This is a genomic window from Blastococcus sp. TBT05-19 (assembly GCF_003319095.1).
In the GTDB taxonomy this organism is placed as follows: domain Bacteria; phylum Actinomycetota; class Actinomycetes; order Mycobacteriales; family Geodermatophilaceae; genus Blastococcus.
In genome coordinates, this window is record NZ_QOHI01000006.1 from 224662 (window position 1) to 282332 (window position 57671).

The window sequence follows — 57671 nt, forward strand, 5'->3', positions numbered from 1 at the left end:
CGGCCCAGCGGCGTGGCACCGGACCAGGTCGCCCCCAGCGAGGGCATCCCGCTCGGCAACCCCTTCGACGAGGCCGCGCTCAAGGAGCTCGGCGACGCGATGGCCGCGCAGAACGGGTACAAGAGCCAGCACGCGTGGGAGCTCTACGACACCACCGGCTCCACCGAGGACTGGTCCTACAACGCCACCGGCGGGTTCGGCTACACCTTCGAGATCGGTCCCGACGAGTTCCACCCGCCGTTCCCCGAGGTGATCGACGAGTACCTCGGCGCCGGACCGCACGCCGGCAAGGGCAACCGCGAGGCCTACCTGCTGGCCCTGCAGAACGCCGTCGACCCGGAGACGCACTCGGTGCTGACCGGCAAGGCCCCCGCCGGTGCGACCCTGCGGCTGGAGAAGACCGTCGCCACGCCCACCTGGGAGAGCTCGATCCAGGACACCCTCGAGACGACCATGACCGTGGGGCCGGACGGCCGCTACACCTGGCACGTCAACCCCTCGACCCGGCCGGTGGTCAAGGCCCGCCAGGTCGAGACGGTGTCCGGGGAGCCGGTCGCCGAGCAGTCCTGGACGGGGACGACGGCGCCGCTGCAGTCCACCGACCAGGAGTTCACCGTCGACCGCGACGCCGACCTGCTCGAGATCACCCTCGACTGGCCGACGCCCGACGACCTGGACCTCGAGGTCTACCGGAAGAACGCCGACGGCTCGCTCACCCAGGCCGGCAGCTCGGGCAACTCGGTGGCGGAGAAGGAGCGGGTGCTGCTGCAGGACCCGGCGCAGGGCACCTACGTCCTGCGGGTCGTCAACTTCGCCTCGCTGACCCCCAGCTGGACGCTGGACGCCGCGCTGTTCGAGGCGGAGAGCTCGACCGTGCCCGGCCTGGTCGAGAACTGGACCCTCAGCTGCGAGCGCGACGGCCGGGTGCTGGAGCAGGTGCCCGTCGTCGTCGACCGCGGCCAGCAGCTGCGGGTGGACCTCAAGGCCTGCGGCCGCCGCTGACCAGGCACGCAGCGGGACGCCGGACCACGGGGCCGGCGTCCCGCTGACGTGCGCCGTGGCGCCGGACGAGTAGCGGGCGCCGCCCCGATGACCCATGTTCTGTGGAAGTCTCCGTCCCTGGGAAGAGGTGGGCAGGCATGACCGGAGTGCAGGTGCCCGACGGCGCCGATCTGATCGTGCTGGTCGACGTCGGCAGCGAGACGGAGCGGAAGCTGGTGCAGGCGACCCTCACGGACCTCGCCGACCGGCCCGTCGCGGTCGCGCCCCTCCGCGGGGACGCCCTCGCCGAGCCGCTCACCGACGCGGACCCCGACACCGTGGTGACCGCCGTCCGCGTCGCCTGGGCGCCGCGCCGTCCGGCCGGGCACGAGGAGGAGCCCCCGCGCCGGGGGCGCTGGTCGCGCGCGGCCCCCTCGCTGCGCCGCCGTCCTCCCGGGCTCCTGCAGAAGAGGGCGCTGCACCGGGACCCCGACCGTGCGCAGGTGGTGCTGGCCGCGCCCGCGACGGTCGCCGAGCTGGCCGGCCGGTGGGACGGCACCGGGGAGCTGGCGGACTTCGTCGCGCAGCAGGCGGCCCTGGCCCTCGACCGGGCCGAGCGGGGCGTCGTCGGCGAGCGGGTCAAGGTGCCGCGGCACGTCGTCGAGGCGATCGAGGCCAGCCCCGACTTCGGCCGCGAGCTCGCCTCGCTCGCCGCGCGGATGGAGTGCCCCGAGGAGGAGCTGCGGGCCCGCGCCAGCGCCGCGCTCGACGGGCTGGTCGCCGCCGTCGACCCCGCGGCGGTCGAGGTGTTCACCGGCATGTTCCGGCCGCTGCACTCCCGCGCCTGGGACGTGCAGGCCGACACCGCCGGACTGGCACGCCTGCGCGAGCTCAACCGCCGGCACCCGCTGGTGTTCCTGCCCAGCCACCGGTCCTACGTCGACCCGCTGGTCCTCGCCGACGTGCTGTCGGCCCACGACTTCCCCCGCAACCACGTGCTGGGCGGCGACAACCTCTCCTTCTGGCCGGTCGGCCCGCTGGCCAAGCGCGCCGGCATCGTGTTCATCCGGCGCAGCTTCGGCGACGACCAGGTCTACAAGCTCGCCGTCCGGGAGTACTTCGCGTTCCTGCTGTCCAAGCGGTTCAACCTCGAGTGGTACATGGAGGGCGGCCGCTCGCGCACGGGCAAGCTGCGCCCGCCGCGCCACGGGCTGCTGCGCTACGTCGCCGACGCCGTGGAGCGCCGCCGGGTCGACGACGTCCTCCTCGTGCCGGTGTCCATCACCTACGACCAGCTCCGCGAGGTGTCGCTGATGGCGGCCGAGCAGGGCGGCGCGGCCAAGCGCGGCGAGGGTCTGTCCTGGCTGGCCTCCTACGCCCGCGAGCAGGTGAGCACGCCGCTGGGCACCGTGCACGTCGCCTTCGCCGAGCCGCTGTCGCTCGCGGCGGCGCTGGAGGCCGGGGCCGACCCCGCCGACCCCGATGCCCGCCGGCTGACGCTGCAGAAGGTGGCCTTCCAGGTCGCCGTCGGCATCAACTCGGTGACCCCCGCGACGGCGACGGCGCTGGTCACCCTGGCGCTGCTCGGCGTCCGGGACCGGGCCCTGACCCTCGGCCAGGTGCGGCGGGTGGTCGAGCCGCTGCTGGCCTACCTCGACGAGCGGGAGCTGCCGCACTCGGGGGCGTCGCTGCGGACCTTCCGGGGCGTGCGCCAGGTGCTCGGCACGCTGGCCGGGCAGGGCGTCGTCACGGTCTACGACGGCGGGGAGGAGCCGGTGCACGCGATCGAGCGCGGCCAGCACCTGGTGGCGGCGTTCTACCGCAACAGCGCCATCCACCACTTCGTCGACCGGGCGATCGCCGAGCTCGTCATGCTGGCCGACCCGGCGGACCGCTGGGACGAGGCGCTGCGCCTGCGCGACCAGCTGAAGTTCGAGTTCTTCTTCCCCGAGCGCGACGCCTACCGCGAGCGGATCGGCGCGGAGCTGCGGCGGCTGGACCCCGAGTGGGAGACCGCCGACGGCCGCGAGGTGCTGTGCCGGGTGCCCCTGCTGGTGGCCCACCGGGTGCTGCGGTCCTTCGTCGACGCCCAGCTGGTGGTGGCCGAGCGGCTCGCGGCGCGGGATCCGCGCACGCCGGTGGTGGACAGCGAGTTCCTCGCCGAGTGCGGCGGGATGGGCCAGCAGATGCTGCTGCAGGGCCGGCTGCACGGACCCGAGTCGCTCTCGCGCGAGCTGTTCGCGACCGCCCTGCAGCTGGCCGGGAACCTCGACCTGGTGGACCCCGGCCGCGAGGAGCTGGCCCGCCGCCGGCAGGAGTGGGCGGCGCAGGTGCGGGACGTGGTGTGCCGCGTGGTGGTCATCGACGAGCTGGACGCCGCGGCGCGGCGGGAGAGCGTGGGAGTGGAGCCGTGAGCCAGCAGGAGGACGTCGCCTCGACCGCCCGGGCGGGCGAGTGGTCCGAGGAGCAGCTGCTCGCCGACGTCGAGGCGGCGCCGAAGGGCCCGCGGATCGGCGCGTTCTTCGACTTCGACGGCACCGTGATCGACGGCTACTCGCTGGCCGCGTTCGCCCGGCACCACCTGCGGTCGCTGCACGTGACCCCGGCCGACCTCGGACAGCTGCTGCTCACCGGCCTGCGCGGCGTCACGACCGAGGAGGACTTCGAGAAGTTCACCGTCGCCGGCATGAAGGCCTGGGCCGGGCGCAGCGAGGACGAGCTGGTCGAGCTCGGCGAGCGCCTGTTCGTCCAGGGCATCGCCGGCTCGCTCTACCCCGAGGCGTGGCGGCTGGTGACCGCCCACCTGCGGGCCGGGCACACCGTCGTCCTCGCCTCGTCTGCCACCCGCTTCCAGGTGGAGCCGGCGGCCCGGGCCATGGGCGTGGAGCACATCCTGGTGTCGCCGGTCGAGATCACCGACGGGATCTGCACCGGCCGGCCCGGCGGCCCGCTGCTCTGGCGGGCCGGGAAGGCCGGTGCGGTCCGGAGCTTCGCCGAGGAGCACGGCATCGACCTGGCGCGCAGCTTCGCCTACTCCAACGGCGACGAGGACGTGCCGTTCCTGCGCACCGTGGGCCGGGCGCGGGCGCTCAACCCCGGCAGCGGCCTTGCGACCGCGGCCCGCCACTACTCGTGGCCGATCGCGCGGTTCCGGTCGCGCGGCCGCGGCGGTCCCACGGAGCTGCTGCGCACGGCAGCCGGCATCGGCGGGCTGCTCGGCGGCTTCGCCGCGGGGGTCGCCCTCGGTGCGCTCAACGGCTCCCGCCGGGAGGCCGTCGACCTCGGCATCACCCTCGGCGGTGAGCTGGGCAGCGCCCTGGCCGGCGTGCGGCTGGACGTCCAGGGCGCCGAGCACCTGGCCAACCGGCCGGCGGTCTACCTGTTCAACCACCAGAGCCAGCTCGACGTGCTGGTGCTGGCCAAGCTGCTGCGCGGTGGCTTCACGGCCGTGGCGAAGAAGGAGCTCGCGAACACCCCCGGCTTCGGGTTGGCGTTCCGGCTGGCCGACGTCGCGTTCATCGACCGCGGCGACCCGGCCAAGGCCCGCCAGGCGCTGGAACCGGCCGTGCAGCGGCTGCGGGAAGGGATCTCGCTCGTCATCGCGCCCGAGGGCACCCGCTCGGCCACGCCCAACCTCGGCCCGTTCAAGAAGGGCGCCTTCCACGTGGCCATGCAGGCGGGGGTGCCGATCGTGCCGATCGTCATCCGCAACGCCGGCGAGCTCATGTGGCGGGGCGCGTCCACCATCCAGTCCGGGACCGTGCAGGTGCGCGTGCTGCCGCCGGTGTCGACCGAGGGCTGGACCCTCCCCCAGCTCGGCGCGAAGGTCGAGGAGGTCCGGGGGCTGTACCTGGACGCGCTGGCCGACTGGTCCGGGCGCAGCACCCGGCCGGTCGAGGTCACCGAGGCCGATGCCGACGACGAGGGCGCCGCTCCCCCGGCCACGGCGCTGGACTGGGGCATCTCCGCCGAGATGAACCCGCTGGAGACGGCGATGTGGCGGGCGGAGGTCGCCGATCCGCGGTTGCGCAGCAACGTCACCCTGCTGGAGCTGCTCGAGCCGGCGCCGGACTGGGAGCGGCTGCGCGCCGCGCACGAGTGGGCCTCGCGCATGGTCCCCCGGATGCGCCAGCGGGTCGTGGAGCCGGCCCTCGGCGTGGGCGCGCCGCGCTGGGTGACCGTCGCGGAGCTCGACCTCGACCGACACCTGCACCGGGTGCGCCTCGAGGAACCGGGCTCGATGCGCCAGCTGCTCGACGTCGTGGGCGAGTTCGCCGCCGCACCGCTGGACCGCGACCGCCCCCTCTGGGAGGTGCTCTTCGTCGAGGGGCTGGCCGACGGGCGGGCCGGCTACGTGGTCAAGACCCACCACAGCACCACCGACGGGCTGGGTGCGGTGCAGCTGATGAGCCTGCTGCACAGCCGGACCGCCGAGCACGACCCCTCGCGCCCCGAGCCGCCCGTGCCGCTGCCCGACGAGGACGCCTCGCCGGTCGGCGTCCTCCGCGACCAGATCGTCGGGACGGCGAAGTCCGCACCGCTGGCTGCCCTGCGCCGCGGTGTCGAGGCCCTGAGCAGCCTGCGCCGGCCGTGGGAGGCGGCGACCTCCGCTGTCGAGGCGGCGCGCTCGGCCGGCTCGACGCTGTCACCGCCGAAGGGCACCGGCTCGGACCTGCTGACGCCGCGGGGCGGCGGCTGGCACTTCGAGGTCGCCGAGGTGCCGCTGGCCGACCTGAAGGCCGGGGCCAAGGCCGCCGGCGGATCGCTCAACGACGGGTTCCTCGCCGCGGTCGTCGGCGGCTTCCGGCGGTACCACGAGCGGCTCGGGGCGCCGGCGGGAACGCTGACGCTGGGCATCCCGATCAGCCTCCGGGCGCAGGACGACCCGCAGGGCGGCAACCGGTTCACCGGCGCCCGCCTGCCGGCGTCGCTCGCCGAGCCCGACCCGGGAACCCGGATCAAGGCGATCCGCGAGTTCGTCCTGTCGGCGCGCAACGCCAGCGGGTCCGGGGTGCTCGAGGACCTCGTCGGGCCGGTGATCGGTTGGCTGCCGGCCCCGGTCCTCGGCGCGCTGTCCGGTTCCCTGACCAGCGGGAACGACGTGCAGGTGTCGAACATGCCGGGGGTGTCGCACCCGGTCTACATCGCCGGGTCGCGGATCGTGCGGATGTTCCCCTTCGGCCCGCTGCCCGGCTGCGCGGCGATGATCACGCTGCTGTCGCACGAGGACACCTGCTGCATCGGGCTCAACCTCGACGCCGCCGCCGTCACCGACCCCGCCGGTCTGCTGGCCGACCTGCAGGCGGGGCTGGACGAGGTGGTGGCGCTGGGCCGGGCGGAGAGCACCCGGTGACCGGACCCACGAGCGTCACCTTCGAGACGACGGTGACCGCCGTCGGGAACAACACCGGTATCGAGGTGCCCGAGGAGGTGCTCGAGCAGCTGGGCGCCGGGAAGCGGCCGGCGGTGCTCGTCGACCTCGACGGTTACGAGTACCGCACCACCGCCGGCGTCATGGGCGGCCGCTCCATGCTGAGCGTCAGCGCCGCGGTCCGGAAGGCCACCGGGCTGGCCGGGGGCGACCCGGTCCGGGTGACGCTGACCGTGGCCGACACCCCGCGCGAGGTTGACGTGCCCGACGACCTCGCCGCCGCCCTGGCCGCCGACGAGCAGGCGGGCACCTTCTTCGCCGGGCTGTCGAACAGCCTGCAGCGGTTCCACGTCGACTCCGTCACCGGCGCGAAGACGCCGGAGACCCGGCAGCGGCGGATCGACAAGGCGCTGACGCTGTTCCGCGAGGGCAGGAAGCGCTGAGACGCCGACGGCCCCCGTGACGAGGTCACGGGGGCCGTCGGTGCTGCTGGACTACGAGCGGTCCTTCGTCCCGTCGTCCTGCGCGGTGGTCACCCGCGTGCCGGCCGGGTCGTCGGTGTCACCGGCGGCCTCCACCACGAGCACGAAGTCCTCGCCGTGCTTGGAGATGCCCTCGACCACGGCCTGCTCGACGGCCTCGGTGGCGAAGGTGCGACGCAGGACCATCGGGTCCGACCGCACGTCCTTGGCCAGCGCGACCGCCAGGCCGACCATGACCAGGGCGAAGGGCAGCGCGGCGATGATCGTCAGGTTCTGCAGCCCCGAGAGGGCCTCGTCCCCACCGACCAGCAGCATGACCGCGGCGACCGCGCCCATGACCACGCCCCAGAAGATCACCGTCGGGCGGCTCGGCGCGAGCGTGCCCCGCTCGGACAGCGAGCCCATGACGATCGAGGCGGCGTCGGCACCGGAGACGAAGAAGATCGCCACCAGGACCATCACCAGCACGGTCATGAGGGTGGCCAGCGGGAACTGCTCGAGGACCCCGAAGAGCTGGCCCTCCGACGTCGCCTGGCCGGCGACGTCCACGCCGTCGCGCTGCGCGGCGATCCCGGCCCCGCCGAAGACGGCGAACCACAGGAGCGTGACCACGCTCGGCACCAGCAGGACGCCGGTGACGAACTGCCGGATGGTGCGGCCGCGGCTGATCCGGGCGATGAAGACGCCGACGAACGGCGTCCAGGAGACCCACCAGGCCCAGTAGAAGACGGTCCAGCCGCGCAGCCACTCGGCCATGGCGTCGCCGCCGCTGGCCTCGGTGCGGGCGGCCATCGAGGCCAGGTCGGAGAAGTAGCTGCCGATCGCGCCGGGGATCAGGTTGAGGATCAGCACGGTCGGGCCGACCACGAACACGAACAGGGCCAGCACGACGGCCAGCACCATGTTGATGTTGGACAGCCACTGGATGCCCTTGGCGATGCCGGACACCGCCGAGGCCACGAAGGCCGCGGTCAGCACGGCGATGATCGCGACCAGCAGGCCGTTGCCGACGGAGCCGGCCCAGCCGAGGATCTCCAGGCCGCTGCCGATCTGCAGCGCGCCGAGCCCGAGCGAGGCGGCGGAGCCGAACAGCGTGGCGAAGATGGCCAGGACGTCGATGAGCTTCCCGGCCGGCCCCTCGGTGCGGCGCTTGCCGAACAGCGGCTCGAAGGCCGCGCTGATCAGCTGCCTGCGGCCCCGGCGGAAGGTGCCGTAGGCGATCGCGAGACCGACGACGGCGTAGATCGCCCACGGGTGCAGGGTCCAGTGGAAGAGCGTCGTGGCCATCGCCGTCTGCATGGCCTCGGGGGTCTCGGCGGTGACGCTGCGCGGCGGCGGCGAGACGTAGTGGGTCAGCGGCTCCGCGACGCCGTAGAACATCAGGCCGATGCCCATGCCGGCGCTGAACATCATCGCGATCCAGGAGACGGTCCGGAACTCGGGCGCCTCGTCGTCGCGGCCCAGCGGGATGCGGCCGTACTTGCTGGCCGCGAGCCACAGGACGAAGACGACGAACGCCGACGCGAGGGTCACGAACAGCCAGCCGAGGTTCTTCTCGACCCAGACGAGAGCGCTGCCGCTGGCCGAGCCCAGGCCGGTCGGCGACAGGAAGCCCCAGGCCACGAAGGCCAGCGCGAGCACGGCGGCGATGGCGAAGACCGTGCGGTCGAGGACGCCCCGCTGGTCGGCGGGGGCCGGCGGCGCGGCGATGGCCGGGTGCTCGTCGGTGCCGGGGCCGGTGCCGGGGAGGGCGGTGGGCGCGGAGCCGTCGCGGCCCGACGGTGCGGTGGGTGTCATGGTCACAGGTGGGTACGGCGCCCGGGGGCGCCCCTCCGATCGTGTCGGTGCGGGCGGGTCCCGCCGGCGTGCGAGCAGGGCTCGCACCGCTGCCGGCCGAAGCCGGTCGGGGACCGCCGGATGGAGACCCGCGCTCTCGGGTCGGTGTGCTGAATGCTCCTCTGCTCGGCTCGGAAAACCTGCTGTCACCCGCGCGGATGATTCCGTGGGGGGGGGGGCGGATCAGGCCAGGTGGGGCGTCCGTTCGCGGTCGCGCAGCGTGTCCAGTGCGCGGTGCATCCCCACGGTCACGGCGCCGAGGGCGAAGAAGCCCTCGTCGTCGGCGACGTCGGAGCTCCGCAGGAGCGTCGTCAACCGGTGCAGCGCCTCCTCGGCGGCGTCGATCGCGGCGGCCCGGGCATCGCGGTCGCCCTCCTGCGTCACCGTGGCGTACGGGTTGCAGACGACGCCGCCGAGGGAGTCGAGGGCGTCGGCCAGCACCCAGCCGGTGCCGCCGTCGATGCGGTCGAGCCCCCGGCGGTGCGGCTGGAACTCGACCACGAGCGTCGTGAAGTCGTCGACGAGGACGGCGACGCGGTCGAGCGCCCGGGACTGCTCGCGGATCCGCTCCGCGGTGCCCTCCCACTTCCGGGCGCGCGGGTTGGCCCGCCGGGCCCGGGCCACCACGTTCTCGGCCGCCCGCATGCGGTCCAGGGCCGCGGCGAGCTGCCTCCCCCGACCCTCCCACTCCCCCGGCGACGGGACCTCGCCCAGCCGGAGCCCGTCGGCCATGCCGCGCAGGTGCTGGGCGAGCAGCGAGCGGGCCGCGTCGATGCGCCGCACCGCGACGGTGAGCTGCAGCGGCGGGAAGAGCACGGTGGTGACGAGCACGCCGATCGCGGCGCCGAGCAGGGTCAGCCCGGCGTAGTTGACGGCGTAGGTCGTCGGGTCGGCCGCGCCCACGGTGAACATCAGGACCGCGGCGAAGCTCACCCAACTGGCGTGCTCGCGCAGCACCGGCCACTGCTCGAACACGACGGCCACCCCGACGACGAGCGCGATGGTGATCGGGGCCGGGACGGCGAGGGTCGCCTCGTGCACCACCACGGCGACGGCGAAGCCCAGCAGGATGGCCAGCACCGTGCGCCAGGCGGCGGAGGCCGAGTCCGCGACCGTGGGGTGGACGGCGATGACGGCGCCGAGTGCGGCGTAGTAGGCGTACTGCGACATCGGCGCCGGCAGCAGCACGGCCGCCTGCCAGGCCAGCCCCGCCGCGAGCGATGCCCGGACCCCTCGCTGGATCCAGGGTTCGGCCAGCCACTCCCGTGCACGCATCACCCCACCAGCATGAGCACGCACCCCCCGGGGTCGTCCACCGGCCGGGGAGATCTCACATCAGCGCGTCGGGACGGGCTCCTCGGCCCGCGCCGGCACGGGCCGCCCCTGCCGACCGCCGCGGGTCACGGTGCGGTCCTCCACGGTGCCGTAGAGCCGGCCCTCGTAGGCCTTCACCCCAGCTACCAGCACGATGCTGACCACGACCAGCAGCGCCCACGAGCCGAACTTGGCGACGTGGACCAGCGTCCAGACCGACTCCTGGTCCGGGTACTGCCAGGCGCGGAGCAGGGTGGCCGCGTTCTCGGCGATCCAGAGGAAGAAGCCGATGAGGACGAAGGAGAGCGCCAGCGGCATCGCGTAGCGGCGCTCTCCGACGGTGAAGTGCACCCACGTGCGCCAGGTGACCGCGAGCAGCAGGAGCGCCAGCGGGAGCCGGACGTCCACGGTGACGTGGTGGGTGAAGAAGTTCAGGTAGATGAGCGCGGCCACCGCCGCGGTGCTGCGCACCCGGTAGTTCGTGATCCGCAGGTCGAAGCGGCGCCAGGCCTGGCACACGTAACTGCCGACGGCGGCGTACATGAAGCCGCTGTAGAGCGGCACCCCGCCGACCGTGGCCCAGCCGGTGTCGAGGTAGGACCACGAGCCCTGCGCGACCTTGTACAGCTCGAGGGCGAGACCGACGAGGTGGAAGCCGAAGATGACGGCGACCTCGCGCCCGGTCTCCCAGCGGAGCAGCCAGAGGACCAGCGTGACGCCGAGCGACCAGACCAGCAGCGCGTCGGCGGCGTTGACCGGCAGCGGGACGACCCGGACGAGGGCGAGCCCGGCGAAGAAGAGGATCGCGAACAGGCAGCACTGCGCCTCGACCCAGGCGAACCGCAGCAGCTGCCTCATCGGCCGAACGCTAGGTCAGCAGGCATGCGTCCGGTGCTGTTCCGGCCCCGCGTGTCGAGGCGGTGCCGCGCCGCCCGCTCGAGGCGGGCGGCGCCGACCCTCAGCTCCGGACCCGTACCAAGACCTTGCCCGTGGCACGGCGCTCGTCGAGCTCCGTGACCGCGGCGGCGGCGTCGGCCAGGTCGTGCACGGTGCCGAGCACCGGCTCCAGTCGGCCGGCCTCGAGGAGCGGCAGCAGATCGGTCCACTGCTCCTGGACGAAGCCGGGGTCGCCCATCCAGAAGGCGCCCCAACCGACGCCGACCACGGAGACGTTGTTGAGCAGCAGCCGGTTGACCTTGACGGTGGGGATCTCGCCGCCGGTGAAGCCGAGCACGAGCAGCCGGCCCTCGCGGCCGAGGCTGCGCAGCGAGTCGGTGAAGCGGTCTCCACCGACCGGGTCCGCGACGACGTCGACTCCACGGCCACCGGTGAGGTCCTTGACCCGCTCGCGAAAACCGTCGGCCAGCACGATCTCGTCGGCGCCGGCCGCGCGCGCCACCTCGCCCTTGTCCTCGCTGGAGACCACGGCCAGCACGCGCGCGCCGTAGCCCTTGGCCAGCTGGATGCCCGCCGTGCCGAGGCCACCCGCCGCGCCGTGCACCAGCACCGTCTCGCCCTCGCGCAGCCCGCCGCGCCGGCGCAGCGCGAAGTGCATCGTCAGGTAGTTCATGGGCAGCGCCGCGCCCTGCTCGAAGGAGACGGCGTCCGGCAGCGGGAATACGAACCCGGAGCCGGCCACGGCCACCTCGGCGAACCCGCCGAAGCCGGGGAACGCCGCCACCCGCTGCCCGGGGGTGAGGCCGCTGTCCTCCGGAGCGCTGCGGACCACGCCGGCCACCTCGCTGCCCGGGATGAACGGCAGCGGCGGCTTGAGCTGGTACTCCCCTCGGCTGAGCAGCACCTCCGGGTAGGTCACCCCGGCGACGTGGACGTCGATGACGACTTTGCCATCGGCGTCGGGCTCGGGGACGTCGACGACCGAGATGGCCGATGGGCCGTCGAGGCTGCTGATGTGGGCGGCGCGCACGGGTCCTCCTGGACGCTGGGGGCGAGGATGGCGAGTCTCTCAGCGCGCGGTCGGGCGGACCCGGCAAGGTCCCGCCGCGCGGGTGAGGCCGGTCCCGAGCGCCACCGCCGACCTTCGCACGCAGAACCGCCCCGACCCTCCGAAAAGGGCCGGGGCGGCTGGGGCAGTGCCCCGATTTCGCACGCACTGCCGGACGTGGCGAAGCACGTCAGTGCCAGTCCCACTGACATGTGAGCGCGCCTGCCGGGACGTCAGGCGAGAAACCCGCTGACATCCCGGCAGGCCTCGTGATCAGCTGCAGCCGCTGGTGGAGCCGCAGCCCTCGCAGACGTAGCAGCTGCCGGCCGGGCGCATCTTCGTGCCGCAGGTCATGCACAGCGGCGCGTCGGTGGCGGTCCCGGTGACCAGCTCGAGCAGCTCGGCCGAGGAGTGGGCCTCCTTGACCGACTTCGGGCCCTCGGGGGTGACCTTCTCCTCCACCTTGGCGGTCTCGATCGGCGCGGAGCCACGCAACTGCTCCAGGTCGACCTCCTCCTCCTGCACGGCGGCGGTCGAGGCCGACGAGCCGTAGCTGCCCGCGACCTGCGCGGCCCGCTCCTCGGCGGTGAAGATGCCCAGGCCGGCCCGCTTCTCGACGGGCAGGTGGTCCAGGGCCAGGCGACGGAAGATGTAGTCCATCACCGACTGGGCGATCCGGATGTCCGGGTCGTCGGTCATGCCGGCCGGCTCGAAGCGCATGTTGGTGAACTTGGAGATGTAGGTCTCCAGCGGCACACCGTGCTGCAGCGCCAGGGAGATGCCGATCGAGAAGGCGTCCATGACACCGGCCAGGGTCGAGCCCTGCTTGCCGAGCTTGAGGAAGACCTCACCGAGGCTGCCGTCCTCGTACATCCCGGCGGTCATGTAGCCCTCGGCACCGGCGACGCTGAACGAGGTGGTGACGCTCGTCCGCTTCTTCGGGAGCCGCTTGCGCACCGGGTGCGACAGCGCGGTCGGAGCGGTCTCCTCCACCTTCGCCTCGGCCTTCTTGGCCTTGGCGTCGGACAGCGGCTGGCCGACCTTGCAGTTGTCGCGGTAGATCGCGAGGGCCTTGAGGCCCATCTTCCAGCCCTGGAAGTAGATGTTCTCGACCTCTTCGACGGTCGCCGTCTCCGGCATGTTGACCGTCTTGGAGATGGCGCCGGAGATGAACGGCTGCACCGCGGCCATCATGCGGACGTGGCCCATCGGGGAGATGGCCCGCTCGCCCATGGCGCAGTCGAAGACCTCGTAGTGCTCGGGACGCAGGGTCGGGGCGTCCACGACGTGGCCGTGCTCGGCGATGTACTCGACGATCGCCTCGATCTGCTCCTCCTGGTAGCCCAGGCTGCGCAGTGCCCGCGGCACCGTCTGGTTGACGATCTGCATCGAGCCGCCGCCGACCAGCTTCTTGAACTTGACCAGCGAGAAGTCCGGCTCGATGCCGGTCGTGTCGCAGTCCATCATGAAGCCGATGGTGCCGGTGGGGGCCAGCACCGAGGCCTGGGCGTTGCGCCAGCCGTTCTCGGCACCGATCTCGAGGCACTCCTGCCACTGGGCGGTGGCGGCCTTCAGCACGTCGGCGTCGTCGGCGCCGACCGGGCGGATGGCGTCGTTGGCCGCGGCGTGCTTGCGCATGACCCGGGCGTGGGCGTCGGCGTTGCGGGCGAAGCCGTCGTACGCGCCGACGATGCCGGCGAGGTCGGCCGAGCGCCGGTAGGCGGTGCCGGTCATCAGCGAGGTGATGGCCGCGGCCAGGCTCTGGCCGCCGCGCGAGTCGTAGGCGTGGCCCGTCGCCATGAGCAGCGCGCCCAGGTTGGCGTAGCCGATGCCCAGCTGGCGGTAGGCGCGGGTGGTCTCGCCGATCGGGTCGGTCGGGAAGTCGGCGAAGCAGATCGAGATGTCCATCGCGGTGATGACCAGCTCAACGGCCTTCACGAAGTTCTTGGAGTCGAAGGTGCCGTCGTCCTTGAGGAACTTCATGAGGTTCAGCGACGCCAGGTTGCACGAGCTGTTGTCCAGGCTCATGTACTCCGAGCAGGGGTTGGACGCGTTGATGCGGCCGGTCTCGGGGTTGGTGTGCCAGTCGTTGATCGTGTCGTCGTACTGGATGCCCGGGTCGGCGCACTCCCACGCGGCCTGGGTGACCTTGCGGAACAGGGCCTTGGCGTCGACGGTCTCGATGACCGAGCCGTCCATGCGGGCGCGCAGACCGAAGTCACCGGCCTCCTCGACCGCGCGCATGAACTCGTCGGAGACGCGGACGGAGTTGTTGGCGTTCTGGTACTGGACGCTGGTGATGTCCTTGCCGCCGAGGTCCATGTCGTAGCCGGCGTCGCGCAGGGCGCGGATCTTGTTCTCCTCGCGCGCCTTGGTCTCGATGAACTCCTCGATGTCCGGGTGGTCGATGTCGAGGACGACCATCTTGGCCGCGCGACGGGTCGCGCCACCGGACTTGATGGTCCCGGCGGAGGCGTCGGCGCCGCGCATGAAGGAGACCGGGCCGGAGGCGGTCCCACCGGAGGACAGCAGCTCCTTGGAGGAGCGGATGCGGGAGAGGTTCAGGCCGGCACCGGAGCCGCCCTTGAAGATCAGGCCCTCCTCGCGGTACCAGTTCAGGATCGAGTCCATCTCGTCGTCGACGGCGAGGATGAAGCAGGCGCTGACCTGCTGCGGGGCGCTCGTGCCGACGTTGAACCAGACGGGGCTGTTGAAGCTGAAGTACTGGTGCAGCAGCATCCAGGTGAGCTCGTGCTCGAAGATCTCGGCGTCGCCCTCGGTGGCGAAGTAGCCGTGCTCGCGACCGGCCTCGGTGTAGGTGAGGACCACGCGGTCGATGAGCTGGCGCAGGCTCGTCTCGCGCTGCGGCTGGCCCACGGCGCCGCGGAAGTACTTCGTCGTGACGATGTTGGTGGCGTTGATGCTCCACTCGGCGGGGAACTCCACGCCGCGCTGCTCGAAGTTGATCGAGCCGTCACGCCAGTTGGTCATGACGACGTCGCGGCGCTCCCAGCTCACCTCGTCGTACGGGTGCACACCGGCGGTGGTGAAGACGCGCTTGATCTTGAGGCCCTTGCGGCTGGGCGCCTTGCCTGCGCGGCGGGGCCGGGTGGCCAAGCGGTCGTCGGTCTCGGTCATGGTGTGGAGCTCTCCCTGGTCGTGTGTCGCGTGGTGCGTCGCGGGGCTGCGCGGTGCTGCTGCGCGGTGGTGGATCGGGGGCTGGGGAAGAGCCGCGATCGGTAACTGCTCGAACTGCTGTCTATCGGTCGGCACTGACAGTTCTCAGCCGCCGGACGGGACGGGGTCCCGCGGCGCCGGTGCGGCCTGGTCGGCCGGTGGCGAGGCGGCCTCCCGGGCCTTGAGCTCGGCGATCTCCCGCTCGAAGTCCGCCACCGAGGTGAAGGAGCGGTAGACGCTGGCGAAGCGGAGGTAGGCCACCTCGTCCAGCTCCCGGAGCGGGCCCAGGATGGCCAGGCCCACCTCGTTGCTGGGGACCTCGGCCGCGCCGGTGGCGCGGATGGCGTCCTCGACCTGCTGGGCCAGGAGCTTCAGCTGGCCCTCGTCGACCGGCCGGCCCTGGCAGGCCCGCCGGACGCCGGCGACCACCTTGCTGCGGTTGAAGGGCTCGCTGACGCCGTTGCGCTTGACGACGGCGAGCACCGCCTCCTCGACGGTGGTGAACCGCCGCCCGCACTTCGGGCAGTTGCGACGACGCCGGGTGGTGGCGCCCTCGTCGGCCTCGCGGGAGTCGATGACCCGGCTGTCGGGGTTGTGGCAGAACGGGCAACGCACGGTGGTCCACCTCCTCTCCCGGCCCACCGCCGTGGCGGTCCGGCCGATCCGTCACCGGTGTCCTGTGGACCCTCCTGGGGACATCCGGTGGATGCCGCGGGGAGAACCTGAGGATTGGCCTGTGGACGGGCTTACAGCTCTGTAACTACTAGATGTAGGGGAACCCTAGGCCGGGCTCCACAAGATGTGCAAGTGATCGTTTCCTCGGCGTGTTCCGCCCTGACCCGTTCGTGCGCAGCCGGAACACCCGGCCCCACGAGTCACACGACACGCCGTGCGCGACCCGCCGAACAGGCCGCGACCGCCCCGCGTGGCCCCGCGCGACGACGGCGCAGCCACACGCGCCGACGGCGCCGGGAGCCCCCTGCGGGGTCCGGCGCCGTCGGCGGGTCGTGCGGGTGCGGAACGGGCTCAGTGGGCCATCAGCCGGGGGCGGCGACCCGAGGAGCTCTCCTCGCCCAGTCGCATCGGACGGGTGAGCAGCTCCTCGGCCGAGCCGCGACGGGCGCCGGACTCCGCGGGGATCGACTCGACAGCCGGTGCCGGGCGGGCCGTGGGCATCGACCAGGTGGCGGTCGCGAGGAGGTCGTCGCGACGCCGGCGGGAGGAGGGCCTCGGCTCGTCGGCGATGGCCGAGAACAGCTCCGTGTCGGCGTCGCGGTGCCGCCCGGCGTCCGGGTCCACCGAGGGCGCGCGGTGCCGACCCGGGACGGGCACGGGGACCGACGACGCGGGGGCGCGCTGCACGTCGGCGTCCTCAGGAGCGCGGCGCCGACCGCCGGAGCGCGGCGGCGTGGCCTCGGAGGTCACGTGGTCCCTGGCGAGCGGCAGGCTCGCGGTGGTCTCGGCGTCGGCGGCGCGGCGACGGGGCGCGGTCCGGCGGGCCGGCACGTCGTACGCCGTACGGAGGGGCTCGACCGCCGCGGGCGCCGGGGCCTCCGGGAGTCGGAGGGCCGACAGCTCGGTCCACCCGGTCTCCTCGGTGCCCTGCACGGTGACGCGGACCCAGACCTGGCAGGCACCGTCCTCGTCATGGCGCCAGCCCAGGAGCTCGCCCGGCCACCAGACGCCGGAGCGGTACACCTCGACGGCCTGGGACTGGTTGGTGAACACGGCTGCTCGGTTCTCCATGACGCTCGACACGGGGGGACCGTATGTCGCTGGCCAGCACGGACTGTGAATGTCCAGCCACAGAGGGTTGACGAAGTCGCTCAGCCCCGTTGTGAACCTCTTGCCGTGGCGGACCGACCGCCGCCGGCACTCGCCCCACTCGGGGCGGCCGGGCTCACGGGAGCAGCAGGACCTGCCCCGGCTCGATCGCGCCGCCGTCCAGCGCGTTCAGCTCGACGATCTCGTCGATGACCACGCGGACGTCCTCGTCACCGGCCACGGAGCTCGCTATCGCCCAGAGCGTGTCGCCGCGCTCGACGACCACGCTGCTGGTGCCCATGAGCTCGAGACCGTCCTCGCCGTCGCCGAGGAGCGCGTCGCCGAGCGCGACGACACCCACGCCGACTGCGAGCGCGAGCACGGCCACCAGCCGACGACCCCGCGCGGTCAACCGCAGGCGCGGCGCCGGCACCGCGGCCGCGAGGCCCGGGCCGCGCCGGCCGGCAGCGCGCGCCGGGGTCACCGCATAGGCGGCCGGCGGTGGGAGCACCCGCAGGTGCCGCTCGGCACGCACCGCCGCTCCGCGCTCCGGGACCTCGACCACCAGTGCGGTGTTGCTCGTCATCGCTCTCCGCCTCCCACCTGCCGGTTCGCCACCGGTCTCGAACGCCTGTTCGATTCGAACGTCTGCCCGATGTCTACCGGATGCCGCCGACAGAAGCGACAGGACACGGGGGAATCTTCGAACACGTGTTTGAACTGAGGGCGGTTCGGCGCTACGGTGCTCCTCGACGGACGGACACCCATGTGCTGCGCCGCAGCCACGAGGAGGACACGTGACGGACTCGAACGGGACTCCGAGCGGCACGCAGGAGGCGGACCCCACCTCGGCCTCCGTGCGGACCTTCCCCGACCGCGGCACCGACGGCGACGGCCTCACCCAGCGCCAGCGCCGGGTGCTCGAGGTCATCCGGGACTCGATCGACCGGCGCGGCTACCCGCCCTCGGTGCGCGAGATCGGCGAGGCCGTGGGCCTCTCCTCCGCCTCCTCCGTCGCCCACCAGCTCTCCGTGCTGCAGAAGAAGGGCTGGCTGCGGCGGGACCCCAACCGGCCCCGCGCCCTGGACGTGCGCCTGCCCGACGAGAACGGCCGGGTGGCCGCGATGACCAGCGAGCCGCCGGTCATCGCCGACGGCGAGCGGGCCTCGGCGCCCACCTACGTCCCCCTGGTCGGCCGCATCGCCGCCGGTGGACCCGTCCTCGCCGAGCAGGCGGTGGAGGACGTCTTCCCCCTCCCCCGCGAGCTCGTCGGCGAGGGCACCGTCTTCATGCTCAAGGTCGCCGGTGACTCCATGGTCGAGGCGGCCATCTGCGACGGCGACTGGGTCGTCGTGCGCCAGCAGCCGACGGCGGAGAACGGCGAGATCGTCGCCGCCATGATCGACGGCGAGGCCACCGTGAAGACCTACAAGCGGCGCGACGGGCACATCTGGCTGCTGCCGCACAACCCGGCGTACGAGCCGATCCCCGGCGACGAGGCCACCATCCTCGGCCGCGTCGTCTCGGTGCTGCGTCGCGTCTGACCCGCACACCGGTGCCGCCGGGACACCCCGGCGGCACCGGTCCCAGCGGGGCCGAGGGTCAAGGGCGGCGCAGGATCCGGCTGCCCACCCAGACGACGAGCGTCGCCCCCAGGGCGGCGAGCAGGGCGGCCGGCAGCGGCGAGCCCTCCTCGGTCAGCGCGGCGAGGCCCGGACCCGCCGTCTCGGATGCCGGAGCCGGAGCAGCGGTCGCCTGCCCCGGGACCGGCACCTCGGTGACGTCGCTGGGCAGACCCTCGCTGGCGACCACGAGCGTGCGCGAGTCGGCGGCGAAGCTGATCGCCTCGCCCTGCGGCGAATCGGGCAACGCCACCCGGACCGGCGTGCCGCCGAGGGCGCCGACGACGTCGGAGCCCGAGAGCGGCCACACGTAGGCATCGGTGTAGGTCCGCAGCGCGAGCGCGCTGCCGTCGCTCGCCACCGCGCCGCCGGTGATCATCAGCTGTCCGGCGCGGCCCACCGGCCCGCCCGGCGTGCCGGTGAGGGTCACGTTGACGGTCGCGACGCGCTCCAGGGGGACGGTGCCGCCGTCCACCAGCGGTGCGGCCGGCCGGTAGACCCCGCTGCTGCCCAGGACCTCCTTGGTGACCACGTACGGGGTGCCGTCGGGAGCCATGAGGAGCGCCTCGGCGTCGTGCGCGCCGTCGGGGTAGGTCAGCCGGTAGAGCGCCGCGGCGCCGCCGGGGCGCAGCACGTGCAGGGCGATCGTCGAGCGCTCGGTGTTGTTGTCACCGGTGTCGGCGACCCAGACCTCGCCGCCGGGCCCGACCCCGAGGTCCTCGGGGTCGAAGGGATCGACCGCAGCGGTCTGCACGTCGACGACCCGGCAGGCGCTGTCCAGGCCGTGGACGGTGACCTGTGATCCGCCGTCGTTGAGGGCCAGCATCTGGTCGCCCACGACGACGAGCCCGGAGAGCTCGGCGAGCCGCTCGTCGGTGACCGAGCAGCGGACCGTGGGGGCGGGAGCCGCCGGGGTCCCCTCCTCGGCGGCCGCGGGCGGGGCGGAGGCGGAGGCGAGTCCACCGGCCAGCGCGGTCGCCACGAGGAGCCGTCGCCCCCAGGCGCGGCTACGCGGTCGGTCGGCCTGCGTCGGCACGCACCCAGCGTGACAGAACGAACGCGTCCAGTGCATGAACCACGCCCAGCAGCACGATCCCGGCTGCGGCGCCCACCACGGCGTCGGTGACCCAGTGGTAGTCCAGCGACACCATCGCGACGCCCGTGCCGACCGGCCCCAGGATGCTCAGCCACCAGAAGGTCCGCTGCACGGCGGCGGGCAGCCCGTAGCTGACCGCCTGCCAGCGGGCCACGCCCCACATCACCACGGCGTTGGCCACGTGCCCGGACGGGAACGAGGCGCCGTCGTCGTGGAAGAAGTAGGAGCCGGGGAAGGCGGGCGCGGTGCGGCCGGTGCCGTGCTTGATGGCGTAGATCCCGGCGGTGAGGACGGCGACCGCGATCACCACCCGCAGGGCCGGCACCCACGCGCCGCGCCGCCAGAGCAGGTAGCCGACCAGTCCGGCCAGGACCACCAGGATCGTGACCCGCCCGCCGAGCTGGGTCACGAGCCAGACCGCCGGATAGGCGTCGGCGTCGCGCAGACCCCAGTCGCTCACGATCTCCGACACCCGCAGGTCCAGGCGGAGCATGCGCCCATCGGCGAGCAGGTCGGCGGTGATCAGAGCGCCGACCAGGAACGAGACGGCCACCAGCCACCAGGGCGGCCGGCCGACCGAGACCACGGCCGGGGAGCCGGAGATCCCGGCCTCCCGCACCGCAAACCTGGTCACGACGTCACCGTACCGGCCCGTGACCGGACCGTGATCCCGCCGACGGGTGACCCCGCTCAGGCGACCGGGACCGCGAACTCCTCGAGCGCGGCGGCCAGGCTGCCGTCCACGCGGGCGGTGAGCCGGGTGCCGCCGCCTTCGTGCTGCTCGCTCAGCACCTCGCCGTCCCGGTGCACGCGCGAGACGAGGTCGCCCCGGTCGTACGGCACCAGCACGTCGACGTCGACGTCCGGGTGCGGGAGCCGGTCGGCGATGAGGGCGCGGAGCTCGTCCATGCCCAGTCCGGTGCGGGCCGAGACCCAGACCGCGCCGGGGAGCGCCTGCCGCAGGGCGAGGATGTCGTCGGCGTCCATGGCGTCGACCTTGTTGACCACGATGACCTCGGGCACCGAGGAGGCGTCGATCTCCTGGAGCACGACGTGCACCGCGTTGATCTGGCCGAGCGGGTCGGGGTCCGAGCCGTCGACGACGTGCAGCAGCAGATCCGCCGCGGCGACCTCCTCCAGCGTCGAGCGGAAGGCGTCGACCAGCTGGTGCGGCAGGTGCCGCACGAAGCCGACGGTGTCGGTGAGCGTGTACTCGCGTCCGTCCGGCCCCTGGGCCCGGCGGACGGTCGGGTCCAGCGTGGCGAACAGGGCGTTCTCCACCAGCACGCCGGCGCCGGTCAGCTGGTTGAGCAGGCTGGACTTGCCGGCGTTGGTGTACCCGGCGATGGCCACGCTCGGGGTGGCGTTGCGGTCGCGGCTGTTGCGCTGGGTGGCGCGGGCGGTCGCCATGCCGGCGATCTCGCGGCGCAGCTTGCTCACCCGCGACCGGATGCGCCGTCGGTCGGTCTCGATCTTGGTCTCACCCGGTCCGCGGGTACCGATACCGCCACCACCGGCGACGCGACCACCGGCCTGCCGGGACATCGACTCACCCCAGCCACGCAGCCGCGGCAGCATGTACTGCATCTGCGCCAGCTCGACCTGCGCCTTGCCCTCCCGGCTCGTGGCGTGCTGGGCGAAGATGTCCAGGATCAGCGCCGTCCGGTCCACGACCTTGACCTTGAGCACCTTCTCCAGCTGGTTGAGCTGGCCGGGGGTCAGCTCACCGTCGCAGATGACGGTGTCGGCGCCGGTCGCGGCGACGATGTCGCGGATCTCGGCGGCCTTGCCCGAGCCGACGTAGGTGGCGGCGTCGGGCTTGTCGCGCCGCTGGCTGACGGCCTCGAGCACCTCGGAGCCGGCCGTCTCGGCCAGCGCGGCGAGCTCGGCCAGCGAGCGGTCGGCGTCGACCTGCGTGCCCTCGGTCCACACGCCGACGAGGACGACGCGCTCGAGGCGCAGCTGCCGGTACTCGACCTCGGTGACGTCGGCGAGCTCGGTGGAGAGGCCGGCGACCCGTCGCAGCGCGCCACGGGCCTCGAGGGCGTAGGAGCCGGTCGTGTCGTCGGGCTCGTCCCACTGCTCGGCGGGGCGGTTCGAGGACGCGGCGGGCTTCTCGACGGGGGTCTGCGGGGCGGTCGTCATCGGGTCCAGCGTGGCACGGTCCTGCGCGCGGGTCACCTGAGTTGTCATCGCCGTGTGCAACGCACCGCCCGCCCGGATGCATCCCGGTCGGGACGACCGACCGTCAGCCGGCCAGCCACTCCGCGCACAGCTCGCCGGCCGACACCAGGACGGCGGGGCCGGTGAGCACCGTCGTCCCCGGTCCGACCTGCACCGACAGCCGCCCCCCGGGGACGTCGACGACGACGGTGCCCTCGGACCGCCCGGCGTCGACCAGCGCCGCGTAGGCGACCGCGCAGGCGCCGGTGCCGCACGAGCGGGTCTCCCCCACCCCGCGCTCGAAGACCCGCAGCCGCACGTGGGCGCCGGGCTCGAGCACGTTCACCAGCTCGACGTTCACGCCCTCGGGGAACAGCTGCGGGTCGAACCGCGGCGCGGCGGTGAGGTCCAGGGTGTCGACGTCGACGTCGGTGATCGCGGCCAGGTGCGGGTTGCCCATGGAGACGGCGAGACCGTCGAAGGTGCGCCCGTCGAGCTCCGCGCTGCCCCGGCCGAACTCGCGCGCCGGCCCCATGTCCACCCAGTAACCGCTGTCGGGCGCCGTCCCGACCCGGCGCGGGCCCCCGCGGGTGCCGACGAGCAGGCCGTCGTCGCACGCGCCGCGCGGGACGAGGCCCTCGCTGATCAGGGCGTGCAGGAAGAGCCGGATGCCGTTGCCGCACATCTCGGCGTACGAGCCGTCGGCGTTGCGGTGGTCCATGAACCACTCGCAGCGGCCCAGGTCCTCGCCGAGCACCGCGGGCGCGTCGGGCACGTGCGCGCTGCGGACCAGCCGCAGGACCCCGTCGCCGCCGAGCCCCGCGCGCCGCTCGCAGAGCCGCTGCACGAGCGCCTCGTCCAGCCGGTCCTCGGGCCACACGGTGCCGTCGGGGTCGGGCAGCACCACGAAGTCGTTCTGGGTGCCGTGCCCGATCAGCACGCGCGGCGAGGAGGTCACGGGTCGATCGTAGGCCCGGTGATCACCGTGACGGCTGCCTCGGCCAGGTCGGGGCGGGCGGCGTCCAGCCACGTCGTGCCGGCGTCGCGGCGGAACCAGGACCGCTGGCGGCGGACGAACCGGCGGGTGGCGATCACGGTCCGCTCGCGCGCCTCCTCGGCGGTCAGCGTGCCGTCGAACTGGGCGAGCACCTGCGCGTAGCCGATCGCGCGGGACGCCGTCGGCCCCTCGCGCAGCCCGAGCGCGTCGAGCGCCGCCACCTCGTCGACGAAGCCGGCCGTCCACATCCGGTCCACGCGCAGCGCGACCCGGTCGTCGAGCTCCCCCGCCTCGCGGTCCAGGCCGATGGTCACCGCGGGGTAGTGCGGGCGGGGCTCGGGCAGCTCGGCGCGGAAGGGGCCGCCGGTGAGCTCGATGACCTCCAGGGCGCGCACGATCCGTCGTCCGTTCGCGGGCAGCACGGCGGCCCCGGCCGCCGGGTCCAGCCGGGTCAGGCGGGCGTGCAGCGCCGCGGCCCCGGCGTCGGCGAGCTCGGCCTCCAGCCGCGCCCGGATCGCCGGGTCGGTGCCGGGGAAGTCCAGCTCGTCGAGCACCGCGCGCACGTAGAGGCCGGAGCCGCCGACGAGGAGCGGCACCGTCCCCGCCGCGCGCAGCCGGTCGATCTCGGCGCGGGCGCGCAGCCGGTACTCGGCGACCGACGCCGGCTCGCGGACGTCCCACAGGTCGAGCAGGTGGTGCGGCACCCCGCCCCGCTCGACCTCGTCGGGCTTCGCGGTGCCGATGTCCATGCCGCGGTAGAGCTGCATCGAGTCGGCGTTGACCACCTCGCCGCCGAGCCGCTGGGCGAGGGCGACGGCCAGCGCCGTCTTCCCGGTCGCGGTCGGCCCGACGACGGCGACCACCGGTGGCGGCGTCACGTCCGATGGTTCGCTCCCGCGGGGCGCTCCGCTCACGTCACCACCCAGTCGGCGACGAGGTAGCCCACCCCGAACGGGGCCGCGTCCAGGTGCAGCCGCGCTGTCACGTGCCGGCCCGCGAACGCCGCGCCGACCGCCCGCCAGGTGGGCACACCGGCGGCCAGCAGCCGCTCCCCCTCCTCGGGGTCCAGCGCCGCGAGGGCTGCGGCGTCCCCGGCGGCCAGGGCCGTGGCGACGGCGGCGTCGAACGGGCCGGCCGCCGGGTCGAGGTAGCCGGGCGCCTTGACGGTGCGACGCGCCGAGCCGTCGCCCATCGCGAGCACGCCGACGGGTGCGGGCAGGTCGCGGAGCAGCTGCGCCAGGTCGGCGGGTCCGACCCCCACCCGGGTGCCGGCGAAGCAGGCCTGGTCCAGCAGCCACCCGCCGACGGTGTGCGCCGTCGGCAGCCGGGAGCCGCCCGGCCGCACGCGGCCGTCGAACGGCAGCGTCGCGTCGACGCCGTAGCCGCGCAGGTCGCCGTGGTCGCCGGCGCCGAACCGCTCCCCCGACGGCACCCCGTCGCCGACGACGACCACCACCTCGGGACGCGACTCGAGCAGCCCGGTCACCGCGTCGGCGCAGGCGGCCCGGAGCGCCACCGTCCCGCCGTCGGCACGCCCCTCGACGACGGGGAGCAGCAGCGGAGGGCTCGGGCAGAAGGCGACGACGGCCGACGGCGGGGCCGTCCGGGCGGGCCGGTCGCCGGGGAGCGTGGTCACCGCAGCAGTGTCTCCGATGCGACGTGGGACACTGCCGGACGTGTCGAGCACGGACAACCCCGGCCCCGGGGTGCAGCAGGACTCTCCGCCGGTTGCGGAGACCCCAGAGACGACCGTCCCCGAGGCGGCGCCCGAGACCGGGAGCCCCGACGCGGTGACCCCCGCGGCCGGGACGCCGGAGGCGCCGACCCCCGCGGACGCCGCCCTCGCCGACCCCACGGAGGACGCGCCGGGAACCGCGGCTGCGGAAGGGGATGCGGCGGCCCCGACCCCGGCCCCCGCCCCGGTCCCGGCCCCCGCGCCGGTCCCGGCTCCCGGACCCGGCCCGCGGCCGAAGGGGAAGGCCCCCACTCCCGCCGCCCCCACGCCGCCGGTCGAGGCCGTCGTGAGCGACCCCACGCTGTGGGGCCGGGTCGACGACGAGGGCACCGTCTACGTCCGCACCGCCGAGGGCGAGCGGGCCGTGGGTTCCTGGCAGGCCGGCGACGCCGAGGCGGGGCTGGCCCACTACGGCCGCCGCTACGACGACATCGCCACCGAGGTCGCGCTGCTGGAGGCGCGTCTCAAGGCGCACACCGGCAACCCCGGCGAGATCAAGACCAAGGCCCAGCAGCTGGCCGAGTCGATCCCCACCGCCGCCGCCGTCGGCGACCTCGACGGGCTCGCCGCCCGGGCGCGCGCCATGGTCGAGACCGCGGAGTCGGCCACCGCCGAGTTCCGCGCGGAGAAGGCCGCCGCCCGTGCCGCGCAGATCGCGCGCAAGGAGGCGCTGGCCGCCGAGGCGGAGCAGATCGCCGCGGAGTCGACGTCCTGGAAGGCCGCCGGCGACCGCCTCAAGGCCATCGTCGAGGAGTGGAAGACGATCCGCGGGATCGACCGCAAGACCGACGAGGCGCTGTGGACGCGGTTCGCCGCCGCCCGCGACGCCTTCGGTCGCCGCCGCGGCACCCACTTCGCCCAGCTCGACGCCCAGCGTGGTGAGACCCGCGCCGCCAAGCAGGAGCTCATCAAGGAGGCGCAGCGCCTCGCGACCTCCACCGACTGGGGCGCCACCAGCGCCGCCATGCGCTCGCTGATGGACCGCTGGAAGGCCGTGCCCCGCACCGGCCGCGAGGGCGACGACGACCTCTGGAAGGAGTTCCGCGCCGCCCAGGACGTCTTCTTCTCCGCCCGCGCCGAGCAGGACAAGGTGCGCGACGCCGAGCAGGTGGCCAACCAGCAGGCGAAGGAGGAGCTGCTCGCGGAGGCCGAGAAGCTCGACCCGTCCAAGGACCTGCGGGGCGCCCAGAACGCGCTGCGCAAGATCCAGGAGCGCTACGACGCCATCGGGCACGTGCCGCGCACCGTCATGCGCCAGCTCGAGGACCGGATGCAGGCCGTCGAGCAGAAGGTGCGCGGCGCCGCCGACGCCGGCCGGGTCCGCACCGCCCCGGAGAACCCGATGGTGACCTCGATGCGGGCCGCGGTGGCCAAGGCCGAGGAGCAGCTGGCCAAGGCCGAGGCCGCCGGCGACCAGCGGCGGATCGACGAGGCGAAGGCCAACCTGGCCACCCGCCAGGAGTGGCTGGCCGAGGCGGAGAAGTCCGCCCGCCGCTGACCCGCGAACAGCGGAAAGGCCCCCGTCCGGTCCGGACGGGGGCCTTTCTGCTGCTCAGCAGCCGGTGACCGCCGGCAACGGCTCGGGGATCCCGATCCGCGGCATCCCCAGCGAGACACCGGGCGTCGTCGGCCTCGTACCGGTCTCGCTCGCGTCACCGGCGCGGGTGCGCCGGTGCGACAGCAGGGCGCCGTCGGCGATGAGGTGGTGCGGCGCGGCCTCGGTGACCACGGTCTCGACGACGTCGCCGGGCCGGACGCCGTGCGCGTGGGTGAAGTGCACGAGCCGGCCGTCGCGGGAGCGGCCGGAGAGCCGGCCGCGCTGCGCGTCCTTGCTGCCCTCCCCCGCGGCCACGAGCAGCTCCACCTTCCGGCCGATCTGCGCGCGGTTCTCGTCCCAGCTGATCTCGTCCTGCAGGGCGGTCAGGCGCAGGTAGCGCTCCTGCACGACCTCCTTGGGCAGCTGGCCGTCCATCTCGGCGGCCGGCGTCCCGGGGCGCTTGGAGTACTGGAAGGTGAAGGCGCTGGCGAACCGCGCCCGCCGGACCACCTCGAGGGTCTGCTCGAAGTCGGCCTCGGTCTCCCCGGGGAAGCCCACGATGATGTCGGTGGTGATCGCGGCGTCGGGCATCGCGGCCCGCACCCGGTCGATGATCCCGAGGTAGCGGTCCTGCCGGTAGCCGCGGCGCATGCGCCGCAGCACGTCGTCGGACCCGCTCTGCAGCGGCATGTGCAGCTGGTGGCACACCGCCGGGGTCTCGGCCATCGCCTCGATCACGTCGTCGGTGAACTCGCGCGGGTGCGGGCTGGTGAAGCGCACCCGCTCCAGCCCCTCGATCGCACCCGTCGCCCGCAGCAGGTCGGCGAAGGCCCCGCGGTCACGGAACTCCACGCCGTAGGCGTTGACGTTCTGGCCGAGCAGGGTCACCTCGAGCACGCCCTGGTCCACCAGCGCCTGCACCTCGGCGAGGATCTCGCCGGGCCGGCGGTCCTTCTCCTTGCCGCGCAGCGCCGGGACGATGCAGAACGTGCAGGTGTTGTTGCAGCCGACGCTGATGGACACCCAGCCGGAGTGGGCGGAGTCCCGCTTCGCCGGGAGCGTGGAGGGGAAGACCTCGAGGGACTCGACGATCTCGACCTGGGCCTCGGCGTTGTGCCGGGCGCGCTCGAGCAGGGCCGGCAGCGAGCCCACGTTGTGGGTGCCGAAGACGACGTCCACCCACGGCGCGCGCCGCACGATCTCCCCGCGGTCCTTCTGCGCCAGGCAGCCGCCGACGGCGACCTGCATCCCCGGCCGCGCGTCCTTGACCGGCCGCAGGTGGCCGAGATTGCCGTACAGGCGGTTGTCGGCGTTCTCGCGGACGGCGCAGGTGTTCAGGACGACGACGTCGGCGTCGTCCCCCTCCGCCGCGGCGGTGTAGCCGGCCGCTTCCAGCAGGCCGGACAGGCGCTCGGAGTCGTGCACGTTCATCTGGCACCCGTACGTGCGCACGCGGTAGGTGCGCGGGGCTGCCTCAAGCTCGGTTCCCATGACGACGTCGAGGGTACGGCGCGGCCTTCGTTCACCCGTCCGATCGGTAACGGCGGGTTCGTTACGCCTTCGTGATCCCACCGTGCGGGATCCGCGACGATCCGCCCTTAGGGTCACCCGGGTGACCAGCCGTACGAACGGAGAGCCTCTCGTCCGCCTGGCCGGCGTCAACAAGTGGTTCGGCGAACTGCACGTCCTGCAGGACATCGACCTCGCGATCGACCGCGGCGAGGTCGTGGTCGTCATCGGGCCGTCCGGCTCGGGCAAGTCGACGCTGTGCCGCACGATCAACCGGCTCGAGGCGATCGACAAGGGCGAGATCACCATCGACGGCCAGCGGCTGCCCGAGGAGGGCAAGGAGCTGGCCCGCCTGCGCAGCGACGTCGGCATGGTGTTCCAGAGCTTCAACCTCTTCGCGCACAAGACGATCCTCGAGAACGTCATGCTCGGCCCGATCAAGGTGCGCAAGCAGTCGAAGGGCGACGCCCAGAAGCGGGCCCGCGAACTGCTCGACCGCGTGGGCGTCGGGGCGCAGGCCGACAAGTACCCGGCACAGCTCTCCGGTGGCCAGCAGCAGCGCGTCGCGATCGCCCGCGCGCTGGCGATGGACCCCAAGGTGATGCTCTTCGACGAGCCCACCTCGGCGCTCGACCCCGAGATGATCAACGAGGTCCTCGACGTGATGACCTCGCTGGCCCGCGACGGCATGACGATGATCGTCGTCACGCACGAGATGGGCTTCGCCCGCCGTGCGGCCAACCGGGTCGTCTTCATGGACGGCGGCCGCATCGTCGAGTCCGCCGAGCCCGAGACCTTCTTCACCAACCCGACGTCGGATCGGGCCAAGGACTTCCTGTCCAAGATCCTCAACCACTGACCCTGAAGGGATCACCCATGCGCATCACCCGTTACGCCGCCGGCATCGCCGCCGCCGGCCTGCTGCTGGCCGGCTGTGCCAGCGAGGCCGGCAACCAGGCCCAGGACGACGCCGAGGAGACCACGGCCCAGGTCGAGGAGGTCGAGTTCCCCGAGGGTTCGACCATGGCCGAGATCGTCGAGGCCGGTGAGCTCCGCGTCGGCACCAAGATCGACCAGCCCGGATTCGGCCTGGCCAACACCGCCGGCGACCCCGAGGGCTTCGACGTCGAGATGGCGAAGCTGATCGCGTCGAAGATGGGCCTCACCGAGGACCAGATCACCTTCACCGAGACGGTGTCGGCCAACCGCGAGCCCTTCCTGCAGGAGGGCCGGGTGGACATGGTCGTGGCCACCTACACGATCAACGACAAGCGCAAGGAACTGATCGACTTCGCCGGGCCGTACTACGTGGCCGGGCAGGACATCATGGTCGCCGCCGGCAACCCGGAGAACATCGAGGGCCCCGAGGACCTGGCCGGCAAGACCGTCTGCTCGGTCGAGGGCTCGACCCCGGCGGAGAACATCCGCACCAGCTACCCCGAGGCCGAGCTGGTCCTCTACGACGCCTACTCCAAGTGCGCCGACGACCTGCGCAACGGCAACGTGGACGCCGTCACGACCGACAACGTCATCCTGACCGGCTTCGTCGCCGGTGCGCCGGACGCCTTCGAGCTGGTCGGCAACCCGTTCACCGAGGAGCCCTACGGCATCGGCGTCCCCAAGGGCCAGGACGACTTCCGCGACTTCATCAACGACGTGCTCGAGGAGTCCTTCGAGGACGGCACCTGGGCCGAGGCCTGGGACAGCACGGCGGGCGCGATCACCGGCCAGGAGGCTCCCGAGCCGCCGGCGGTCAACCGCTACTGATCCCGCGCAGCTGACGGCGGGGGTGGCCGGTTCCGGTCGCCCCCGCCGTCACGCACGTCACCCGCACACGAACCGGACGAGGAGCACCCGAGGAGCGCCATGGAGTTCCTGAGCGAGAACTGGGGACTGATCCAGTCCGCCTTCCTCACCACCTTGTCCCTGGCGGTGGTCAGCGGCATCTGCGCCCTGCTGCTGGGCACGGTGCTGGCCGCGATGCGGGTCAGCCCCATCCCGGCCCTGCGCGGCCTCGCCACGTTCTACGTCGAGATCTTCCGCAACACCCCGCTCACGGTGGTGTTCTTCTTCCTGGTCTTCGGCCTGGTCTACGTCGACGTGCAGTTCCCGAGCCGGTTCATCGCGGCGGTGGCGGCGCTGGCGCTGTACACCGCGGCGTTCGTCTGCGAGGCGCTGCGGTCCGGGATCAACGCCGTGCCGGCCGGGCAGGCCGAGGCCGCCCGCGCGCTCGGCCTGGACTTCCGGCAGAGCCTGACGACGGTCGTGCTCCCCCAGGCCTTCCGCACCGTGGTCCCGCCGCTGGGCAACGTGTGGATCGCCCTGGCGAAGAACACCTCGATCGCCGCGGGCTTCGCCGTCACCGACCTCACCGCTCTCCTGCAGCGATTGGCCAACGCCAACGCCGACCAGCTGCTCCTGGTCTTCGCCGCCGTGGTCCTCGGCTACCTGGTGATCACGCTGCCCTCCGCCTACGGCATCAGCGTGCTCGAGCGCCGGCTGGCGATCGTCCGATGAGCGCGTCGGTCCTCTTCGACGTCCCCGGCCCCCGCGGCCGGCGGCGGCAGCGCATCGGCAGCGTCGTCGGCGCCCTGGTGGTGCTGGCCCTGGTGGGCCTGGCCGCCTGGCGGCTGGGCGCCAACGGGCAGCTGGACCCGAGCCGGTGGGCGATCCTCTTCGACGCCCGCACCAACGTGCCGCAGCGGCTGCTCGAAGCACTGCTCAACACCCTCGAGGTGGCCGCCGTCGGCATGGTCGCCGCGACGGTCCTCGGCGCCTTCCTGGCGGTCGGCCGGCTCTCCGACCACGCCTGGGTCCGCATTCCGGTGGCCGCGGTCATCGAGTTCTTCCGCGCCGTCCCGCTGCTCGTGCTGATCCTGTTCTGCTTCCTCTTCCTGCCGCGCACCGGGATCTCGATCAGCGCGTTCGGAGCGCTGGCGCTCGGCCTGACGCTCTACAACATGGCCGTGCTGGCCGAGATCATCCGCGCCGGCATCCTGTCGGTGGACCGCGGCCAGAGCGAGGCCGCGTACGCGGTGGGCATGCGCAAGTGGCAGGTGATGACCTTCATCCTCGTGCCGCAGGCGGTGCGCCGGATGCTGCCGGTGCTCATCGCCCAGCTCGTCGTCCTGCTCAAGGACAGCTCGCTCGGCTTCATCGTCGGGTACCTGGAGCTCCTCCGGACCGCACGCAGCCTGGTGGAGACGCTGAACTTCCAGTTCGGGCCGATCTACACCTTCCAGCTCTACGTCGCCGCGGCGGTCGTCTACATCCTCGTGAACCTGCTCCTGTCCTGGCTGGCCCGGGTCGTGGAGCGGCGCACCGGTCGCAGCACGAAGGCCGCGGCCACGACGGAAGCGAAGCTGCCCGCCGACGTCCAGATGGGCGGGGGCGGCGGCACCGTCTGACCGGGCCCGCGGTCCCCTCCGACTCAGCCGTCCCATCCGGGCGCGCCGGTCGGGAGGGACCGCGGTCGGTGGCGAGACTCGTCGTCACGATGGAGACGACGCACACGGCGGGACGCCGCATCTTGCCCCCGGTCCCCCGGACCGCTGTCGAGGCGGTTCCCGGGCGGGACCTCGAGCCGGCCATCGACCTTCCCGCCGGCACCACCCTGGGCGGCACGGCGCTCGTCGACGCCGGGCAGCAGTTCGTCACCCGGCTGCGCGCCGCCGCTCCGACCCTGGCCGCGGCGGCCGGCGCCCGCAGCGCCGTCGTGCGCGAGGTCGTCCCGCCGGCCCGGCACCGCCGCGCGCGCTGCCGGCTGGTGCTGCGCTTCGCCGACGGCGTCGAGACCGACCGGACCTTCCTCGGGGAGCGCCGTCGCCCGGGGACGACGGACCCGAACGCCCTGGACGCCGACGTGGCCGACTGGCTGCGCGCGGGCTCCCCGCAGGAGCCGGCCTGGCTCATCGCCGACGCCGACGCACCCGACGGGGTCGCCGTGGACATCACGGCCTGGCTCGCTCGCGCGTGAGCCCCGCCCGCAGTCAGGAGACGAACGACATGGCAACCGGTCCGGTGGCGCCTCGGGACAGCGCTCGAGGCGCGCGCGGCCTCGGCGCCGCCCTGGTGAGCGGTCTCGTCGTCGCCTACCCGCTGGCGTGGATGGCGAGCATCGCCCATGCGGAGTTCAGCGGTTGCTGGCTGAGCTGCGGAGGCGACCCGCGGCCCGCCTCCGGGCTCGCCTGGTCGGTGGTCGTGGCAGTGCTGCTGGCCGTCCCGCTCGCGTCAGGTCTGGCCGTCGCGCGCGTGCGGTCGTGGGGAGCCTGGACCGTCGGCGTGCTGCTCGTGCTCGGCACCACCGCGGCATGGGCAGCCTTCTCGCTCGCCCCGGGCAACGCCGACTTCTTCGTGGGCCTCGGCGGCTGATCGCGCTCGCCGGTCAGGGCAGCGCGCTCTCCTCGTCGAACTCCGGGAACGCCTCGTCCCCCTCATCGGCGACGTCGGCCTCGTCGAGCACCTCGCGGACGACGGCCGCAGCCAGGCCCCCGTTGTAGCCCTTGCGGGCGAGCATCCCCATGAGCCGCCGGGTCGCGGTGGCCCGGTCGAGCCTGCTCATGGAGCCGGCCCGCCGCTCGACGAGCTTCCGGGCAGCCGCGCGCTCGTCGTCGTCGTCGACCTGCTCGACCGCTTCGGCGGCCACCTCAGGGTCGACGCCCTTGGCCCGGAGCTCGGAGGAGAGCGCCCGCCGGGCCAGGCCACGGCCGGCCTGGCGGCTGCTCACCCAGGCGCGGGCGAAGGCCGCGTCGTCGATCAGCCCGACCTCGGTGAACCGGTCGAGCACGGCGGTCGCGGCGTCCTCGGGGATGTCGCGGCTCTCCAGCAGCTCGGCGAGCTGCTGACGCGTCTTGGGCGCCCCGGTCAGGGCCCGCAGGCAGAGCCCGCGGGCCACCGACTCGGGGTCCTCGACGGTCCCGGTGGCGACGTCCGAGGTCAGGGGATCGTCGCCACCGGAGGGCCGCTTCCGCCGGCCGCCCCCGAAGCCTCCGGGGGCACGCCGACGGTTCTGCGGACGGTCGTCCACCCGCGACTCAGAAGTCGGGGGCGTCGACCGGCGCCGGGGCGTCCAGCGTGGCGCCGATGCCCAGCTTCTCCTTGACCCGCTTCTCGATCTCGTCGGCGAGGTCCGGGTTGTCCTTCAGGAAGTTGCGGACGTTCTCCTTGCCCTGACCGAGCTGGTCGCCCTCGTACGTGTACCAGGCGCCGGACTTCTTCACGATGCCCTGCTCGACACCGGCGTCGACGATGCCACCCTCGCGGCTGAAGCCCTGACCCCAGAGGATGTCGAGCTCGGCCTGCTTGAACGGCGCGGCCACCTTGTTCTTGACGACCTTGATGCGGGTGCGGCTGCCGATCGCGTCGGTGCCCTGCTTGAGGGTCTCGATGCGGCGGACGTCGAGACGGACCGAGGAGTAGAACTTCAGCGCGCGACCACCGGTGGTGACCTCGGGCGAGCCGTAGACGACGCCCACCTTCTCGCGCAGCTGGTTGATGAAGATCGCCGTCGTCCCGGAGTTGTTCAGCGCACCGGTGATCTTGCGCAGCGCCTGGCTCATCAGGCGGGCCTGCAGACCGACGTGGCTGTCACCCATCTCGCCCTCGATCTCGGCGCGGGGCACGAGGGCCGCCACGGAGTCGATGACGATGATGTCGAGCGCGCCGGACCGGATCAGCATGTCGGCGATCTCCAGCGCCTGCTCACCGGTGTCGGGCTGGCTGACCAGCAGCGCGTCGGTGTCGACGCCGATCGCCCGGGCGTACTCGGGGTCGAGCGCGTGCTCCGCGTCGATGAAGGCGGCGATGCCGCCGTTGGCCTGGGCGTTGGCGACCGCGTGCAGGGCGACGGTCGTCTTACCGGAGGACTCCGGGCCGTAGACCTCGATGACGCGACCGCGCGGCAGGCCACCGATGCCCAGCGCGATGTCGAGGGCGATCGAACCGGTCGGGATGACCTTGATCGGCTGCGCGGCGTTGTCGCCCAGGCGCATGACCGAGCCCTTGCCGAACTGCTTGTCGATCTGGGCGAGGGCCATGTCGAGGGCCTTGTCGCGGTCGAGCGTTGCTGCCATGGTGCGTCACCTTCGGTTCACGGGAAGCGGGTCGGGTCCGACGCTAGGGCGAGGCACCGACAGTTTTCGGATTCCGGGCGGCCTGTGGAGCAACGGTCGCCCTGTGGACGCCACAGTAGGCCGAACACGTGTTCGATCGCCAGGCCGACACGCCACGAGTCACAGCAGCACCACGCGGACCCCGCCGCGGGGAGCTCAGCGGTCCCGGGGCGGCACGTCGTAGGCGTCGCAGATGGCCAGCCAGACCTTGCGGACCGGCACGCCCTTGTCGATCGCGTCGAGCGCGGTGCGCCCGCCGAGGACGGAGAACACGTGGTCGCGGGCGACCGTCTGCGCGCGCATCGACCCGAACTGCTCGTCGAGACGGGACCAGAACTCCTGCAGGCGCACGCACCGACGCTAACCCGTGCCCCGTGGGGACGTCCTAGGCTGCCGGCATGATCCCGGGCACCGGTTCGTCGACCCTCGACCTCGTGCTGGAGATCGGCATCGTGCTGGCGCTGGTGGTCACCCTCGTCGTGCTGATCCGCAACTACCGCGGGCGCTGAGCCCACCAGCTCCTCAGCAGCACGACGGCCAGCGGCAGGACGAGCACCGCCGAGACGACCGACACCAGCCCGAAGCCGCCCCAGGCGAGCAGCGGCCCGCCCACCACACCGGCGAGCGCGGCGCCCACCCCCATGAGCAGGTCGGTGCCGCCCTGCGCCGTCGGCCGCAGGTCCGGGCCGACGGAGGCCGTGACCAGCGCCGATCCGGCGACCAGGCCGCAGGACCAGCCCACGCCGAGCAGCAGGAGACCGGTCGCGAGCTGGACGGAGTCGGCGGGTCCGGCCGTGCCCGCGACGGCCGCGGCGGCGAGCAGGAGGAGCCCGCCCAGGCCGACGACGGCAGGAGCGCCCACGCGGTCGGCGAGCAGGCCGACCAGCGGGGAGAACAGGTACATGCCGGCCACGTGGATGCTGATGACCAGCCCGACGAGCCGCAGGACGCCGTCGGCGTCGCCACCCGCATGCCCCATGTGCACCGGCGTCATGACCATGACCCCGACCATCACCGAGTGGGCGACGACCACGGCCACGAGCCCGACCGGGCCGTGGGGTGCCGCCCACACGGCACGCAGGGCGGCACCGGTGGCCCGGCGTGGTCGCGGGCCGGCCGGTCCACCGCCCAGCCGACGGGCGAGCAGCAGCGGGTCGGGCCGCAGCAGCAGGAGGAAGCCGGCCGCCACCACCGCGAAGACGACGGCGGAGACGACGAAGACCCCGCCCAGCGCGGGCAGGCCCAGCGACTCCCCCAGCACCGCGCCGGGCGGGGCGAGGTTGGGCCCGACGACCGAGCCGAGGGTGGTCGCCCAGACGACGAGCGAGAGATCGCGCCCGCGCCGCTCGGGTGCCGCCAGGTCCGCGGCGGCGTAGCGGGACTGCAGCCCGCAGGCGGTGGAGGCACCGAAGAGGAAGAGGCCGACGAGCAGCAGCGGCAGCGAGGACGCGGCAGCAGCGGCCACCGTGACTACCGCGCCCACGACGCTGATCCCGTAGCCGACGGCCAGCCCGGCGCGGCGGCCCGCCGAGTCGCTGATCCGGGCCAGCGGGACGGCGAGCACGGCGGCACCGAGCACACCCGCCGTCTGCCCCAGGCCGGAGGCTGCGTCGGTGCCGGCGACGTCGCGCGCCAGCAGTCCCCCCGCGGTGATCCCGACCGTGACGCCCAGCCCGGCCAGCGCCACCCCGCCCCCGAGGACGCCGAGGGTGCGCCGCTGGACCCGCGCGACGTCGGGGACGGTCAGGTCCTGCTGCAGCGGTGGCACGCGCGCATCCTCTCCCCGACCGGGTGTTTCCCGGCTCCGGCGCCCTCGCCGGCCAGCGAAGTGTCGTACACCCCGGGGACACTGATCACGTGCCCGACCGTCCGACCCCAGAGACCGGTGCAGAGACCGGTACCGCGACCGGCGCGCTGACCCGGTTCTCCGAGCCCACCCGGGCCTGGTTCACCGGTGCCTTCGAGCGCCCGACGGCGGCCCAGGACGGTGCCTGGCAGGCCATCAGCAGCGGCGAGCACGCACTCGTCGTCGCGCCCACCGGCTCGGGCAAGACGCTCGCCGCGTTCCTCTGGTCGCTGGACCGGCTGGCCGCCTCGCCGCCGGTCGACGAGGCGTCCCGCTGCCGGGTCCTCTACGTCTCCCCGCTCAAGGCGCTGGCCGTCGACGTCGAGCGCAACCTGCGGGCCCCGCTGACCGGCATCGGGCAGGCCGCGGCCCGGCTGGGGCTCCCCCGGCCGGAGATCAAGGTCGGCATCCGCTCCGGCGACACCCCCGCCGACGAGCGGCGCACCTTCACCCGCAAGCCGCCGGACATCCTGATCACCACGCCGGAGTCGCTCTTCCTGCTCCTCACCAGCGCGGCGCGAGAGGCGCTGCGCAGCGTGGAGACGGTGATCATCGACGAGGTCCACGCCGTGACCGACTCCAAGCGCGGTGCGCACCTGGCCGTCTCCCTGGACCGCCTCGACGAGCTGCTGGAGCGGCCCGCGCAGCGGATCGGCCTGTCCGCCACCGTCCGCCCGATCGAGGAGGTCGCCACCTACCTCGCCGGAGGGCGGCCGGTGCAGGTCGTCTCCCCCGGCTCGACCAAGGAGTGGGACCTCTCGGTCGTGGTCCCGGTCGAGGACATGAGCGAGCTGGGTCAGCCGACCGGCGAGCTGGAGGGGTCGGCGGCGGGCAACCAGCCGCGCAACTCGATCTGGCCCGCGGTCGAGGAGCGGGTGCTCGACCTCGTCGAGGCGCACCGCAGCACCATCGTGTTCGCCAACTCCCGGCGCCTCGCGGAGCGGCTCACCAGCCGGCTCAACGAGCTGGCCTACGAGCGGCAGACCGGCGAGCCCGTGCCACCGGGCACCAACGCGGCCGCGCTCATGGCGCAGGCAGGGTCCGGCGGCGGGCTCCCCGAGGCGTTCCAGCCGGTCGCCGCCGCCCACCACGGATCGGTCTCCCGCGAGCAGCGGGCCATCGTCGAGGAGGCGCTGAAGTCCGGACGGCTGCCGGCCGTCGTCGCGACCTCCAGCCTGGAGCTCGGCATCGACATGGGCGCGGTCGACCTGGTCGTCCAGGTCGAGGCGCCGCCCACCGTGGCGAGCGGGCTGCAGCGGGTCGGCCGCGCCGGCCACCAGGTCGGCGCGGTGAGCCGTGGCGTCCTCTTCCCCAAGTACCGCGGTGACCTGGTGCAGTGCGCGCTGGTCGCCGAGCGGATGAAGGGCGGCGCGATCGAGTCGATCCGCTACCTGCGCAACCCGCTCGACGTGCTGGCCCAGCAGATCGTCGCGATCGTCTCCGAGCGCCCCCGCACGGTCGACGAGGTCGGCGCCCTGGTGCGGCGGTCGGCGGCCTTCTCCTCGCTGCCGGAGTCCGCGCTCCAGGCGGTCCTCGACATGCTCGCCGGGCGCTACCCCTCCGACGCCTTCGCCGAGCTGCGCCCGCGCCTCACCTGGGACCGGGTCACCGACACCCTCACCGCCCGGGCCGGGGCCCAGCGCCTCGCGGTCACCAGCGGCGGCACCATCCCCGACCGCGGCCTCTTCGGCGTCTTCCTCGTCGGCGCCGAGGGCACCGGTGGGAAGCGGGTCGGCGAGCTGGACGAGGAGATGGTCTACGAGTCCCGGACCGGCGACGTCTTCCTCCTCGGCTCCTCGTCCTGGCGGATCGAGGACATCACCCACGACCGGGTCCTGGTCACCCCTGCGCCGGGCCAGCCCGGGAAGATGCCGTTCTGGCACGGCGACGCCCCCGGGCGCCCGCTGGAGCTCGGCCGCGCGCTGGGCGCCTTCCTGCGCGAGGTCGGGTCCGCGACGCCGGAGGCCGGGCTCGAGCGGGCCCGCGCGGCCGGGCTCGACGAGTGGGGCGCGGCCAACCTCGCCGCGTACCTGGGCGAGCAGAAGGCGGCCACCGGCCACCTCCCCGACGACCGCACCCTGCTGGTCGAGCGGTTCCGCGACGAGCTCGGCGACTGGCGGATCGTCGTCCACTCCCCCTTCGGCGCGCAGGTCAACGCACCCTGGGCGCTGGTCCTCGCGGCCCGGCTCCGCGAGCGGTACGGCGTCGACGTCTCCTCGATGCACTCCGACGACGGCATCGTGCTGCGGCTGCCCGACACCACCGGCGAGCCGCCCGAGGGCGATCTCGCCGTCCTGGACCCGGACGACGTCGAGCGCGAGGTCACCGCCGAGGTCGGCACCTCGGCGCTGTTCGCCAGCCGGTTCCGCGAGTGCGCCGCCCGCGCGCTGCTGCTCCCCCGGCGCGACCCGCGCCGCCGCACCCCGCTGTGGCAGCAGCGCCAGCGCGCCGCCCAGCTGCTGAGCGTCGCCAGCGAGTTCTCCTCCTTCCCGATCACGCTCGAGGCGGCCCGCGAGGTGCTGCAGGACGTCTACGACGTGCCGGGGCTGGTCGAGCTGATGCGCGACGTGCGCGCCCGCCGGGTGCGGGTGGTCGACGTCCAGACCGAGTCGGCGTCGCCGTTCGCCCAGTCCCTGCTGTTCGGCTACGTCGGGCAGTTCCTCTACGAGGGCGACGCCCCGCTGGCCGAGCGCCGCGCGCAGGCCCTCGCGCTGGACACCGGCCTGCTCGCCGAGCTGCTCGGCCGCTCCGAGCTGCGCGAGCTGCTCGACGCCGAGGCGATGGCCGAGATCGAGTCCGAGCTGCAGCGGCTGCCCGAGCAGCGGCACCCGCGCGACGTGGACGGCGCGGGTGACCTGCTGCGCGTCGTCGGCGACCTGACCGCGACCGAGGCCGCCCGGCGCGGCGCTCCGCAGGCGTGGCTGGACGAGCTGGTCGCCGCCCGGCGCGCGCTGGTGGTCCGCATCGCCGGCGAGGAACGGTACGTCGCCATCGAGGACGCCGGCCGGCTCCGCGACGCGCTCGGCACCGCCCTGCCGGTGGGCGTGCCGGAGGCGTTCACCGAACCCGTCGCCGACCCGCTGGGCGACCTCGTCGGCCGGTACGCACGCACCCACGGGCCGTTCCAGCCGCAGGAGGTCGCCACCCGGCTCGGGCTCGGCATCGCCGTCGTCACCGCCACGGTGCAGCGGCTCACCGGCACCGGACGGCTGGTCTCCGGCGAGTTCCGCCCCGGGGGCAGCGGTCAGGAGTGGTGCGACGCCGACGTGCTGCGCTCGATCCGCCGGCGCAGCCTGGCCAAGCTCCGCCAGGAGGTCGAGCCCGTGCCGACCGGGACCCTGGCCCGGTTCACCCCGTCCTGGCAGTCGGTGGGGAGCAAGCTGCGCGGCGCCGACGGCGTGCTCGCGGTCGTGGAGCAGCTGGCCGGCGCCCTCGTGCCGGCGAGCGCGCTGGAGTCGCTGGTGCTGCCGACGCGGGTGCGCGACTACGCCCCCGCCATGCTCGACGAGCTGACCAGCGCCGGGGAGGTGCTGTGGGCGGGTGCCGGCGGCCTGCCCGGCGGCGACGGCTGGATCAGCCTGGTGCCCGTCGACCTGGCACCGCTGCTGCTGCCGGAGCAGCTGGAGGTGGCCGGCGAGGGCCAGCCGGTGCTGGACCTGCTCGCCGGTGGCCAGGCGATGTTCTTCCGCGGCGTGTCCGACGCGCTCGGCGCGACCGACGACGCGGCGCTGGCCGACCTGGTCTGGGATCTCGTGTGGGCCGGCGCGCTGACCAACGACACCCTGGCGCCGCTGCGCACCCGCCTCGGCGGAGGGGGCACCCACAAGCGCGCCGCCGCGCCGCCGCGGGTCACCCGCAGCCGGTACGGCCGCCCCCGCCTGGGTCGCGCCGCGATGCCCACCCGGGGCGGTCCGCCCACGGTGGCCGGGCGCTGGTCGCGGCTGCCCGACCGGGAGGCCAACAGCACCCGGCGCACCACCGCGCGGGCCGAGGCGCTGCTCGAGCGGCACGGCGTCCTCACCCGGGGCGCGGTCATGGCCGAGCAGGTCGCCGGCGGGTTCTCGGCGGTCTACCCGGTGCTGCGGGCGTTCGAGGAGAACGGGCGGGCCCGGCGCGGCTACTTCGTCGAGACCCTCGGCGCCGCGCAGTTCGGCACTCCCGGCTCGGTCGACCGGCTGCGCAGCTTCGCCACGCCCGACCGCGTCCCCGCCGGTGCGGTGGTGCTCGCCGCCACCGATCCGGCCAACGTCTACGGAGCGGCGCTGCCGTGGCCCGACCGGACGGTCGCGGGCGACGGCGAGGCGGTCGACCTGGGCGAGGGCACCGGCGGCACCCGGAAGTCCGGGCACCGGGCCGGCCGCAAGGCGGGCGCGCTGGTCGTCCTGGTCGACGGCGAGCTGGTGCTCTACGTCGAGCGCGGCGGCAAGACGCTGCTGTCCTGGACCGAGGACGAGCAGACCCTCAAGGAGGCGGCGACGGCGCTGTCCGGCGCCGTGTCGGCGGGTGCGCTCGGCCGGATGGTCGTGCAGAAGGCCGACGGCGCCTCGGTGCACGAGTCCACGCCGCTGTCCCAGGCGCTGCAGACCGCCGGTTTCGCCGCCACCCCGCGAGGACTCCGCCTGCGCGGCTGACCCGCCCCGCCGTCCCGGCCCCGCGAGGTCCGGAGGCGGCCACCAGACCGGCGAGAGGACGATGAGCACGTGCCCGAGGGAGACACCGTCTGGTTGGCGGCCAAGCGCATGAACCAGGCGCTGGCCGGCGCCACGCTGCGCCGGGGCGAGTTCCGCCTGCCGCAGCTCGCGGCGCTGGACCTCACCGGCGCCACGGTCCGGGAGGTCGTCCCCCGCGGCAAGCACATGCTGATCCGGCTGGCCGACGACCGCACCCTCCGCACGCACTACCGCATGGACGGCAGCTGGCACATCTACCGGCCGGGCACCCGGTGGCGCGGTGGACCGGCGTACGACGTGCGCGTCGTGCTGGCCACCGACGAGTGGGAGTGCGTCGGATACCGGCTGCACGACGTCGAGTTCGTCCCCACGTCGCAGGAGGACCAGCTGGTCGGGCACCTGGGTCCCGACGTCCTCGGCCCCGACTGGGACCTGGAGGAGGCGCTGCGCCGGCTGCGTGCCCACCCCGACGAGCAGGTCGGCGTGGCGATCCTGGACCAGCGCAACCTGTGCGGCCCCGGGAACCTCTACAAGGTGGAGGCGCTGTTCCTCACCGGCCTGCACCCCTGGGCGCGGGTGGCCGACGTCGACGACCGCCTCGAACCCCTGGTCAACCGGGTGCGCACGCTCATGCTGGCCAACCGCGACCGCCCCGAGCAGAGCACCACCGGCGACCTGCGCAAGGGCTACGACCACTGGGTGTACGGCCGGAAGGGGAAGCCCTGCCGACGGTGCCGCACGCCGATCCTCATGGGCGACCAGGGCCCGCACCTGCAGGAACGGGTGACCTACTGGTGCCCGCGCTGCCAGGCCGCCCGGTCCCCCATCGACCCGCAGGCGCGCACCGGGGAGCCCGGCCGGCCGCGGCCGATCGCCACGCCCGGCTGACCCGGACGCCGCGCGGCGGCCTCCGGATCGCCGGAGAGCGCCGCGCGGTGGGTGCCCGCGGACGGGCGGGAGGTCAGGCGGGCTCGGGCCGCTCGGCCGGCGTCGCCTCGGGCTGCGCGACCGGCTCGGCGGCCGGTGCGCCCTTCTCCAGCGCCGGCGACGAGGTGCCCTCGACCGCGGCCGGCCCGCCACCCATCGAGGCGCGGATCTGGTCCAGTCGCGAGGCCCCGGCGACGTCGAGGGTCGCCTTCTGCACCTCGAGCATCCGGCCCTCGACCGAGGTCTGGGCCAGCTCGGCCTGGCCGAGCGCGTTGGCGTAGCGCGCCTCGATCTTGTCCCGCACCTCCCACAGCGACGGGGTGTTGCCCGGGGCGGAGAGCTCGTTGACCTGGCGCAGCGAATCGGCCACGTGCTCCTGCATCTTGGCCTGCTCGAGCTGGCTCATGAGCTTGGTCCGCTCGGCCAGCGTGGTCTGCAGCCGCATGCGGGACTGCTCCACCGCGCCGCGCGCCTGCTCGGCGGCCTGCAGCGCCTCGTCGTGGCTGCGCTTGAGGTCCTCCATCGACTGCTCGGCGGCGACCAGCTGGGTGGCGAATGCCTGCGCGGCCTGCTCGTACTCGCCGGCCTTGGCCGCGTCGCCCTTGGCCCGCGTCTGGTCGGCGAGCACCAGCGCCTGCCGGGCGGAGGCCTGGAGCTTCTCCACCTCGCCGAGCTGGCGGTTGAGCCGCATCTCCAGCTGGCGCTGGTTGCCCAGCACGGCCGCGGCCTGGTTGGCCAGCGCCTGGTGCCGCTGCTGCTCGGCCTCGATGGCCTGCTGGATCTGGATCTTGGGGTCGGCCCGCTGGTCGATCTGCGCGTTGGCCGACGCGGAGAGGTACTTCCAGAGCTTCACGAACGGGTTGGGCATGGGGATGGGTCCTCCTGCTCCGGCACGGCGGCCGGCCCGGCGATGCGCGTCACCGACCATCGTCCCAGGTGATCACCATCCGCACCCGACGCAGGCCCGCGGAGCCGCCGCTAGGGTTCGGGACGTGCAGCCCGGCAGCCCCTCCCTGTGCGTCCTCGGGGAGCTGGTCGTCGACCTGCTGCCCGTTCCGGAGGCGGGTGCCGGCCCCGAGGGCACGGCCCCCCAGTACGTCGCCCGCCCCGGCGGGAACGCGCTCAACGTGGCCGTGGCCGCCGGCCGGCTCGGCGCCCCGGTCCGGCTGCTCGCCCGGCTGGGCACCGGCCCGCTGGCGGTGCACCTGCGCCGGCACGCCGAGCTCGCCGGGGTCGACACCACCGGGTTCGTGGACGCCGAGGAGCCGATCAGCCTGGCCGTCGTCGGGGTCGGTCCCGACGGCTCCCCCGACTACGGCTTCCACGTGCTGGGTGCGGCCGACTGGCAGTGGACCGACGACGAGCTGGCCCGGGTCCTCCCGGCCGACGTCGGCGCCGTGCACGTCGGCTCCATCTCCAGCTGGACCGAGCCCGGCAGCACCGCCATCGCGGGCCTGGTCGACCGGCTCTCGGGCACGGCGCTGATCAGCGTCGACCCGAACATCCGGCCGATGCTGGCCGACGGACCGGTCGGTGCCACGCTCGGCAACGACCGGGCCGCCGTCACCCGGCGCCTGGACGCTCTGGTGGCCGGCGCCGACCTGGTCAAGGTCAGCGCCGAGGACCTAGCCTGGCTCGAGCCCGGCACTGCCGACCTGGACGACGCCGTCCGCCGCTGGGCCGACCGCGGGCCCGCCCTCGTGGTGCTCACCGACGGCGGGGCGCCGCTGCGGATCGCGCGACCCGGCGGCCCGGTGCTGCGGCGGGAGATCCCGCGCGTCGACGTCGTCGACACCGTGGGGGCCGGTGACTCCCTGGCCGCCGGGCTGCTCACCGGACTCCTCGACGCCGGCCTGGCCAGCCGCGCCGCCCTGGCCGGCGCCCCGGACGAGCAGCTGCTCGCCCTCGTGGACGACGCCGCCCTCGTCGCAGCCCTGAACTGCACCCGGGTGGGCGCCGACCCGCCGACCCGCGCCGAGCTGGACGCCGCCCGGTGACCGGCGAGCTCCGGCTGGTCGGCTTCGAGGAGCTCTCCGCCGGTGCCCTGCTGGGCCGGCTGCTCGACCGCCGGGCCGAGTTCTGGTCCGGCTCCGTGCTGGACGACGACGCCGTGCGGGCGCTGCACGACCCGGTCTTCTTCCACCAGCTCGGCGGCTTCGGCGCGGTCGCCCTGACGCCGTCGGACGACGACGCCGGCTACCTGCTCGGCGTGGTCAGCGCCGACCGGCTGGCCGTCGTGCACGCCGTCGCCGTGCACCCCGACTGGCGGGGACGGGGCGTCGCGAGCCGGCTCCTCACGCGTTTCGCGGACCTGGCGGCCGGGGTCGGGGCGCGGGCGGTGCAGGCCGTCGCGCTGCCCGGGGACCCGGCGGCCCTGGCGCTGGCCGCCTGCCTGGGGGCCTCCCCCGCGCCCTCGCCCGGTCACGCGGGTCCGGGCGCCGACCGCGTGGTGCTCACCGGCCGGCTGCCGCTCGGCTGACTCAGTGCGGCGGTCGCAGGACCGCGGCCAGCGCCGCCGCCTGCCGCCGTCGCCCGGTGGTCGGACCCGGCTGGAGGACGACGCCCAGCAGCCACCGCCCGGCCAGCTCGGCGGCGTCGTCGTCGACCCCGAGCAGGCCCGCCAGCCACCCGGTGAGCTCGGTCCAGCGCTCGGGGCGGAGCACGACCAGCCCGGCCAGCTCCTCGGGCTCCGACGCCGCCAGCCGGCGCAGCACCGGGTGGGTGGCGAGCTCGTCGGCGAGCGCGACCAGCGCCTGGTCCGGGGGCAGGTCGGCGGCGACGTCGGTCAGCCGGACGATCTCGGCGGAGAAGAGCGCCCGGGCGACGTCGTCCTTGGTGCGGAAGTAGTTGTAGAGCGTGCCCTTGGCGACGCCGGCCGCGGACGCGATCGACTGCATGGTGCTGCGTCGCAGGCCCTGCTCGGCGAAGGCGCGGGCGGCCCCGTCGAGCAGCCCGGCCCGCGTGCGGGTCACGCCGGGATCAGGCGGCGAGCGACACCGCGTCGCCGCGGCGGTGGGCCGTGCGGCCCTGCGCACCCGCGCCGACCAGGGCGAGGGCCGGCTCGGCGGCCGGGGCGGCCTGCTCGGGGACCGCGACGGTCTCCTCGCGCGGCTCCGCCGTGGGCGCCAGCGGGCGCACGGCGGCACCGGCCGCGGCGACCCGCAGCTCGAGGCTGACCTCGGCAAGGAGATCGGCGAGCTCCACCTCGAGGGCGTCGCAGATCGAGGCGAGCAGCTCCGAGGAGGCTTCCTTCTGACCGCGCTCGACCTCGGAGAGGTACCCGAGGCTGACCCGGGCGGCGCCGGAGACGTCGCGCAAGGTGCGGTGCTGACGCAGCCGGTGGCCGCGCAGGGTGCTCCCGAGCTGGGTGCGCAGCAGCGTCATGGCCGTCTCCTGTCCTGCTTGCGGGGAAGCGGCGGTGCCGTGAGGCACCGTGCGCTCACGGTACGCGGCCGGTGCGCCGAGAGCTTGCCGACGGGGCCGAGTCCGCTGATGGCGTAACGCCCGCACCGGGGGCCGGCTTCCCGGCGGGCGCTCACCCGAGCCGGTCGAGGAGGCCGCCGAACGCCGCGGCGACGGCCCCGGCGCGCACGGCCGGCCGGTCGCCGGGCAGGTCCAGCTCGATCACGCCGGTGCGCCCGCCGTCGCTGATACCCAGGTAGACCCGACCCGGCCGGTGCCCGTCGACCGGATCGGGCCCGGCGACGCCGGTGAGCCCGACGCCCCAGGTCGAGGCGCACCGCGCCCGGATGCCCTCGGCGAGCGCGGCGGCGGTCTGCGGGCTCACCGGTCCGTGCTCGGCCAGCAGGTCGGCCGGGACGCCGGCGAGCGCGGTCTTCAGGTCGGTGGCGTAGACGACGGCGCCGCCGCGCAGCGTGGCGCTCGCGCCGGGCACCGAGGCCAGGGTCGCGCAGAAGAGCCCCGCCGTGAGCGACTCGGCGGCGGCCACGGTCTCCCCCCGGGCGAGCAGCGCGCGGTGCAGCCGGACGGCCGGGTCGGGATCGGGCTGGGCGGTCACGGGGTCATCCTGACCGGTCCCGCGCATCGACGCCTTCCCCGCCGGACCTCGGCTCACTAGAGTCCGATCCCGTTCATCGGGGGAAGCGAGCTCCCTACCCGGGAGGCACGGGATGAACGTGTTGGTCTCCGCTGCCGCGCGCGCCGGCCCGGGCCCGGCTGCGCCCGTCATCCGGGTGCTCGGCGGGCTGTCGCTGGTCGTCGCCGGCCGGATCGTCGCCGTACCGCCCGGGAGCCGGCGCCTGCTGGCCTACCTGGCGCTGCACCCCGCCGGCGTCGACCGCCGGTCGGCCGCGGGCGTGCTGTGGCCGTCGGTGTCCGACGGGCGAGCCGGCGGGAACCTCCGCTCGGCGCTGTGGCGGCTGCAGCAGGTGGGCTGCGCGCTGGTGCGGTGCGATCCGTTCACCCTCGCCCTGGACGACGCCGTGCGGGTGGACCTGCAGGAGCTCGAGGCGTGGGCCGACCGGGTGCTCGGTGGCAGCGCGACGGCCGAGGACCTCGCCGTCGCCCCCGGGCCGATCGCCGACCTGCAGCTGCTCCCCGGCTGCTACGACGACTGGGTCCTGGCGCTGCGCGAGCGGCTCGGCCTGCGGATGCTGCACGCGCTCGAGGAGCTCGGCCGCCTCCTCCGGGCGGCCGGCCGGGCCGGCGCCGCCGTGGAGGCCGTCCAGGTCGCGGTGCTGGCCGACCCGCTGCGGGAGAGCGGCCAGCGGGCGCTGATCGAGGCGCACCAGGCCGCCGGGGACTGGGCCGCCGCCCGCCGTCAGTACGACAGCTTCCGGGGCATCCTCCGGCGGGAGATCGGGGTCGAGCCGAGCCCCGAGCTGACCGCGGTGGCGACCCGCCGGACGTCGGTCCCTGCGACGCGCGTGTGACGCCTCGGTGACGCCGCCGGTGCCACGGTGCCAGCGCATCCGTCATCGCACGTGACCAGCGGCGGGTGCCCCACCCCCGCGAGGAGCTGATCACCGTGACCGTCGTCGAACCCAATGCCGCCCCCCTGACCGCCGACGACGGCGGCGTCCCCCGCGACGCCGGCCTCCCGACCGAGGACGCCGCAGCGGCTCCCCCCGGGCACGTCGCGGACCCCGGGTCCGCCGGGATCCCCGAGCTGTCCGCCGACGGGTTCGAGGCGCACGCCGGGCGGATGGGCACCGCCGTCGAGGACTGGCTCGCCGACCACACGGCGTCCGAGGCGGGCCGCCCGATCGGTCCCATCACCCCGATCCCGATCCCGGACCGGCCCGTCCTGCCGATCCGCATGCGCCAGGCCAGCGGCCGCTACCGCTCACCGGCCGGCGGCTTCCAGCTCGAGCTCCGGGTCGACGTCGACGGTCGCCGGCCGCTCCGCAAGCTCAGCGGCGACTACGTCACCGCCTCGGGAGCGACCACGAGCTACTTCGGCTCCTGGACCGTCGACGCGGCCACCGTCTCCGTCGTCAACGGCAACCTCGTGGCCGTGGGCACCGCCCGCTGCACCTGGCCGACGACGTACACCGTGGCACGGGTGACCGTGCCCCGGCGCACCATCTTCCAGCCCGCCGCGCCCGCGACCATCCAGTGGTCCACCCCCAGCGGGGCCGTCGGCGGCACCTACGTGTGCGCGCCCGAGGGCACGGCGATGCGCGTGGTCGAGCTGGAGGAGGACATCGAGGCCGGGGTCACCCCGTTCGCCGCCTACGACACCGGGTCGCTGCCCAGCGGCGGCCCGGCGCGGACGCTCACCGCGGCCACCGCGTACGGGGAGGCGGGCATCCAGGTGCTCGACACCGGCGGCCGCAACACCCTCGCCACCCCGGCCGGGCACATCTGGAACAACGCCAGCCTGCACGGGGCGATGACGGCGCACTTCTCCCGCTGGCAGGAGCGGGCGCAGTTCAAGGTGTGGCTGCTGCACGCCCAGCGGCACGAGCTCGGCACGGGGCTGCGCGGCATCATGTTCGACCAGCAGGGGCTGCAGCGGCAGGGCTGCGCCAGCTTCTACCAGGTCATCCAGGCCGGGACGCCGCAGAACCTGCGCGAGCAGCTCTACGTCGCGGTGCACGAGCTCGGGCACTGCTTCAACCTGTTCCACTCGTTCCACAAGAACTTCATGACGCCGCCGCTGCCCAACCGGCCCGGCTCGCTGTCCTGGATGAACTACCCGCAGAACTACAACCCGGGCACCGGCGCCCCCAGCGGTGCCGCCGCCTTCTGGGGCGCCTTCCCGTTCCAGTTCGACGACCTGGAGCTGGCCCACCTGCGGCACGGCTTCCGCGACAACGTGATCATGGGCGGCACGCCGTTCGGCACCGGAGCCGCGCTCGAGATGCCGGTGCAGCCCTCCGACCCGGTCACCGACACCAGCGGCCTGCGGCTCGCGGTGCGCACCTCGCCCGCGCGGCCGGTGCTGGGGACACCGGTCGTCCTGGAGCTGGAGCTGACGGTCGACCGCGGCCAGCTGGTGCACCCGGCCGAGCTCCTGCACCCCAAGTACGGCCTGGTGCAGGTGACGATCAGCCGGCCCCGCGGCGACACCGTCGTCCACCGGCCACCGGTCCTGCACTGCGCCGATCCGCAGCTGGTCGCCGCCCGTCCGGGCCAGGTCCTGCCGGTCAGCGCCTACATCGGCTACGACGCCGCCGCCGGCCAGGTGTTCGAGGACCCGGGGACCTACCGGATCCGCGCCTCCTACACCGCGCCCGACGGCTCCGTCGTCGTCTCCGACAGCACGATGGTGCGGGTCTGGGGCGCCGGCGGCGCGGAGGACGGCGCCGTGGCCGAGCTGCTGCTCGGCGACGAGGTCGGCATGGCCATGACCCTGCTCGGCAGCGACGCGCCCGCGCTGGCGACCGGCATGGCGGCGCTCGAGGAGATCGCCGAGGAGCACGCCGAGCACCCGGACGCCGTCTACGCCCGGCTCGCGCTCGGCGTGAACGCCGCGCGACCGTTCACAGCCGTGCGGGACGACGGCTCGGTGTCGGTGCGCGAGCGCGACCTGGACCGGGCCGACTCGCTGCTCCGGCCGGCGATCGACGCCTCCCGCGGTGCGGGCGGGCTCGACGACCTGACGCTGGTGCAGGTCATGGGGTACCTCGCCCGCAGCCACGCCGCGGAGGGCGACCGCCACGGGGCCCGCGACCTGCGCGGTGACGCCGCGCGGATCGCCGAGGAGAAGCAGCTGCCCGGCGCCGCGCTGGGCATGCTCGCCACGGACGAGGAGGACTGAGTCGCCGAGACCCGGGGCCGGGAGGAAGGCGCTTCCTCCCGGCCCCCGGGGAGCGCACGATGACCGCTGTGAGCGAGCCGGGCGTCCTGGAGCTGGGCACGGGCTTCCGGGACGACGACGTCAGCGTGCTGGTCGACGGCCGCGAGGTGTGGTCGGCGGCCGGGGTCACCACCGACTACTCGGTCGGGCTGGCCGCCGTCGTGCCGCTGCCGGCGACGGGCCCGGGCGAGATCGAGGTGCGCGTGGGCGACCGCGCCCGGGGCACCCGGCAGGTGCAGGGGCAGGCCGCCGCGGGGCCGCTGCGGCTGCGCTGCGACCTCGACCCGGCGGGCGCCATGGCGCTCGGCACCGCGCCGGAGGGGCCGGTCTTCTAGGCGGCGGTGTCGGTCCGGGTGCCGGTACCGGTGCTCGGACCGGCCGCGCGACGCGCGGCGGCGGCACGCATGGCCCGGGCGCTGGTGCGGCGCAGCGTGACGGCGCGGTAGACGTAGTCCAGCCCGCTGAGCACCGTCAGCAGCACGGCTGCGGCCATGACCCACCAGCGCGCGGAGGCCAGCACCCCGGACAGCGGGAGGATGTAGAGCGCGATGGCCAGGGACTGCACCACGGTCTTCGCCTTGCCACCCCGGCTGGCGGCGATGACCCCGTGCCGGATGACCCAGAACCGCAGCAGCGTGACGCCGACCTCGCGGACCAGGACCACGATCGTCACCCACCAGGGCAGCAGCCCCAGGATCGACAGGCCGATCAGCGCGGTGCCGGTGAGCGCCTTGTCGGCGATCGGGTCGGCGAGCTTGCCGAACTCGGTGACCTGGCCGGTCTTCCGCGCGATCATGCCGTCGTAGCGGTCGGTGATGATGGCCAGCCCGAAGACCAGCGCCGCCCAGTAGCGGTCGCGGTCGTCCAGCCCGTCGTCCTGCAGGAGCAGCACGGCGAAGACCGGGACGACCAGCAGTCGCAGCACGGTCAGCGCGTTGGGCAGGTTGACCACCTTGACCGACTGCGGAGGTGTCGCAGCCGGGTCGGGGGCGACGTCGGTCACCGGGATCACCAGCCGGCCGGGGTGGCGGCCGGGACGAGCACGCGGGCGACCAGGTCGACGCCCTCGGTGCCGACGACCTCGGCCTCGACGAGCTGCCCGGCGAGGGCGCCGTCCGGGACGCCGGTGACCGTGGTGGTCCCGTCGGCGTCGGGGTCCTGGTGGGCGGCGTGGCCGGACCAGGTGCCGGGGCCGTCGGTGGCCGAGAGGTCCTCGGTGAGCAGCACCTCGACCCGCTCGCCGATCCGGTCCTCGGCCCGCTGGGCGGTGAGCTCCTCGACGAGGTCGGTGATCCGCCGGACGCGGGCGTCGATCTCGGGCTGGTCGAGCTTGCCGGGCAGCCGCATGGCCTCGGTGCCCTCCTCGTCGGAGTAGCCGAAGACACCGACCGCGTCCAGGCGGCCCTCGGTGAGGAATCGCTCGAGCTCGGCGACGTCCTCCTCGGTCTCCCCGGGGAAACCGAGGATGACGTTGGTGCGGAAGCCCGCGCCCGGCGCCAGGCTACGGGCCCGCTCGATCGTGCGCAGGAAGTCCTCGGTCCCACCGAAGCGGCGCATCCGGCGCAGCAGCGTCGGCGAGGAGTGCTGGAAGGACAGGTCGAAGTACGGAGCCACGCCAGGCGTGCCGGCGATGAGGTCGAGCAACCCCGGGCGCAGCTCGGCCGGCTGCAGGTAGGCCACCCGCACCCGGACGATCCCCTCGACCGCGGCCAGCTGCGGCAGCAGCTTCTCCAGCGAGCGCAGGTCGCCGAGGTCCTTGCCGTAGGAGGTGGAGTTCTCGCTGACCAGCACGAGCTCGGTGACGCCCTGGGAGGCCAGCCACTGCGCCTCGCCGAGCACCTCGGCCGGCGGCCGGGAGACGAAGGCGCCGCGGAAGGTGGGGATCGCGCAGAAGGCGCACCGGCGGTCGCAGCCCGACGCCAGCTTCAGTGCCGCCGAGGGGCCCGACGCCAGGCGCTTGCGGCGCAGCCAGTCGTGGCCGGGGATGGCCGGCGCGTCCGCCGCGGCGGTCGCAGCCGTCCGCTGGACGGGGCTGATGGGCAGGAGGGTGCGCCGGTCACGCGGGGTGTGCGGCACGAGGGGCCGGCCGCTCAGGACGTCGTCCAGCCGCCCGCCGATCTCGGCGTAGTCGTCGAAACCGAGGACTGTGGCCTCCGGCAGCGCACCGGCGAGCTCCGAGCCGTAGCGCTCGGCCATGCAGCCGACCGCGACGACGGAGGCCCCGGAGTCGGTGGCGGCCAGGATCGCGTCGACCGAGTCCTTCTTGGCCGACTCGATGAAGCCGCAGGTGTTGACCAGGACGGCGTCGGCGCCGTCGGCGTCCTCGACGAGCTCGTACCCCTCGGCGGCCAGCCGGCCGGCCAGCTCCTCGGAGTCGACCTCGTTGCGGGCGCATCCGAGCGTCACCAGCGCCACGGTCCGGGCAGGGTGGGGCGCGGCTGTCACCGGGCCATCCTAGATGAAGGACCCTCGTGCGCCCCGTCACTCGAACGCTCGCGACGGGTCCCTGCGCGGGGGCCGTTCAGGCGGCTCCGCCGCGCAGGGTGAACAGGGTCGCCTCCAGCTCGTCCGGCTTGATCAGCACGTCGCGGGCCTTGGACCCCTCGGACGGGCCGACGATGCCGCGGCTCTCCATGAGGTCCATGAGCCGGCCGGCCTTGGCGAAGCCGACGCGGAGCTTGCGCTGCAGCATCGACGTCGAGCCGAACTGGCTGGTGACGATGAGCTCCACCGCCTGCAGCAGCAGGTCGAGGTCGCCGCCGATGTCCTCGTCGATCTCCTTCTGCTCGCCGGCCGCGGAGCCGGCGGAGAAGACCTCCTCGCGGTACTCCGGCTCGGCCTGGCGCTTGGTGAACTCGACGACCGCCTCGATCTCGGCGTCGGTGACGAAGGCGCCCTGCACGCGCATCGGCTTGCCGGCACCGATGGGCATGAACAGCGCGTCACCCATGCCGATGAGCTTCTCCGCGCCCGGCTGGTCGAGGATGACCCGGCTGTCGGTGAGGCTGGAGGTCGAGAACGCCAGCCGCGAGGGCACGTTGGCCTTGATCAGACCGGTGACGACGTCGACCGACGGGCGCTGGGTCGCCAGGATCAGGTGGATGCCCGCGGCACGGGCCTTCTGGGTGATCCGGACGATGTGCTCCTCGACGTCGCGCGGGGCGACCATCATCAGGTCGGCGAGCTCGTCGACGATGGCGAGGATGTAGGGGTAGGGCCGGTAGACCCGCTCGCTGCCGGGGGGCGCGGTGATCTCGCCCTTCTCGACCTTGCGGTTGAAGTCGTCGATGTGCCGCACCCCGGTGGACTTCATGTCCTGGTAGCGCTGCTCCATCTCCTCGACCAGCCAGGCCAGCGCGGTGGCGGCCTTCTTCGGGTCGGTGATGATCGGCGTGATCAGGTGCGGGATGCCGTCGTAGGGCGTCAGCTCGACCATCTTCGGGTCGACCAGGATCATCCGCAGCTGGTCCGGGGTGGCCCGCAGCAGCAGCGAGGTCAGGATCGAGTTGACGCAGCTGGACTTACCGGCACCGGTGGCACCGGCGACCAGGAGGTGCGGCATCTTCGCGAGGTTGGCGCAGACGAAGCCGCCCTCGATGTCCTTGCCCAGGCCGACCAGCATCGGGTGCGGGTCCTGCTTGGCCGCCTGCGAGCGCAGGACGTCGCCGAGGCTGACCTTCTCGCGGTCGGTGTTGGGCACCTCGATGCCGACGGCGGACTTGCCCGGGATCGGCGCCAGGATGCGGATGTTGTCGTTGGCCACCGCGTAGGCCATGTTCTTGGTCAGCTGGGTGATCTTCTCGACCTTGACGCCCTGGCCGAGCTCCACCTCGTAGCGGGTGACCGTCGGGCCACGGGTGAACCCGGTGACGGCGGCGTCGATGTTGAACTGCTCGAGCACGCCGCTGATCGCCTCGATGGCGACGTCGTTGGCCTTGGAGCGGGCGCGCGGCGGGTCGCCGGGGCGCAGCGTCGAGAGCGCGGGCAGGACGTAGTCACCCTCGACCGGCTGGATGGACAGCTGCTCCGGCTCGGTGATCGGCGGCAGGTCCTCCTCTGGACGGGTCCGGTCGACGACGGCCGGGCGTGCGGCGGGCACGGGCGGCGGGGACGCCAGCTCGACGTGCTCGGGGTCGGTGGTGCGGGTGGCCTCGGGCGCCTCCGCGTAGGCGGCGTGGTCGATCGGGCCGGTGGTGAGCAGGTCCTCCGACAGCGAGCGACGGCGACGGCCCCTGGGTGCGGGCTCCTCGTCCTCCTCGTCGTCGTGGTCGAGCTCGTCGTAGTCCTCGTCGTAGTCGTCGCGGCCGAGGAGCCGGTCGGTGAACTCGCGCAGCCGCTCCGGGATCTGGTGCACCGGCGTCGCGGTGATGACCAGCAGCCCGAAGAAGGCGAGCAGGAACAGCAGGACGACGGCGACGATCGCGCCCAGCCCGGCGACCAGCGGCGTCCCGACGGCCCAGCCGACCAGCCCACCGGAGCCCGGGCGGCCCGCCTGCGGGTCGGCCGACGTCCCGAGCACCTGGGCGATGCCGAGGATCGAGGCGATCATGCACAGCCAGCCGATGACCAGCCGGCCCCGGGCCTCGGGACGCGGCCCGCGGCGCAGCAGCCGCAGGGCGGCGAAGAAGAGGACGACGGGCAGCACCATCACCAGCGAGCCGATGATCCAGCGCACGCCGTCGGTGAGGCCGGCCCCGACCGGCCCGATGCCGTTGCTCCAGGCGGCGGCGCCGAGCACGATGGCCAGGCCCAGGACCGCGAGGCCGACGCCGTCCCTGCGGTGCTCGGGCGCGAGCGGCTCGGCCTCCTCCGGCCGCGCCACCGAACGGGCGAGCCCGCCGGCGCCGCGGGCGAGCAGGTTCCAGCCCCCGCTGGCGATCCGCCAGAAGCCAGGACCCTGCGGCTTCTTCTTGGCGGCGGGACGGCGGTTGGGCGAGCGCTTGGCCGGCGGCCGCTTCTTGCTCGCCGCCGTCGATCCGGACCGGCTGCGAGTGGCGGCCGGCCGACGCGTCGACGTGGTGCGGGCAGGCATGCGTCAGACGGTAAGCCCGCCGGGGGCCCGGACCGGGCAGGCCGGGGCTCGTGTCCTCCCTGTCCCATAACGTCACATCCATGAGCACCCACGGCACCTGGCCGACGCCGATCACCTCCGCGCTGGTCGTCCGCACCGCGGCCCGGCTCGAGGAGGTCGTCGTGGACGGTGAGGACGTCTGGTGGTCGGAGTCGCGCCCGGACGAGGACGGCCGCTCGGTGCTGGTCCGCCGATCGGGCGAGGGCACGGTCACCGACGTGCTGCCGGCGCCGTGGAACGCCCGCACCCGCGTGCACGAGTACGGCGGTGCGGCGTGGACGGTCGCCGAGGGCGTCGTGTGGTTCACGAACTGGTCGGACCAGCGGCTGTACCGACTGGACCCCGGCGCCTCCTCCCCCGTCGCGGTCACCTCGGAGCCGGCCCTCCCCTCGGGCGTGCGGCGAGCCGACCTTCGGGTCACCCCCGAAGCCGTGCTCGCCGTCCGCGAGACGCACGCGGCCTCCGGCGCCGCGGCCGACGTCGTGAACGAGATCGTCCGCGTGCGGCCCGACGGCGGGGAGGAGGTGCTGGTCACCGGCCCCGACTTCGTCTCCGACCCGTCCCTGGCGCCGGACGGCGCGACGCTGGCCTGGCTGCAGTGGGACCACCCGCACATGCCGTGGGACGCAGCACAGCTCGTCGTCCGGACCCCTGACGGCATGGAGACCGTGGTGGCCGGCGGCCCGGGCGAGTCCGTCGTCCAGCCGATCTGGTCCTCCGATGGCACGCTGTGGTTCCTCTGCGACCGCACCGACGTCTGGTCGCTGTACCGGTGGGCACCCGGCGGCGCGGCCGAGCTGGTGCTCGACGTGGGCAGCGACATCGGCGGCCCGCAATGGCGGTTCGGCTCCAGCCGGTTCGCCCTGCTCGACGACGGCCGCGTGGCGCTGGCCTACGGCCGCGACGGGGCCGACCGGCTCGCCGTCCTCTCCCCCGGCGGGGACCTGCGCGAGCTCGAGCTCCCCCACGCGTCGTTCTCCTACCTCCGCGCGCCGGGCACGCGCGTCGTGTGCGCCGCGGGCGGCCCGGCCGCCGAGCGGGTCGTCCTCTCCGTCGACGTCGACAGCGGCGTGGCGGACGTGCTGCGACCGGCCCGCGAACTGGGCCTGGACCCGGCCTGGTTCTCGACGCCGGAGTTCGTCACCTTCCCGACGCCCGACGACGGCACCGGCATCGACGCCGCGCACGCCGTCGTCTACCCGCCGACCAACCCGGAGGCCACCGGCCCGAACGGCGGCCTGCCGCCCCTGGTCGTGATGGTGCACGGGGGCCCGACGTCGAGCCACGACCGCGTGCTGAACCTGGAGATCCAGTACTTCACCTCGCGCGGGTTCTGCGTCGCGCACGTCGACTACCGCGGGTCCACCGGCTACGGCCGCCGCTACCGCGACGCCCTGCAGGGCCGCTGGGGCGTCGTCGACCTCGACGACGTCGTCGCGTGCGCGCGCCACCTGGCCGACGCGGGTCGGGTCGACCCCGCCCGCATGGCGATCCGGGGCGGGTCGGCCGGCGGGTACACCGTGCTGGCCGCGCTGAGCATGCGGCCCGGCGTGTTCACCGCCGGCGCCAGCCACTTCGGGGTGGCCGACCTCGGTGCGCTCGCCACCGAGACGCACAAGTTCGAGTCCCGCTACCTCGACGGGCTGGTCGCGCCCTGGCCGGAAGGCGCCGACGTGTACGCCGAGCGGTCACCGATCACCCACGTCGACACGCTGGACACCCCGCTCGCGGTCTTCCAGGGCGAGGAGGACGCCGTCGTGCCGCCGTCGCAGGCCGAGGCGATCGTCGCCGCGCTGCGGGACAGGGGCGTGCCGCACGCCTACCTGCTCTTCCCCGGGGAGCAGCACGGCTTCCGCAAGGCGGAGAACATCCGTGCCGCCCTGGACGGCGAGCTCTCGTTCTACGCCCAGGTGTGGGGCTTCGACCTCCCGGCGGACGAGGGCATTCCGCCGATCGAGGTCGTCACCAGCTGAGATGTGCGCTGAGGGCGCGTTCCGAGCGACGGAATGCGCCCTCGGCGCACAGTGCCACCGTGCGCCGCCAGGTCGGCTAGACCTCGAGGACGGTCGGGATGATCATCGGGCGGCGGCGGTGCTTGTCCGACACCCACTTGCTGACGGTGCGGCGGATGATCTGCGAGAGCCGGTGGGCGTCCGCGTCGTCGTCGGTGAGCGCGCGCTTGAGGTTGTCCTCGACCAGCGCGAGCACCTCGTCGAACGCCGACGGGTCGTCGGAGAAGCCGCGGGTGGACAGGTGCACCGGGCGCACGATCGTCCTGGTCGAGGGCTCGATCACCACGGTCAGCGCCACGAAGCCCTCGTCACCGAGGATCCGGCGGGCCTGCAGCGACTCCTCGCCGACGTCGCCGACGTTGAGCCCGTCGACGTAGACGTCGCCCACCGGGACCGAACCGACGATCTTCGCCTTGCCGTCGACCAGGTCCACGACCACGCCGTCCTCGGCGAGCAGGATCCGGTCGCTGGTCATGCCGGTCTCCTCGGCGAGCTTGGCGTGCGCCCGCAGGTGCCGCCACTCCCCGTGCACGGGCATGAGGTACTTCGGCTTGGCCACGTTGAGCAGCGTCCGCAGCTCGCCGGCCGGGGCGTGCCCCGAGACGTGCACGCGCGCGGTCTCCTTGTGCACCACGGTCGCGCCGCGGCGGGCCAGCCCGTTGATCACCTTGTAGACGGCGGTCTCGTTGCCCGGCACCAACGACGACGCCAGCACGACGGTGTCGCCGGCCTCGATGGTGACCTGGTGGTGGTCGCCGCGCGCCATGCGCCCCAGCGCCGACAGCGGCTCGCCCTGCGACCCGGTGCTCACCAGGACGACCTGCTCGGCCGGCATCTTCGCCGCGTCGTCGAGGGAGACCATCAGCCCGGGCGCGACCTTCAGCAGCCCGAGGTCGCGGGCGACGCCCATGTTGCGCACCATCGAGCGGCCGACGAAGGCGACCTTGCGGCCGTGCTTGTCGGCGGCGTCGAGCACCTGCTGGATGCGGTGCACGTGGCTGGCGAAGCTGGAGACGATCAGCCGCTGGGTGGCCCGGGCGAAGACGTCCTCGAGCACCGGCCCGATCGACCGCTCCGGGGTCACGAAGCCGGGCACCTCGGCGTTGGTGGAGTCGGCCAGCAGCAGGTCGATGCCCTCGACGCCGAGCCGCGCGAAGGCGCCCAGGTCGGTGAGCACGCCGTCGAGCGGCAGCTGGTCCATCTTGAAGTCGCCGGTGTGCACCAGGACGCCGGCGGGCGTCTGCACCGCGACCGCGAGCGCGTCGGGGATCGAGTGGTTCACCGCGATGAACTCGCAGTGGAACGGCCCGGCCAGGTGGTCGTCACCGGCGGCGACCTCGACCAGCTCCGGCACCAGCCGGTGCTCGCGCAGCTTCGCCGCGACCAGCGCCAGGGTGAACCGCGAGCCGACCAGCGGGATGTCGCCGCGCAGCCGCAGCAGGTAGGGCAGCGCGCCGATGTGATCCTCGTGCCCGTGGGTGAGGACGACGGCGACGACGTCGTCGAGGCGGTGCTCGATGACCCCGAAGTCCGGGAGGATCAGGTCGACGCCGGGCTGCTCGGCCTCCGGGAAGAGGACGCCGCAGTCGATGATCAGCAGCTTGCCGTCGAACTCGAGGACGGCCATGTTGCGGCCGATCTCGCCGAGACCGCCGAGGGCCATCACCCGCAGCCCGCCCTCGGGCAGCGGCGGGGGCGCCTTCAGATCGAGGTGCGGTTGGGTGACCTGACCACTCACAGGGTGACGCCTCCAGCGGCGAGGTCGTCGCGCAGCTGCGCGAACTGTTCGGGGGTGGCGTCGACCAGCGGGGGCCGGACCGGACCGGCGGGCTGACCGAGCGCGTTGAGCGCGGCCTTGACCGTGATGACGCCCTGGGTGCGGAACACGCCGGTGTAGACCGGCAGCAGGCTCTCGTTGACCGCGCGGGCGGTGGCGAGGTCGCCGGCCTCCACGGCAGCGACGAGCTCCGCGATGCGCGGGCCCACGAGGTGGCTCACGACGCTGACCACGCCGACGCCGCCGAGCGCCAGGATCGGCAGGTTCAGCATGTCCTCGCCGCTGTAGTAGGCGAGGTCGGTGCGCGCGAGGGTCCAGGCGATGGCGCCCAGGTCGCCCTTGGCGTCCTTGACCGCGACGATCCGCGGGTGCTCCGCGGCCCGCACGAGGGTCTCCACCTCGATCGGCATCCCGGTGCGGATCGGGATGTCGTAGAGCATCACCGGCAGGTCGGTGCTGTCGGCG

At 74.0% G+C, this 57671-nt stretch carries 48 protein-coding genes (2 of these 48 only partly in view); 20 read left to right on the forward strand and 28 right to left on the reverse strand.

Annotated elements, in window-relative coordinates; translation table 11 throughout:
- The 4 genes from DQ244_RS16680 to DQ244_RS16695 all read left to right on the forward strand — a co-directional run.
- Positions 1-1002 carry the 3' end of a M14 family zinc carboxypeptidase gene (locus tag DQ244_RS16680; protein ID WP_113812614.1) on the forward strand. Its footprint begins 1089 nt before the window's first position, so the window shows 1002 of its 2091 coding nt (coding positions 1090-2091); its start codon lies beyond the left edge, outside the window; its stop codon occupies positions 1000-1002.
- Positions 1003-1139: 137 nt separating this feature from the next.
- Complete coding sequence (locus DQ244_RS16685; protein WP_113812615.1) at positions 1140-3395, forward strand: glycerol-3-phosphate 1-O-acyltransferase; 2256 nt, start codon at positions 1140-1142, stop codon at positions 3393-3395.
- Entirely contained in the window at positions 3392-6334 is a 2943-nt protein-coding gene (locus DQ244_RS16690) for an HAD-IB family hydrolase (RefSeq protein ID WP_113812616.1), read from the forward strand. Before DQ244_RS16685 ends, DQ244_RS16690 begins: the two co-directional genes overlap by 4 nt.
- Complete coding sequence (locus DQ244_RS16695; protein WP_233491674.1) at positions 6331-6795, forward strand: YdeI/OmpD-associated family protein; 465 nt, start codon at positions 6331-6333, stop codon at positions 6793-6795. The genes DQ244_RS16690 and DQ244_RS16695 overlap by 4 nt, the downstream gene beginning before the upstream one ends.
- A 51-nt stretch (positions 6796-6846) precedes the next feature.
- Here the strand turns inward: DQ244_RS16695 and DQ244_RS16700 are convergent, their stop codons facing one another.
- The 8 genes from DQ244_RS16700 to DQ244_RS16735 form a co-directional block, all read right to left on the reverse strand.
- Positions 6847-8631 carry a BCCT family transporter gene (locus DQ244_RS16700; RefSeq protein WP_113812693.1) on the reverse strand — a complete coding sequence of 595 codons (1785 nt, stop codon included), beginning with the start codon at positions 8629-8631 and terminating at the stop codon, positions 6847-6849.
- Between the two features lie 222 nt (positions 8632-8853).
- A complete protein-coding gene (locus tag DQ244_RS16705) occupies positions 8854-9945 on the reverse strand; it encodes an aromatic acid exporter family protein (protein ID WP_233491686.1) in 1092 nt (363 codons plus the stop codon).
- 60 nt (positions 9946-10005) lie between these two features.
- The gene (locus tag DQ244_RS16710) at positions 10006-10842 is read right to left on the reverse strand and encodes a DUF817 domain-containing protein (protein WP_113812618.1); all 837 of its coding nucleotides are present in this window, start codon (positions 10840-10842) and stop codon (positions 10006-10008) included.
- A 100-nt stretch (positions 10843-10942) separates the two neighbouring features.
- Positions 10943-11911, reverse strand: a complete 969-nt coding sequence (locus tag DQ244_RS16715; RefSeq protein ID WP_113812619.1) for an NADPH:quinone oxidoreductase family protein — start codon at positions 11909-11911, stop codon at positions 10943-10945.
- Positions 11912-12202: 291 nt separating this feature from the next.
- The gene (locus DQ244_RS16720) at positions 12203-15067 is read right to left on the reverse strand and encodes a vitamin B12-dependent ribonucleotide reductase (RefSeq protein ID WP_113812620.1); all 2865 of its coding nucleotides are present in this window, start codon (positions 15065-15067) and stop codon (positions 12203-12205) included.
- Between the two features lie 144 nt (positions 15068-15211).
- On the reverse strand, positions 15212-15721 hold the full coding sequence (gene nrdR, locus DQ244_RS16725; RefSeq protein WP_113812621.1) for a transcriptional regulator NrdR: 510 nt from the start codon (positions 15719-15721) through the stop codon (positions 15212-15214).
- 411 nt (positions 15722-16132) lie between these two features.
- A complete protein-coding gene (locus DQ244_RS16730) occupies positions 16133-16864 on the reverse strand; it encodes a hypothetical protein (protein WP_147251552.1) in 732 nt (243 codons plus the stop codon).
- A 142-nt stretch (positions 16865-17006) separates the two neighbouring features.
- A complete protein-coding gene (locus DQ244_RS16735; RefSeq protein WP_113812623.1) occupies positions 17007-17456 on the reverse strand; it encodes a LysM peptidoglycan-binding domain-containing protein in 450 nt (149 codons plus the stop codon).
- Positions 17457-17667: 211 nt separating this feature from the next.
- Between DQ244_RS16735 and lexA the strand changes: the two genes are divergently transcribed.
- Positions 17668-18414: a transcriptional repressor LexA gene (lexA, locus tag DQ244_RS16740; protein WP_113812624.1), complete on the forward strand. Its 747-nt coding sequence runs from the start codon at positions 17668-17670 to the stop codon at positions 18412-18414.
- 58 nt (positions 18415-18472) lie between these two features.
- Here lexA and DQ244_RS16745 read toward each other — a convergent pair whose 3' ends face one another.
- The 6 genes from DQ244_RS16745 to DQ244_RS16770 all read right to left on the reverse strand — a co-directional run bounded on the left by DQ244_RS16745 (position 18473) and on the right by DQ244_RS16770 (position 24384).
- Complete coding sequence (locus DQ244_RS16745) at positions 18473-19528, reverse strand: hypothetical protein (RefSeq protein WP_113812625.1); 1056 nt, start codon at positions 19526-19528, stop codon at positions 18473-18475.
- The gene (locus DQ244_RS16750) at positions 19500-20222 is read right to left on the reverse strand and encodes a phosphatase PAP2 family protein (RefSeq protein ID WP_233491676.1); all 723 of its coding nucleotides are present in this window, start codon (positions 20220-20222) and stop codon (positions 19500-19502) included. The genes DQ244_RS16745 and DQ244_RS16750 overlap by 29 nt, the downstream gene beginning before the upstream one ends.
- Positions 20223-20278: 56 nt before the next feature.
- Positions 20279-21733 (reverse strand): GTPase HflX, encoded by a 1455-nt coding sequence (gene hflX, locus DQ244_RS16755; protein ID WP_233491677.1) that lies wholly within the window; start codon positions 21731-21733, stop codon positions 20279-20281.
- A gap of 103 nt (positions 21734-21836) precedes the next feature.
- Positions 21837-22709, reverse strand: coding sequence for a diaminopimelate epimerase (gene dapF / locus DQ244_RS16760; RefSeq protein ID WP_113812628.1), 873 nt, complete (start codon positions 22707-22709; stop codon positions 21837-21839).
- Positions 22706-23626: a tRNA (adenosine(37)-N6)-dimethylallyltransferase MiaA gene (gene miaA, locus DQ244_RS16765; protein WP_113812629.1), complete on the reverse strand. Its 921-nt coding sequence runs from the start codon at positions 23624-23626 to the stop codon at positions 22706-22708. The genes dapF and miaA overlap by 4 nt, the downstream gene beginning before the upstream one ends.
- A 32-nt stretch (positions 23627-23658) precedes the next feature.
- On the reverse strand, positions 23659-24384 hold the full coding sequence (locus tag DQ244_RS16770; RefSeq protein ID WP_113812630.1) for a hypothetical protein: 726 nt from the start codon (positions 24382-24384) through the stop codon (positions 23659-23661).
- A 40-nt stretch (positions 24385-24424) separates the two neighbouring features.
- On the opposite strand from DQ244_RS16770, the gene DQ244_RS16775 reads away from it, so the two are divergent.
- Entirely contained in the window at positions 24425-25981 is a 1557-nt protein-coding gene (locus DQ244_RS16775; RefSeq protein ID WP_113812631.1) for a DUF349 domain-containing protein, read from the forward strand.
- A gap of 54 nt (positions 25982-26035) precedes the next feature.
- Here DQ244_RS16775 and miaB read toward each other — a convergent pair whose 3' ends face one another.
- Positions 26036-27511 (reverse strand): tRNA (N6-isopentenyl adenosine(37)-C2)-methylthiotransferase MiaB, encoded by a 1476-nt coding sequence (gene miaB / locus DQ244_RS16780; protein WP_113812632.1) that lies wholly within the window; start codon positions 27509-27511, stop codon positions 26036-26038.
- A 121-nt stretch (positions 27512-27632) separates the two neighbouring features.
- On the opposite strand from miaB, the gene DQ244_RS16785 reads away from it, so the two are divergent.
- The 6 genes from DQ244_RS16785 to DQ244_RS16810 all read left to right on the forward strand — a co-directional run bounded on the left by DQ244_RS16785 (position 27633) and on the right by DQ244_RS16810 (position 31900).
- A complete protein-coding gene (locus DQ244_RS16785) occupies positions 27633-28388 on the forward strand; it encodes an amino acid ABC transporter ATP-binding protein (protein ID WP_113812633.1) in 756 nt (251 codons plus the stop codon).
- A gap of 17 nt (positions 28389-28405) precedes the next feature.
- A complete protein-coding gene (locus DQ244_RS16790; protein WP_113812634.1) occupies positions 28406-29296 on the forward strand; it encodes a glutamate ABC transporter substrate-binding protein in 891 nt (296 codons plus the stop codon).
- 99 nt (positions 29297-29395) lie between these two features.
- Entirely contained in the window at positions 29396-30046 is a 651-nt protein-coding gene (locus tag DQ244_RS16795) for an amino acid ABC transporter permease (protein ID WP_113812635.1), read from the forward strand.
- The gene (locus DQ244_RS16800) at positions 30043-30936 is read left to right on the forward strand and encodes an amino acid ABC transporter permease (protein ID WP_113812636.1); all 894 of its coding nucleotides are present in this window, start codon (positions 30043-30045) and stop codon (positions 30934-30936) included. Before DQ244_RS16795 ends, DQ244_RS16800 begins: the two co-directional genes overlap by 4 nt.
- 68 nt (positions 30937-31004) lie before the next feature.
- Positions 31005-31505, forward strand: coding sequence for a hypothetical protein (locus DQ244_RS16805; protein WP_147251553.1), 501 nt, complete (start codon positions 31005-31007; stop codon positions 31503-31505).
- Positions 31506-31534: 29 nt separating this feature from the next.
- A complete protein-coding gene (locus DQ244_RS16810) occupies positions 31535-31900 on the forward strand; it encodes a hypothetical protein (protein WP_113812638.1) in 366 nt (121 codons plus the stop codon).
- 13 nt (positions 31901-31913) lie between these two features.
- On the opposite strand, the gene DQ244_RS16815 is transcribed toward DQ244_RS16810, so the two are convergent.
- From DQ244_RS16815 to DQ244_RS16830, 4 genes are all read right to left on the reverse strand, one after another.
- Positions 31914-32555 carry a regulatory protein RecX gene (locus DQ244_RS16815; RefSeq protein ID WP_113812639.1) on the reverse strand — a complete coding sequence of 214 codons (642 nt, stop codon included), beginning with the start codon at positions 32553-32555 and terminating at the stop codon, positions 31914-31916.
- Positions 32556-32562: 7 nt separating this feature from the next.
- On the reverse strand, positions 32563-33600 hold the full coding sequence (gene recA, locus DQ244_RS16820) for a recombinase RecA (protein ID WP_113812640.1): 1038 nt from the start codon (positions 33598-33600) through the stop codon (positions 32563-32565).
- Positions 33601-33795: 195 nt separating this feature from the next.
- Positions 33796-33990, reverse strand: a complete 195-nt coding sequence (locus tag DQ244_RS16825; RefSeq protein WP_113812641.1) for a DUF3046 domain-containing protein — start codon at positions 33988-33990, stop codon at positions 33796-33798.
- A gap of 142 nt (positions 33991-34132) precedes the next feature.
- Entirely contained in the window at positions 34133-35407 is a 1275-nt protein-coding gene (locus tag DQ244_RS16830; RefSeq protein ID WP_233491678.1) for an MFS transporter, read from the reverse strand.
- Positions 35408-35496: 89 nt separating this feature from the next.
- Here DQ244_RS16830 and DQ244_RS16835 point away from each other — a divergent pair, with 89 nt between their 5' ends.
- Both DQ244_RS16835 and DQ244_RS16840 read left to right on the forward strand, forming a co-directional pair.
- Positions 35497-40116, forward strand: a complete 4620-nt coding sequence (locus DQ244_RS16835) for an ATP-dependent helicase (RefSeq protein WP_199580445.1) — start codon at positions 35497-35499, stop codon at positions 40114-40116.
- Positions 40117-40185: 69 nt separating this feature from the next.
- A complete protein-coding gene (locus DQ244_RS16840) occupies positions 40186-41043 on the forward strand; it encodes a DNA-formamidopyrimidine glycosylase family protein (protein ID WP_113812642.1) in 858 nt (285 codons plus the stop codon).
- A 73-nt stretch (positions 41044-41116) separates the two neighbouring features.
- Here the strand turns inward: DQ244_RS16840 and DQ244_RS16845 are convergent, their stop codons facing one another.
- A complete protein-coding gene (locus tag DQ244_RS16845) occupies positions 41117-41950 on the reverse strand; it encodes a PspA/IM30 family protein (protein ID WP_113812643.1) in 834 nt (277 codons plus the stop codon).
- Positions 41951-42074: 124 nt separating this feature from the next.
- Here DQ244_RS16845 and DQ244_RS16850 point away from each other — a divergent pair, with 124 nt between their 5' ends.
- Together DQ244_RS16850 and DQ244_RS16855 are read left to right on the forward strand one after the other, a co-directional pair.
- Positions 42075-43079: a PfkB family carbohydrate kinase gene (locus DQ244_RS16850; RefSeq protein ID WP_233491679.1), complete on the forward strand. Its 1005-nt coding sequence runs from the start codon at positions 42075-42077 to the stop codon at positions 43077-43079.
- On the forward strand, positions 43076-43561 hold the full coding sequence (locus tag DQ244_RS16855) for a GNAT family N-acetyltransferase (RefSeq protein ID WP_158544598.1): 486 nt from the start codon (positions 43076-43078) through the stop codon (positions 43559-43561). Before DQ244_RS16850 ends, DQ244_RS16855 begins: the two co-directional genes overlap by 4 nt.
- A gap of 1 nt (position 43562) precedes the next feature.
- Here the strand turns inward: DQ244_RS16855 and DQ244_RS16860 are convergent, their stop codons facing one another.
- The 3 genes from DQ244_RS16860 to DQ244_RS16870 all read right to left on the reverse strand — a co-directional run bounded on the left by DQ244_RS16860 (position 43563) and on the right by DQ244_RS16870 (position 45100).
- The gene (locus DQ244_RS16860; protein ID WP_113812645.1) at positions 43563-44054 is read right to left on the reverse strand and encodes a helix-turn-helix domain-containing protein; all 492 of its coding nucleotides are present in this window, start codon (positions 44052-44054) and stop codon (positions 43563-43565) included.
- 7 nt (positions 44055-44061) lie between these two features.
- Positions 44062-44466 (reverse strand): helix-turn-helix domain-containing protein, encoded by a 405-nt coding sequence (locus tag DQ244_RS16865; protein WP_113812646.1) that lies wholly within the window; start codon positions 44464-44466, stop codon positions 44062-44064.
- A 151-nt stretch (positions 44467-44617) separates the two neighbouring features.
- Positions 44618-45100 carry a CinA family protein gene (locus DQ244_RS16870; RefSeq protein ID WP_199580446.1) on the reverse strand — a complete coding sequence of 161 codons (483 nt, stop codon included), beginning with the start codon at positions 45098-45100 and terminating at the stop codon, positions 44618-44620.
- A gap of 112 nt (positions 45101-45212) precedes the next feature.
- Between DQ244_RS16870 and DQ244_RS16875 the strand changes: the two genes are divergently transcribed.
- The 3 genes from DQ244_RS16875 to DQ244_RS16885 all read left to right on the forward strand — a co-directional run bounded on the left by DQ244_RS16875 (position 45213) and on the right by DQ244_RS16885 (position 48681).
- Entirely contained in the window at positions 45213-45974 is a 762-nt protein-coding gene (locus tag DQ244_RS16875; protein ID WP_113812648.1) for a BTAD domain-containing putative transcriptional regulator, read from the forward strand.
- Positions 45975-46069: 95 nt separating this feature from the next.
- Positions 46070-48307 carry a hypothetical protein gene (locus DQ244_RS16880; protein WP_147251554.1) on the forward strand — a complete coding sequence of 746 codons (2238 nt, stop codon included), beginning with the start codon at positions 46070-46072 and terminating at the stop codon, positions 48305-48307.
- A gap of 59 nt (positions 48308-48366) precedes the next feature.
- On the forward strand, positions 48367-48681 hold the full coding sequence (locus DQ244_RS16885; RefSeq protein ID WP_147251555.1) for a hypothetical protein: 315 nt from the start codon (positions 48367-48369) through the stop codon (positions 48679-48681).
- Here the strand turns inward: DQ244_RS16885 and pgsA are convergent.
- From pgsA to DQ244_RS16900, 3 genes are all read right to left on the reverse strand, one after another.
- Positions 48678-49349 carry a CDP-diacylglycerol--glycerol-3-phosphate 3-phosphatidyltransferase gene (pgsA, locus tag DQ244_RS16890; protein WP_233491680.1) on the reverse strand — a complete coding sequence of 224 codons (672 nt, stop codon included), beginning with the start codon at positions 49347-49349 and terminating at the stop codon, positions 48678-48680. The two genes, DQ244_RS16885 and pgsA, sit on opposite strands and share 4 nt — an antisense overlap.
- Before the next feature lie 5 nt (positions 49350-49354).
- Entirely contained in the window at positions 49355-50752 is a 1398-nt protein-coding gene (rimO, locus tag DQ244_RS16895; RefSeq protein WP_233491681.1) for a 30S ribosomal protein S12 methylthiotransferase RimO, read from the reverse strand.
- A gap of 115 nt (positions 50753-50867) precedes the next feature.
- Positions 50868-53378: a DNA translocase FtsK gene (locus DQ244_RS16900; protein WP_113812653.1), complete on the reverse strand. Its 2511-nt coding sequence runs from the start codon at positions 53376-53378 to the stop codon at positions 50868-50870.
- An 80-nt stretch (positions 53379-53458) separates the two neighbouring features.
- Here DQ244_RS16900 and DQ244_RS16905 point away from each other — a divergent pair, with 80 nt between their 5' ends.
- Complete coding sequence (locus tag DQ244_RS16905; protein WP_113812654.1) at positions 53459-55390, forward strand: S9 family peptidase; 1932 nt, start codon at positions 53459-53461, stop codon at positions 55388-55390.
- 76 nt (positions 55391-55466) lie between these two features.
- Here the strand turns inward: DQ244_RS16905 and DQ244_RS16910 are convergent, their stop codons facing one another.
- Entirely contained in the window at positions 55467-57167 is a 1701-nt protein-coding gene (locus DQ244_RS16910; protein WP_113812655.1) for a ribonuclease J, read from the reverse strand.
- Positions 57164-57671 carry the 3' portion of a 4-hydroxy-tetrahydrodipicolinate synthase gene (gene dapA, locus DQ244_RS16915; RefSeq protein ID WP_113812656.1) on the reverse strand. Its footprint extends 389 nt past the window's final position, so only the last 508 of its 897 coding nucleotides appear in the window; its start codon lies beyond the right edge, outside the window; its stop codon occupies positions 57164-57166. The genes DQ244_RS16910 and dapA overlap by 4 nt, the downstream gene beginning before the upstream one ends.

Coding starts and splice junctions, on each gene's coding strand:
- DQ244_RS16735 (WP_113812623.1), bottom strand. CDS start 17,456: ATGACGAGCAACACCGCACTGGTGGTCGAGGTCCCGGAGCGCGGAGCG.
- hflX (WP_233491677.1), bottom strand. CDS start 21,733: ATGACGACCGCCCCGCAGACCCCCGTCGAGAAGCCCGCCGCGTCCTCG.
- DQ244_RS16800 (WP_113812636.1), top strand. CDS start 30,043: ATGAGCGCGTCGGTCCTCTTCGACGTCCCCGGCCCCCGCGGCCGGCGG.
- DQ244_RS16710 (WP_113812618.1), bottom strand. CDS start 10,842: ATGAGGCAGCTGCTGCGGTTCGCCTGGGTCGAGGCGCAGTGCTGCCTG.
- DQ244_RS16795 (WP_113812635.1), top strand. CDS start 29,396: ATGGAGTTCCTGAGCGAGAACTGGGGACTGATCCAGTCCGCCTTCCTC.
- recA (WP_113812640.1), bottom strand. CDS start 33,600: ATGGCAGCAACGCTCGACCGCGACAAGGCCCTCGACATGGCCCTCGCC.
- DQ244_RS16875 (WP_113812648.1), top strand. CDS start 45,213: ATGAACGTGTTGGTCTCCGCTGCCGCGCGCGCCGGCCCGGGCCCGGCT.
- miaB (WP_113812632.1), bottom strand. CDS start 27,511: ATGGGAACCGAGCTTGAGGCAGCCCCGCGCACCTACCGCGTGCGCACG.
- DQ244_RS16845 (WP_113812643.1), bottom strand. CDS start 41,950: ATGCCCAACCCGTTCGTGAAGCTCTGGAAGTACCTCTCCGCGTCGGCC.
- DQ244_RS16900 (WP_113812653.1), bottom strand. CDS start 53,378: ATGCCTGCCCGCACCACGTCGACGCGTCGGCCGGCCGCCACTCGCAGC.
- DQ244_RS16885 (WP_147251555.1), top strand. CDS start 48,367: ATGACCGCTGTGAGCGAGCCGGGCGTCCTGGAGCTGGGCACGGGCTTC.
- DQ244_RS16790 (WP_113812634.1), top strand. CDS start 28,406: ATGCGCATCACCCGTTACGCCGCCGGCATCGCCGCCGCCGGCCTGCTG.
- DQ244_RS16705 (WP_233491686.1), bottom strand. CDS start 9,945: ATGCGTGCACGGGAGTGGCTGGCCGAACCCTGGATCCAGCGAGGGGTC.
- DQ244_RS16865 (WP_113812646.1), bottom strand. CDS start 44,466: ATGACGCTGCTGCGCACCCAGCTCGGGAGCACCCTGCGCGGCCACCGG.
- DQ244_RS16810 (WP_113812638.1), top strand. CDS start 31,535: ATGGCAACCGGTCCGGTGGCGCCTCGGGACAGCGCTCGAGGCGCGCGC.
- DQ244_RS16905 (WP_113812654.1), top strand. CDS start 53,459: ATGAGCACCCACGGCACCTGGCCGACGCCGATCACCTCCGCGCTGGTC.
- DQ244_RS16720 (WP_113812620.1), bottom strand. CDS start 15,067: ATGACCGAGACCGACGACCGCTTGGCCACCCGGCCCCGCCGCGCAGGC.
- DQ244_RS16700 (WP_113812693.1), bottom strand. CDS start 8,631: ATGACACCCACCGCACCGTCGGGCCGCGACGGCTCCGCGCCCACCGCC.
- DQ244_RS16685 (WP_113812615.1), top strand. CDS start 1,140: ATGACCGGAGTGCAGGTGCCCGACGGCGCCGATCTGATCGTGCTGGTC.